Source organism: Paenibacillus sp. NRS-1781 (genome assembly GCF_050467745.1).
GTDB lineage: Bacteria > Bacillota > Bacilli > Paenibacillales > Paenibacillaceae > Paenibacillus > Paenibacillus terrae_A.
This window is the reverse complement of sequence record NZ_JBITPI010000013.1, coordinates 1-56221: the sequence shown is the minus strand read 5'-3', so window position 1 is coordinate 56221 and position 56221 is coordinate 1. Positions and strand designations below refer to the sequence as shown.

Annotated in this window: 67 protein-coding genes, 1 rRNA gene, 1 pseudogene and 1 other annotated feature; of the genes and pseudogenes, 1 reads left to right on the top strand and 68 read right to left on the bottom strand. The window is 46.1% G+C overall.

Annotated features, from left to right (window positions below; translation table 11 throughout):
* The first annotated feature begins 86 nt into the window (after positions 1-86).
* A pseudogene (locus ACIFO6_RS04590) lies at positions 87-1783 on the top strand (NAD-dependent malic enzyme).
* Between the two features lie 363 nt (positions 1784-2146).
* Here the strand turns inward: ACIFO6_RS04590 and rpsI are convergent.
* From rpsI to rrf, 68 genes are all read right to left on the bottom strand, one after another.
* Complete coding sequence (gene rpsI / locus ACIFO6_RS04585) at positions 2147-2539, bottom strand: 30S ribosomal protein S9 (RefSeq protein WP_013312140.1); 393 nt, start codon at positions 2537-2539, stop codon at positions 2147-2149.
* A gap of 20 nt (positions 2540-2559) precedes the next feature.
* The gene (gene rplM, locus ACIFO6_RS04580) at positions 2560-2997 is read right to left on the bottom strand and encodes a 50S ribosomal protein L13 (RefSeq protein ID WP_014278298.1); all 438 of its coding nucleotides are present in this window, start codon (positions 2995-2997) and stop codon (positions 2560-2562) included.
* Positions 2998-3179: 182 nt separating this feature from the next.
* Positions 3180-3965, bottom strand: coding sequence for a tRNA pseudouridine(38-40) synthase TruA (truA, locus tag ACIFO6_RS04575; protein ID WP_430038550.1), 786 nt, complete (start codon positions 3963-3965; stop codon positions 3180-3182).
* A gap of 150 nt (positions 3966-4115) precedes the next feature.
* Complete coding sequence (gene rplQ / locus ACIFO6_RS04570; RefSeq protein WP_013312143.1) at positions 4116-4481, bottom strand: 50S ribosomal protein L17; 366 nt, start codon at positions 4479-4481, stop codon at positions 4116-4118.
* Between the two features lie 34 nt (positions 4482-4515).
* On the bottom strand, positions 4516-5460 hold the full coding sequence (locus ACIFO6_RS04565; protein WP_014278300.1) for a DNA-directed RNA polymerase subunit alpha: 945 nt from the start codon (positions 5458-5460) through the stop codon (positions 4516-4518).
* A gap of 135 nt (positions 5461-5595) precedes the next feature.
* Positions 5596-5991: a 30S ribosomal protein S11 gene (gene rpsK, locus ACIFO6_RS04560; protein WP_013312144.1), complete on the bottom strand. Its 396-nt coding sequence runs from the start codon at positions 5989-5991 to the stop codon at positions 5596-5598.
* 19 nt (positions 5992-6010) lie between these two features.
* Entirely contained in the window at positions 6011-6379 is a 369-nt protein-coding gene (rpsM, locus tag ACIFO6_RS04555) for a 30S ribosomal protein S13 (RefSeq protein WP_007432560.1), read from the bottom strand.
* A gap of 21 nt (positions 6380-6400) precedes the next feature.
* Complete coding sequence (gene rpmJ, locus ACIFO6_RS04550) at positions 6401-6514, bottom strand: 50S ribosomal protein L36 (protein ID WP_003333770.1); 114 nt, start codon at positions 6512-6514, stop codon at positions 6401-6403.
* 118 nt (positions 6515-6632) lie between these two features.
* Positions 6633-6848, bottom strand: coding sequence for a translation initiation factor IF-1 (gene infA / locus ACIFO6_RS04545; RefSeq protein ID WP_006212898.1), 216 nt, complete (start codon positions 6846-6848; stop codon positions 6633-6635).
* Between the two features lie 2 nt (positions 6849-6850).
* Entirely contained in the window at positions 6851-7159 is a 309-nt protein-coding gene (locus tag ACIFO6_RS04540) for a KOW motif-containing protein (protein ID WP_430038548.1), read from the bottom strand.
* A gap of 9 nt (positions 7160-7168) precedes the next feature.
* Positions 7169-7708, bottom strand: coding sequence for a M24 family metallopeptidase (locus tag ACIFO6_RS04535; RefSeq protein WP_430038546.1), 540 nt, complete (start codon positions 7706-7708; stop codon positions 7169-7171).
* A gap of 5 nt (positions 7709-7713) precedes the next feature.
* The gene (locus ACIFO6_RS04530; RefSeq protein ID WP_430038544.1) at positions 7714-8358 is read right to left on the bottom strand and encodes an adenylate kinase; all 645 of its coding nucleotides are present in this window, start codon (positions 8356-8358) and stop codon (positions 7714-7716) included.
* A gap of 90 nt (positions 8359-8448) precedes the next feature.
* The gene (gene secY, locus ACIFO6_RS04525) at positions 8449-9747 is read right to left on the bottom strand and encodes a preprotein translocase subunit SecY (RefSeq protein WP_025685931.1); all 1299 of its coding nucleotides are present in this window, start codon (positions 9745-9747) and stop codon (positions 8449-8451) included.
* Positions 9747-10187: a 50S ribosomal protein L15 gene (gene rplO, locus ACIFO6_RS04520; protein WP_013312149.1), complete on the bottom strand. Its 441-nt coding sequence runs from the start codon at positions 10185-10187 to the stop codon at positions 9747-9749. Before rplO ends, secY begins: the two co-directional genes overlap by 1 nt.
* A 43-nt stretch (positions 10188-10230) precedes the next feature.
* Positions 10231-10416, bottom strand: a complete 186-nt coding sequence (rpmD, locus tag ACIFO6_RS04515) for a 50S ribosomal protein L30 (protein WP_430038542.1) — start codon at positions 10414-10416, stop codon at positions 10231-10233.
* A 12-nt stretch (positions 10417-10428) separates the two neighbouring features.
* The gene (gene rpsE, locus ACIFO6_RS04510; RefSeq protein ID WP_013312151.1) at positions 10429-10926 is read right to left on the bottom strand and encodes a 30S ribosomal protein S5; all 498 of its coding nucleotides are present in this window, start codon (positions 10924-10926) and stop codon (positions 10429-10431) included.
* Between the two features lie 27 nt (positions 10927-10953).
* Positions 10954-11322 carry a 50S ribosomal protein L18 gene (gene rplR / locus ACIFO6_RS04505; protein WP_010348806.1) on the bottom strand — a complete coding sequence of 123 codons (369 nt, stop codon included), beginning with the start codon at positions 11320-11322 and terminating at the stop codon, positions 10954-10956.
* A 115-nt stretch (positions 11323-11437) separates the two neighbouring features.
* Positions 11438-11980, bottom strand: coding sequence for a 50S ribosomal protein L6 (gene rplF / locus ACIFO6_RS04500; RefSeq protein ID WP_430038539.1), 543 nt, complete (start codon positions 11978-11980; stop codon positions 11438-11440).
* A gap of 33 nt (positions 11981-12013) precedes the next feature.
* Entirely contained in the window at positions 12014-12412 is a 399-nt protein-coding gene (gene rpsH / locus ACIFO6_RS04495) for a 30S ribosomal protein S8 (RefSeq protein ID WP_014278308.1), read from the bottom strand.
* A 31-nt stretch (positions 12413-12443) separates the two neighbouring features.
* Entirely contained in the window at positions 12444-12629 is a 186-nt protein-coding gene (locus tag ACIFO6_RS04490; RefSeq protein WP_013312154.1) for a type Z 30S ribosomal protein S14, read from the bottom strand.
* Positions 12630-12705: 76 nt separating this feature from the next.
* A complete protein-coding gene (rplE, locus tag ACIFO6_RS04485) occupies positions 12706-13251 on the bottom strand; it encodes a 50S ribosomal protein L5 (RefSeq protein ID WP_430038537.1) in 546 nt (181 codons plus the stop codon).
* A gap of 31 nt (positions 13252-13282) precedes the next feature.
* Positions 13283-13636 carry a 50S ribosomal protein L24 gene (gene rplX / locus ACIFO6_RS04480; protein WP_013312155.1) on the bottom strand — a complete coding sequence of 118 codons (354 nt, stop codon included), beginning with the start codon at positions 13634-13636 and terminating at the stop codon, positions 13283-13285.
* A gap of 36 nt (positions 13637-13672) precedes the next feature.
* A complete protein-coding gene (gene rplN, locus ACIFO6_RS04475) occupies positions 13673-14041 on the bottom strand; it encodes a 50S ribosomal protein L14 (RefSeq protein WP_007432573.1) in 369 nt (122 codons plus the stop codon).
* Positions 14042-14075: 34 nt separating this feature from the next.
* On the bottom strand, positions 14076-14339 hold the full coding sequence (rpsQ, locus tag ACIFO6_RS04470) for a 30S ribosomal protein S17 (RefSeq protein ID WP_430038535.1): 264 nt from the start codon (positions 14337-14339) through the stop codon (positions 14076-14078).
* 50 nt (positions 14340-14389) lie between these two features.
* On the bottom strand, positions 14390-14587 hold the full coding sequence (rpmC, locus tag ACIFO6_RS04465) for a 50S ribosomal protein L29 (protein WP_014278310.1): 198 nt from the start codon (positions 14585-14587) through the stop codon (positions 14390-14392).
* A complete protein-coding gene (gene rplP / locus ACIFO6_RS04460; protein WP_137060421.1) occupies positions 14577-15011 on the bottom strand; it encodes a 50S ribosomal protein L16 in 435 nt (144 codons plus the stop codon). Before rplP ends, rpmC begins: the two co-directional genes overlap by 11 nt.
* 2 nt (positions 15012-15013) lie before the next feature.
* The gene (rpsC, locus tag ACIFO6_RS04455; protein WP_044647211.1) at positions 15014-15679 is read right to left on the bottom strand and encodes a 30S ribosomal protein S3; all 666 of its coding nucleotides are present in this window, start codon (positions 15677-15679) and stop codon (positions 15014-15016) included.
* A 13-nt stretch (positions 15680-15692) separates the two neighbouring features.
* Positions 15693-16025 (bottom strand): 50S ribosomal protein L22, encoded by a 333-nt coding sequence (gene rplV, locus ACIFO6_RS04450; protein WP_354455247.1) that lies wholly within the window; start codon positions 16023-16025, stop codon positions 15693-15695.
* Between the two features lie 36 nt (positions 16026-16061).
* Positions 16062-16340 carry a 30S ribosomal protein S19 gene (rpsS, locus tag ACIFO6_RS04445; RefSeq protein WP_044647210.1) on the bottom strand — a complete coding sequence of 93 codons (279 nt, stop codon included), beginning with the start codon at positions 16338-16340 and terminating at the stop codon, positions 16062-16064.
* Between the two features lie 72 nt (positions 16341-16412).
* Positions 16413-17243, bottom strand: a complete 831-nt coding sequence (rplB, locus tag ACIFO6_RS04440; RefSeq protein WP_134912313.1) for a 50S ribosomal protein L2 — start codon at positions 17241-17243, stop codon at positions 16413-16415.
* Positions 17244-17273: 30 nt separating this feature from the next.
* On the bottom strand, positions 17274-17564 hold the full coding sequence (rplW, locus tag ACIFO6_RS04435) for a 50S ribosomal protein L23 (protein ID WP_013312159.1): 291 nt from the start codon (positions 17562-17564) through the stop codon (positions 17274-17276).
* A complete protein-coding gene (gene rplD / locus ACIFO6_RS04430; RefSeq protein ID WP_013312160.1) occupies positions 17564-18187 on the bottom strand; it encodes a 50S ribosomal protein L4 in 624 nt (207 codons plus the stop codon). The genes rplW and rplD overlap by 1 nt, the downstream gene beginning before the upstream one ends.
* Before the next feature lie 26 nt (positions 18188-18213).
* Complete coding sequence (gene rplC, locus ACIFO6_RS04425) at positions 18214-18837, bottom strand: 50S ribosomal protein L3 (protein WP_430038531.1); 624 nt, start codon at positions 18835-18837, stop codon at positions 18214-18216.
* A 32-nt stretch (positions 18838-18869) separates the two neighbouring features.
* A complete protein-coding gene (gene rpsJ, locus ACIFO6_RS04420; RefSeq protein WP_005544556.1) occupies positions 18870-19178 on the bottom strand; it encodes a 30S ribosomal protein S10 in 309 nt (102 codons plus the stop codon).
* A 340-nt stretch (positions 19179-19518) separates the two neighbouring features.
* A complete protein-coding gene (gene tuf / locus ACIFO6_RS04415; RefSeq protein ID WP_430038529.1) occupies positions 19519-20709 on the bottom strand; it encodes an elongation factor Tu in 1191 nt (396 codons plus the stop codon).
* A 94-nt stretch (positions 20710-20803) separates the two neighbouring features.
* Positions 20804-22882, bottom strand: a complete 2079-nt coding sequence (gene fusA, locus ACIFO6_RS04410) for an elongation factor G (protein WP_430038527.1) — start codon at positions 22880-22882, stop codon at positions 20804-20806.
* 47 nt (positions 22883-22929) lie between these two features.
* The gene (gene rpsG, locus ACIFO6_RS04405; RefSeq protein WP_007432586.1) at positions 22930-23400 is read right to left on the bottom strand and encodes a 30S ribosomal protein S7; all 471 of its coding nucleotides are present in this window, start codon (positions 23398-23400) and stop codon (positions 22930-22932) included.
* A 50-nt stretch (positions 23401-23450) separates the two neighbouring features.
* Positions 23451-23873, bottom strand: a complete 423-nt coding sequence (rpsL, locus tag ACIFO6_RS04400; RefSeq protein WP_007432587.1) for a 30S ribosomal protein S12 — start codon at positions 23871-23873, stop codon at positions 23451-23453.
* Positions 23874-24016: 143 nt separating this feature from the next.
* Positions 24017-24268: a ribosomal L7Ae/L30e/S12e/Gadd45 family protein gene (locus ACIFO6_RS04395; protein ID WP_430038526.1), complete on the bottom strand. Its 252-nt coding sequence runs from the start codon at positions 24266-24268 to the stop codon at positions 24017-24019.
* Between the two features lie 229 nt (positions 24269-24497).
* Positions 24498-28112 carry a DNA-directed RNA polymerase subunit beta' gene (gene rpoC, locus ACIFO6_RS04390; RefSeq protein ID WP_430038524.1) on the bottom strand — a complete coding sequence of 1205 codons (3615 nt, stop codon included), beginning with the start codon at positions 28110-28112 and terminating at the stop codon, positions 24498-24500.
* Between the two features lie 145 nt (positions 28113-28257).
* The gene (rpoB, locus tag ACIFO6_RS04385) at positions 28258-31803 is read right to left on the bottom strand and encodes a DNA-directed RNA polymerase subunit beta (RefSeq protein ID WP_430038522.1); all 3546 of its coding nucleotides are present in this window, start codon (positions 31801-31803) and stop codon (positions 28258-28260) included.
* Positions 31804-32145: 342 nt separating this feature from the next.
* Entirely contained in the window at positions 32146-32760 is a 615-nt protein-coding gene (locus tag ACIFO6_RS04380) for a class I SAM-dependent methyltransferase (protein ID WP_430038520.1), read from the bottom strand.
* A 149-nt stretch (positions 32761-32909) separates the two neighbouring features.
* Positions 32910-33275, bottom strand: a complete 366-nt coding sequence (gene rplL / locus ACIFO6_RS04375; RefSeq protein WP_025685943.1) for a 50S ribosomal protein L7/L12 — start codon at positions 33273-33275, stop codon at positions 32910-32912.
* Positions 33276-33342: 67 nt separating this feature from the next.
* On the bottom strand, positions 33343-33846 hold the full coding sequence (gene rplJ, locus ACIFO6_RS04370; RefSeq protein WP_430038518.1) for a 50S ribosomal protein L10: 504 nt from the start codon (positions 33844-33846) through the stop codon (positions 33343-33345).
* Positions 33847-33918: 72 nt separating this feature from the next.
* Positions 33919-34070: a sequence feature (ribosomal protein L10 leader region), on the bottom strand.
* Between the two features lie 68 nt (positions 34071-34138).
* Complete coding sequence (gene rplA / locus ACIFO6_RS04365; RefSeq protein WP_014278322.1) at positions 34139-34831, bottom strand: 50S ribosomal protein L1; 693 nt, start codon at positions 34829-34831, stop codon at positions 34139-34141.
* Between the two features lie 88 nt (positions 34832-34919).
* Entirely contained in the window at positions 34920-35345 is a 426-nt protein-coding gene (gene rplK, locus ACIFO6_RS04360; protein WP_014278323.1) for a 50S ribosomal protein L11, read from the bottom strand.
* Between the two features lie 73 nt (positions 35346-35418).
* Positions 35419-35952, bottom strand: a complete 534-nt coding sequence (gene nusG, locus ACIFO6_RS04355; protein WP_014278324.1) for a transcription termination/antitermination protein NusG — start codon at positions 35950-35952, stop codon at positions 35419-35421.
* 22 nt (positions 35953-35974) lie between these two features.
* The gene (gene secE / locus ACIFO6_RS04350; RefSeq protein ID WP_044647199.1) at positions 35975-36166 is read right to left on the bottom strand and encodes a preprotein translocase subunit SecE; all 192 of its coding nucleotides are present in this window, start codon (positions 36164-36166) and stop codon (positions 35975-35977) included.
* 20 nt (positions 36167-36186) lie between these two features.
* The gene (gene rpmG / locus ACIFO6_RS04345) at positions 36187-36336 is read right to left on the bottom strand and encodes a 50S ribosomal protein L33 (protein WP_023990562.1); all 150 of its coding nucleotides are present in this window, start codon (positions 36334-36336) and stop codon (positions 36187-36189) included.
* 333 nt (positions 36337-36669) lie between these two features.
* Positions 36670-37314 carry an RNA polymerase sporulation sigma factor SigH gene (sigH, locus tag ACIFO6_RS04340; RefSeq protein ID WP_014278325.1) on the bottom strand — a complete coding sequence of 215 codons (645 nt, stop codon included), beginning with the start codon at positions 37312-37314 and terminating at the stop codon, positions 36670-36672.
* A 177-nt stretch (positions 37315-37491) separates the two neighbouring features.
* Positions 37492-38013, bottom strand: a complete 522-nt coding sequence (locus ACIFO6_RS04335; RefSeq protein ID WP_430038515.1) for an NYN domain-containing protein — start codon at positions 38011-38013, stop codon at positions 37492-37494.
* 4 nt (positions 38014-38017) lie between these two features.
* Positions 38018-38764: a 23S rRNA (guanosine(2251)-2'-O)-methyltransferase RlmB gene (gene rlmB / locus ACIFO6_RS04330; protein WP_404521548.1), complete on the bottom strand. Its 747-nt coding sequence runs from the start codon at positions 38762-38764 to the stop codon at positions 38018-38020.
* A gap of 59 nt (positions 38765-38823) precedes the next feature.
* Complete coding sequence (locus ACIFO6_RS04325; protein ID WP_430038512.1) at positions 38824-39282, bottom strand: Mini-ribonuclease 3; 459 nt, start codon at positions 39280-39282, stop codon at positions 38824-38826.
* Entirely contained in the window at positions 39279-40682 is a 1404-nt protein-coding gene (gene cysS / locus ACIFO6_RS04320) for a cysteine--tRNA ligase (RefSeq protein WP_430038510.1), read from the bottom strand. Before cysS ends, ACIFO6_RS04325 begins: the two co-directional genes overlap by 4 nt.
* Positions 40683-40706: 24 nt before the next feature.
* Positions 40707-41387: a serine O-acetyltransferase gene (gene cysE, locus ACIFO6_RS04315; protein WP_430038508.1), complete on the bottom strand. Its 681-nt coding sequence runs from the start codon at positions 41385-41387 to the stop codon at positions 40707-40709.
* 485 nt (positions 41388-41872) lie between these two features.
* Entirely contained in the window at positions 41873-43333 is a 1461-nt protein-coding gene (gltX, locus tag ACIFO6_RS04310; RefSeq protein ID WP_430038506.1) for a glutamate--tRNA ligase, read from the bottom strand.
* A 24-nt stretch (positions 43334-43357) separates the two neighbouring features.
* The gene (gene ispF, locus ACIFO6_RS04305; RefSeq protein ID WP_430038504.1) at positions 43358-43849 is read right to left on the bottom strand and encodes a 2-C-methyl-D-erythritol 2,4-cyclodiphosphate synthase; all 492 of its coding nucleotides are present in this window, start codon (positions 43847-43849) and stop codon (positions 43358-43360) included.
* On the bottom strand, positions 43846-44544 hold the full coding sequence (ispD, locus tag ACIFO6_RS04300; RefSeq protein WP_430038565.1) for a 2-C-methyl-D-erythritol 4-phosphate cytidylyltransferase: 699 nt from the start codon (positions 44542-44544) through the stop codon (positions 43846-43848). Before ispD ends, ispF begins: the two co-directional genes overlap by 4 nt.
* Before the next feature lie 70 nt (positions 44545-44614).
* Positions 44615-45700, bottom strand: a complete 1086-nt coding sequence (locus tag ACIFO6_RS04295) for a PIN/TRAM domain-containing protein (protein ID WP_430038502.1) — start codon at positions 45698-45700, stop codon at positions 44615-44617.
* 190 nt (positions 45701-45890) lie between these two features.
* Positions 45891-46637, bottom strand: coding sequence for a CDP-diacylglycerol--serine O-phosphatidyltransferase (pssA, locus tag ACIFO6_RS04290; RefSeq protein ID WP_430038500.1), 747 nt, complete (start codon positions 46635-46637; stop codon positions 45891-45893).
* 54 nt (positions 46638-46691) lie between these two features.
* Positions 46692-47768 (bottom strand): DNA integrity scanning diadenylate cyclase DisA, encoded by a 1077-nt coding sequence (disA, locus tag ACIFO6_RS04285; RefSeq protein WP_014278336.1) that lies wholly within the window; start codon positions 47766-47768, stop codon positions 46692-46694.
* A 12-nt stretch (positions 47769-47780) separates the two neighbouring features.
* Positions 47781-49154, bottom strand: coding sequence for a DNA repair protein RadA (gene radA / locus ACIFO6_RS04280; RefSeq protein ID WP_134912279.1), 1374 nt, complete (start codon positions 49152-49154; stop codon positions 47781-47783).
* A 300-nt stretch (positions 49155-49454) separates the two neighbouring features.
* Positions 49455-51899, bottom strand: coding sequence for an ATP-dependent protease ATP-binding subunit ClpC (gene clpC, locus ACIFO6_RS04275; protein ID WP_430038498.1), 2445 nt, complete (start codon positions 51897-51899; stop codon positions 49455-49457).
* Between the two features lie 44 nt (positions 51900-51943).
* Positions 51944-53008: a protein arginine kinase gene (locus tag ACIFO6_RS04270; RefSeq protein ID WP_430038496.1), complete on the bottom strand. Its 1065-nt coding sequence runs from the start codon at positions 53006-53008 to the stop codon at positions 51944-51946.
* 29 nt (positions 53009-53037) lie between these two features.
* Entirely contained in the window at positions 53038-53562 is a 525-nt protein-coding gene (locus ACIFO6_RS04265) for a UvrB/UvrC motif-containing protein (RefSeq protein WP_430038494.1), read from the bottom strand.
* Positions 53563-53625: 63 nt separating this feature from the next.
* Positions 53626-54090 carry a CtsR family transcriptional regulator gene (locus ACIFO6_RS04260; RefSeq protein WP_430038492.1) on the bottom strand — a complete coding sequence of 155 codons (465 nt, stop codon included), beginning with the start codon at positions 54088-54090 and terminating at the stop codon, positions 53626-53628.
* A 569-nt stretch (positions 54091-54659) separates the two neighbouring features.
* Positions 54660-55847: a GNAT family N-acetyltransferase gene (locus ACIFO6_RS04255; RefSeq protein ID WP_430038491.1), complete on the bottom strand. Its 1188-nt coding sequence runs from the start codon at positions 55845-55847 to the stop codon at positions 54660-54662.
* 161 nt (positions 55848-56008) lie between these two features.
* A 5S ribosomal RNA gene (rrf, locus tag ACIFO6_RS04250) occupies positions 56009-56125 on the bottom strand.
* Positions 56126-56221 lie beyond the last annotated feature (96 nt).

Here is a 56221-nt window from a genome sequence, read left to right as displayed (position 1 = left end):
AATATTCTTATACAGTTCATTTGGGAATGATCCTAAGGTTACTTGGAAACTAAAGGTAATTAGTCGAAGAAAGAAGGTTTACTTGAATGGAAGCTTTTTACGTCAACGAAGACGGTTCACTCGCTACTCCGCTCAAAGGAAAAGATGTACTCACTAATCTGCTTTTAAACAAGGGTGTTGCCTTTAGACCGAATGAACCAAGTAGTTAGGGCTTGAAGGTATACTGCCTACGACGGTCCTGACCTTGGAAGAGCAGGCCGAACGTGCGTATAAGCAGTTTCGCTCAACCAACCATGCTGCGTAAGAATGCTTCGCTAAATGACTTGTATCATCGGAATGTGGTCTTATACTATCGTCTCCTTACGGATCACCTAAGCGAAATGCTTCCGATTGTCTATACACCAACCGTAGGTCAAGCTATTCAGGAATACAGCCATGAGTATCATCGTCCCGGTGCGGTATATCTTTCCATTAATAATGTGGACGGCATCGCACAGGCTTTTGCCAACACGCAATTGAGCGCTGACGATGTAGACTTAATCGTGGTTACTAACTCCGAAAGCATACTCGGTATTGGGGATTGGGGTGTGGGAGGCATTAACATCGTCATAGGTAAGTTAGCAATGTATACAGTGGCAGCTGGTATTAGTCCGGGGCGTGTGCTACCTATCGTATTAGATGTTGGGATTAAAAATGAAAAATTGCTACAAGACCCTCTCTACTTCGGTAATCGACAACAGCGGATGTGTGGAGAGCAGTATGACCGTTGTATTGATGCATTTGTACAGCATACATGGGGACAGTTCCCGAATTTACTTCTTGATTGAGAAGATATGGGTAATGTTAACGCCCGCAATATTATGGAAGAGTACGGAGAACATATTCTCACGTTTAATGATGACATACAAGGAACAGGTGCGGTTATATTAGCAGCTGTTATTTCGGCGTTAAAGGTGACGGGAATTCCATTACAGGGGCAACGAATTCTTATTTTCGGCCCAGGTGCCGCAGGGATTGGAAATGCCGACCAGATTCGAGATGCTATGATAAAGCAAGGACTGTCTGAGAAGGAAAGCAGCCAACGTTTTTGGGCTTATGATTACCGAAGGCTGTTAACCGAGGGGATGGAGAATATGTTCGACTTTCAGAAACCCTATTTGCGTTCCGAAGACGAAGTATGTTCATGGGCGCGATCAGATGACGGTAAAATCTCTCTAATTGAGGTCATTCGTCAGATTAAGCCTACTATACTGATCGGCACCTCAGGTGTACATGGTGCTTTCTCAGAGAAAACTATAAAAGAAATGGCTAATCTCGTTGAACGGCCTATCATCATGCCTATGCCTAACCCTACAGCGCTCGCAGAGGCAATTCCAGAGGATCTGAGTCGCTGGCACAAGGTAGGGCGCTTATCACTACTAGAAGCCCCTTTGAGCCTATCACCTATGACGGGACGGTTTATGAAATCGGACAATTAAACAATGCATTTGTGTTCTCAGGATTGGGGCTTGGCGCGATTGCAGTACAGGCCAAGACGATCACCGAAGGTATGTGTACCGCCGCTGCAAATGCTGTGGCTGAGATGGTGGACAGCACTAAGCCTGGAAGCGCCCTTCTACCCAGTGAACACAAGCTGAAAGAGGTATCCTTTGCTGTAGCCTTAGCCGTGGCAAAGGCAGCTTTACAGGACGGTACAGCCAGTGCCCAACCAGATCATATAGAGCAGCCGCTTCGTGAACTCATGTGGAAACCGAACTATAGACGTGTAACTGCGCTAAGCTAAGACGATTATACGGAAGTATGATTGAGTATTCACTTCGTATCATATTTAGTCACAGGTTATGAACACAACGGGATATCTGAATTTGAAATAAACAAATACGATTGTGAATAACATAACTGTCTTTGATCACAACGTGGACAACTTCGAGTGTTCCTTGCAATCAAGGCGGTTATTTTGTGTCCATACGCTTTATAATTCACTCCTACACTTTACTATCTGGTTAATCGCTGGGTTGAGGATGAATCAAACGTTCTAGTTAAGGCAGCTTTAGCACTTATCCACATGTGGATATTTTCAAAAAATATTTATAAAAATACAAAAGAACCCTTTCCATAAGGAAAAGGTTCTTCTGTATTCGAAATATTAACGTTTCGAGAACTGTGGTGCACGACGAGCGGCTTTGAGACCATATTTTTTACGTTCTTTCATACGTGGGTCACGAGTCAAGAAGCCTGCTTTTTTCAAAGCTGGACGGAATTCCGGATCTGCTTTCAGCAGAGCACGGGAAATACCGTGGCGGATTGCGCCCGCTTGACCAGAGATACCACCACCATGAGCGATAACGAGTACGTCATAACTACCCACTGTTTCAGTTAGGTTCAATGGTTGTTTTACGATCAGTTTGAGTGTTTCCAAACCGAAATATTCATTAATATCACGCTTGTTGATGACAATGCGTCCTTCACCCGGTACGAGACGAACACGAGCTACCGAATGTTTACGACGACCTGTCCCATAGTATTGTACTTGTGCCATGAAACTGTCCTCCCTTTTAATTATCCGCGAAGTTCGTAAACTTCAGGTTTTTGTGCTGCATGTGGATGCTCTGCGCCTTTGTAAGCTTTAAGTCTCAGCTTCATTTTCTCGCCTTGACGAGTTTTAGGAAGCATACCGTGAACAGCCAATTCCAGCATACGCTCAGGCTTGTTCTTAACCATGTCTTGTGCAACCGTTACTTTCAGACCACCCGGATGCAGGGAGTGACGGTAGTATTTCTTCTTCTCCATTTTCTTACCAGTCAATACGATTTTCTCCGCATTGATTACAACAACAAAATCACCTGTGTCCACATGTGGTGTAAACTGTGGCTTGTGTTTGCCGCGAATCAACGCAGCCGCTTCGCTTGCCAGACGGCCGAGCGTTTTGCCTTCGGCATCAATGATGTGCCAATTGCGCTCAACTTCATTTGGCTTCGCCATATACGTAGTACGCATGAAAAGTTTCCTCCTTAAGTTCGTTAACAGAAATCATCATTTATCTTCGTTCGTTAAGTTGCTGCATTATTGATGGATTAGATGTGTTTGAAAGTGATCGTCTTAATTGGGGCTGTGGGAAAGCCATTAAGAAAACACAACTTTTATATTACAGGATAAACATCAATTCTGCAAGGGTAAAATCAATGTTTTTTATTATTTTCGTCGTACTCCACATTCCAGAGGATTAAAGCATGTCCAACGGCCGTAGGACCAGCCTTTGAGCGGTTTTTAGCCTCCAAAATGGAAGGAATATCATCCGACGATTTTTTGCCTTCTCCCACTTCCAACAAAGTCCCCATAATGATCCGAACCATGTGCTGCAAAAAACCACTGCCTGTAATATACGTATGAATAATTCCCTGATCATCCGAACCCGGACGTGAAAAGGAATAGTCTACCGTCATGTAGGCTTCGTAAATGGTGCGGACATGATTCGTTTTCTGGGAACGTCGGGATGCGAACGATGTATAGTCAAAAGTACCGATCAAATGGGCCAGCCCTTCCTCCATCGCTCGTATATCCAAACTCGTTGGGTGATGTGCCTCTGTACGACGGTGAAAGATGTCCGGAAACCGGTTCGCATTAATGCTGTACCGATACGTCTTCCGCTTCGCCATACGGCGTGCATGAAAGGACAACGGCACCTCTTTCGCATCCGTAACGATGATATCACGAGGCAGCCAGGCATTGAGTGCCAGACACCAGCGCTGTATCGGGATCGGTGATTCAGTATGAAAATTGAATACCTGTCCATATGCATGTACACCGGCGTCTGTGCGGCCTGAGCCTGTGATTTTAAGACGTTCGCCCGTCAATGAGTAAATAGCATTTTCAAGATAGTCCTGAATGGTATTACCATTGGGCTGCGTTTGAAAGCCATCATAGCGGGTTCCGTCATAGTTCACCTTCATGCACAAATTCCGCATGTTTCTCACACCTTTGCAGGGGTATTCACTGGCCTTATAAGGAATAACCGAACATAACAAAGGAGAAGCCCTTCAGGACTCCTCCAAGAGAAAAAAAGGGCTGTTCAGAATCAAGCCGATTCTGTCCACCCTTCCCTCATCTTCGCCTGTTTACGCGCGGTCAACCAGTTCCAGATATACCATTGGAGCGGCATCGCCACGACGAGGTCCTAATTTTAAGATACGAGTGTATCCACCTGGACGCTCAGTGTAACGTGTAGCCAATTCGCTAAACAGCTTTTGGATTGCATCCTGCTCACCATCCAAAGTTTCACGGCGAACGAACGCAGCCACTTGACGGCGTGCGTGCAGATCTCCTTTTTTCGCTTTAGTGATCAGTTTTTCAGCAATAGAACGAACTTCTTTCGCTTTAGCCTCAGTAGTTTGGATACGCTCGTACAAGAACAAATCGGTTACCAAATCACGAAACAAAGCTTTACGGGCACTGGAGTTACGGCCCAATTTTTGGTATGCCATGTAGTTTCCCCTCCTTCACAAAAACGTTGCTGTACTATTCTTCCGTACGAAGTCCTAAACCAAGTTCCTCGAGCTTCTCTTGTACTTCTTCCAAAGATTTGCGGCCCAGATTGCGGACCTTCATCATATCTTCTTCAGATTTAGTAGTGAGTTCTTGTACCGTATTGATACCAGCGCGCTTAAGGCAGTTATATGAACGGACGGAGAGATCCAACTCTTCGATCGTCATTTCAAGAACTTTTTCTTTCTTGTCTTCTTCTTTTTCGACCATAATTTCAGCATCTTTTGCTTCGTCGGTTAGACCTACGAACAACATCACATGCTCGGTCAAAATTTTTGCTCCAAGGCTTACTGCTTCCTCAGGGCGAATACTTCCGTCAGTCCAAACCTCAAGTGTCAGCTTGTCGTAATTCGTAACCTGGCCGACACGCGTATTTTCAATGCCGTAGTTAACACGTGAAATCGGAGTGTAGATGGAGTCGACGGGAATGACGCCGATCGGCTGGTCATCACGTTTATTCCGATCCTGCTTAACGTAACCACGACCGCGATTGGCGAAAATACGCATGTGAAGTCTCGAACCCGGTCCGAGCGTAGCAATGTGAAGATCCGGATTAAGAATTTCCACATCACTGTCCGCACGGATATCTCCTGCTGTTACAACTCCTTCGCCTTCCGCATCGATTTCGAGTACTTTCTCTTCATCCGAGTGGATTTTAAGCGATAAAGCTTTCAGGTTCAGTATGATCTCCGTTACGTCTTCCTTCACACCGGGAACCGTTGCAAATTCGTGCAAAACTCCATCGATCTGAACCGATGTGACTGCTGCCCCCGGTAACGAGGATAACAGAATACGGCGAAGCGAGTTTCCCAGCGTCGTACCGTACCCGCGTTCCAGCGGTTCTACTACGAATTTTCCATAGGTGCCATCATCATTGACGTCTACCGTCTCAATTTTCGGCTTTTCGATTTCTATCACTGCAATATCCCTCCTTCAAAACGTCGCTCCTATATGAAACATTCACCTTATCCATAGTCTATCATGTAGTATACCTAAACATCCATTCTTGGCAGTTTGTGCCGGATTTATACTACACGCAGAGGAGAAATCTCATTAGACGCGACGACGTTTTGGAGGACGGCATCCGTTATGAGGTACCGGAGTTACGTCTTTAATCAGGTTAACTTCCAGTCCAGCTGCTTGCAAAGAGCGGATTGCTGCTTCGCGTCCTGCACCTGGTCCTTTAACCATGACTTCGACAGTCTTCATGCCGTGTTCCATAGCAGCTTTAGCAGCTGTTTCTGCGGCCATTTGAGCTGCGAATGGAGTAGATTTACGGGAACCACGGAATCCCATGCCGCCTGAGCTGGCCCAAGAGATTGCGTTACCGTGTGGATCTGTGATCGTAACGATCGTGTTGTTGAACGTGGAACGGATGTGTGCCACGCCAGTCTCGATATTTTTACGGTCACGGCGTTTTGTACGTACGACTTTTTTCGGTTTAGCCATTGAATGTTATCCTCCCTTCTTATTTCTTTTTGTTCGCTACAGTCCGACGAGGACCTTTACGGGTACGAGCATTAGTTTTGGTACGTTGTCCGCGAACAGGCAATCCACGACGGTGACGAACACCACGGTAGCAGCCAATCTCAGTCAGACGTTTAATATTTAAGGAAATTTCACGACGCAGATCGCCTTCTACTTTAACTTCTTTGTCGATCGTTTCACGTAATTTGCTCACTTCATCTTCAGTCAAATCACGAACACGCGTGTTTGCACTGATGCCTGTTTCCTTCAAAATTTTCTGAGAAGTCGTTTTACCGATTCCGAAAATGTAAGTCAAGGCGATCTCAACGCGTTTGTCACGTGGCAAATCCACACCAGCTATACGAGCCATTTTACGCTACACCCCCTTCTATTAACCTTGTTTTTGTTTGTGTTTCGGATTTTCGCAAATAACCATTACATTCCCTTTACGGCGAATGACTTTGCATTTCTCGCAAATAGGTTTTACAGAAGGTCTTACCTTCATGTTGATTACCTCCTCCAAGCTTTACCCTAGTAAAACTCGCTTCGTGAACATTCACATCGTTTTGCCGAGCAAAACAAGTTTTTTTTATATGACGTACGTTTAATTAAACCTGCATGAATTACTTGCGGTACGTAATACGGCCTTTAGTTAAATCGTAAGGCGATAACTGTACAACCACCTTGTCACCTGTCAAAATACGGATAAAGTGCATCCGCAGTTTTCCGGAAACATGTGCAAGAATTTGATGACCGTTCTCCAGCTCTACCTTGAACGTAGCGTTCGGCAGTGGCTCGATTACCGTACCTTCAACCTCAATGACATCTTCTTTGGCCAAAGTCAGTCTCCTTTCTCTTCAGCTTGGTATTCGGACGACTCCAAGAATGTTTTCACTGCATGACGCAGCTTTCCATTTGTCACCCGACCGCTTTCGTTTAAACTGTTTACAACCTCGCTACTAATCTTGGTCTGAGGCATCAGATGAAGAACGTTTTTCTTCTTCGACTGATCAAACTTTCGTTTGTCCCCATCCGCAATATATACAAACCTGCTGTCCGCTATAGAAACGACAACCGCAATCTGTCCAACATCTCTGCCTTTCAGAATCTTCACCAGCTGACCGATTTGCAGGTTTCCTTGCTGAATCATTCAAATCACCTACGCACTCAGTTTCGTGAAAATGTCCATGCCGTCCGTTGTGACCGCCACCGCTTGCTCGTTACGAGCACGAGAGGCCACGTTCACCGTTACGACCGTCCAGTTGTCTTCCAGCGCCCCTACATGGCGAGAACCTATACGAACCATGAGTTCAATAGCCAGCACCATGCCGGTTTTCAGCCTCGGCCCCTGTTCGGGAATACCACGGCTTGGATTCTCAATATATTGCCGAATGGTATGCGACATTGTAAACTGGCGAGTCTTTGCGATGATATCGCCTTTGTTTAACTTGCGTTTGCCGGGAAATCCGTGCACCAGTTGTTCGTTGACTGAAGCGCAAATGCTGGCAGGAAAACCGTTATAACCTTTAAAAGACGGCACAGCTCCTTGACTGCAAATATACCGATCAGCTAAATGATCAAGTTCACCGGTCGTCATACCGGGCTCGATGTGTTCCACCAAGAAATGATTCGTTTCCGTATCCACTCTCTTAGCTTTCCTCATAAAGCTTAATTCCGTCCCCGACTTGCAAATGATCATTACAGCTAACCCCGCAACAAGGACACGATATTTTTGGAAACCACATCAATATCCTGTTCTCCGTCAATGTGACGCAGAAGATTCTGGTTCTCATAAAACGTGAGGAGTGGTGCTGTTTTATTACTATATTCGTCAAGTCGTGTTCTTACGCTATCCTCGTTATCGTCAGGGCGTTGATAGAGCTCCCCGCCATCTTTATCGCAAATGCCTTCAACCTTCGGAGGATTAAAGACAACATGATAGCTAGTTCCACAGATTTTGCAAACTCGCCGTCCTGTGATTCGTACCAACAATTTGTCACGATCCACTTTCAGGTTGATGACATCATCAAGCTTCGTATCCAAACGACCCAAGATTTGATCCAAGGCTTTAGCTTGAGCCAAAGTTCTTGGAAAACCGTCCAGCAAGAAACCTTTCTTACAGTCCGGCTGTTGCAGTCGTTCTTCAACGATGCCAATCGTTACATCATCTGGAACAAGTTCACCCTTGTCGATATATTCCTTGGCTTTAATGCCAATAGGTGTTCCCTGTTTCATCGCCAGGCGAAACGCATCACCTGTCGAGATATGAGGAATGCCGAATTCCTTCACAATGACATCTGCTTGTGTACCTTTACCAGCCCCCGGAGGGCCCATGATTAAAATATTCACAATCTGTCACTCCTCAAGACGACCCCTACACAAGAAACAGCACAAAAGGTGCCGGTAAGTATGCGAACATCCTAAGCCGGAACCTGTTGCCTATTTGTTGATGAAGCCTTTGTAATGGCGTTTGATCAGTTGGCTTTCGATCTGCTTCATCGTATCCAATGCTACACCGATAATGATGAGCAATGAAGTACCGCCAATTTGCACGGAACGAGGCAAGCCCGAAAGCGAACCGAAGAATACCGGCAATACGGATATGACTGCCAGGAACAAGGCTCCTGTCATTGTCAAACGTGACATTACTCGTGTCAGGTATTTCTCCGTGGCTTTACCCGGACGAATTCCCGGAATATAACCGCCGTTTTTCTTCATGTTGTCGGCCATTTGCTGCGGATTCATCTGTACAAAGGTATAGAAGAATGTGAAACCGATAATCATTACGACATACAAAACCATACCCAGCGGCTTGTCATAATACAAGTAAGTGGTAATCCACTTCGCCCAAGCATGATCTGCCCAAAAACTCGCAATAATTGTCGGGAATTGCAGCAATGATACCGCAAAGATTACCGGAATAACGCCTGCCGCATTAATTTTCATCGGAATATGCGTATTCTGGCCACCGTACATTTTGTTGCCAACTACACGTTTGGCGTATTGTACCGGAATTTTCCGAATACCTTGCTGGATGTAGATAACACCCACGATAATCAGAATAATCACCAAAGCAATAATAATTGCCTTCAGAATATTCATAAACAGCTGATCTGCCTGAATAAACTGGGATTCTACAACCGTCCGAATATGTCTTGGAATACCTGCCGCGATCCCTGCAAAGATAACGATAGAGATACCGTTGCCGATTCCCTTTTCGGTAATTTGCTCACCTAGCCACATAAGGAACGTAGTTCCTGCTGTAAGCACAATAGCTATCACCAGATAATCTGCAAAAGTGGCTCCTGGAATCATCGCTGCACCATACAGTCGGTTAAAGCCGATCGACGTTCCGAATGCTTGAATCAAGCCCAGTATTACCGTACCATACCGTGTAAGTTGAGCCAACTTCTTTTTACCATGCTCTCCTTGTTTAGCCCATTCCGCAAGTTTCGGAATAACGTCCATTGACAGCAACTGTACAATGATGGACGCTGTAATATATGGCATAATCCCGAGGGCGAAGATCGAGAACTGATACAAAGCGCCCCCTGAGAAGGTGTTAAGGAGTCCAAACAACTCGCTTCCTGCCTGATCCTGAGAAGTAAAGACTTGCTTGTTCACGCCGGGAACCGGCACGAAGGAGCCAATACGATATACAAACAGTATAAACAGGGTAAACAGGATTCGGGTTCTAAGATCCTCAACCCGCCATATATTTTTCAGGGTCTTGAACATTAGATCACCTCGGTTTTACCGCCGGCAGCTTCAATTTTCTCTACCGCAGATTGAGAGAACTTGTTCGCTTTAACTGTCAATTTCACAGTGATTTCACCGTTACCCAGAATTTTAATTCCGGATTTCGCGTTTTTCACAATGCCATTGTTCAGCAAAAACTCAGGGCTTACTTCTGTACCTGCTGCAAAACTGTTCAAATCTTCGATATTCAAAACCGCATACTCTTTACGAGTAGGATTTACGAAACCGCGTTTAGGCAAGCGACGATACAGTGGGTTTTGACCACCCTCGAAGCCCGGACGTACACCACCGCCGGAACGAGCGTTTTGACCCTTATGACCACGACCAGAAGTTTTACCCGTACCGCTACTAGGACCACGACCCAAACGTTTACGTTCTTTGCGGGAGCCTGGAGCTGGGGAAAGCTCATGTAACTTCATCGTTCGTTGCACCTCCTTGATTATTGTTAAAATGCTTTATTTCTTAAGCCTCAATTTCTTTAACAGAAACCAAATGGCTAACTTTATTAATCATCCCGCGAATCGCTGGATTGTCGGGTTGAATTACTTTATGGTTGATTTTACGCAAGCCGAGCGTTTTAACAGTCGTTCTTTGAGTACCAGGACGACCGATCAACGAACGAACGAGGGTAATTTCTAATTTCGCCATGACATTCCCTCCTTAGCCCAGCAGCTCTTCGATGGATTTGCCGCGCAATTTTGCAACCTCTTCAGCGCGTTTCAAGCGGGACAAACCTTCCAATGTCGCATTGACCATGTTCATGGAATTCGAAGAACCTAGAGATTTTGTCAAGATATCACCTACACCAGCAAGTTCCAGTACAGCACGAACCGGACCGCCAGCGATAACTCCAGTACCTTCCGATGCCGGTTTCAACAGAACCCGGCCAGCACCGAACTTACCTGTAACAAGGTGAGGAATAGTTGTTCCTACGAGTGGAACGTGAACCAGGTTTTTCTTAGCATCTTCAATACCTTTGCGAATCGCATCAGGTACTTCGCCAGCTTTACCGATTCCAGCGCCTACCCAGCCGTTACCGTCGCCTACTACTACCAGAGCACTAAAGCTGAAACGGCGTCCGCCTTTGACAACTTTAGCTACGCGATTAATATTTACTACTCTTTCAGTCAGTTCCAAAGTGTTCGGATCTACACGCAAGTCGTTAACCTCCTTTTGAGAAATGTCTTAGAATTCAAGGCCTGCTTCGCGAGCTGCATCAGCCAAAGCCTGAATCCGTCCATGATACAAGTATCCACCACGGTCAAATACAATGTTAGCATGACCTTTTTCTTTTGCACGTTTAGCAACGAGTTCGCCAACCTTACGAGCTGCTTCTACGCTACCACCGCTTTTGATTTCACTGCTCAGTTCTTTATCCATAGTGGATGCAGATACCAATGTTACACCAGCTACATCATCAATCAATTGTGCGTAGATATGTTTGGAAGAACGGAACACGTTCAGACGAGGACGAACAGCCGTACCTTCGATTTTCTTACGTACACGCAGATGTCTTCTGACACGTGCTTTATTTTTATCTTGTTTTGTAATCATCTTAAGTTTTCACTCCCTTCAGTTTGCCTTTTAAAGCTTTATACTAAGACGCACTGGGTAAAAAAGAAGTACGAAGTCTTTCCGGTAGAAAGACCGCACAAAGTCGGTAAGAAACTTATTTCTTCTTACCGGCTTTACCTTCTTTACGAATGATGCGCTCGCCTTCGTATTTAATCCCTTTACCTTTATACGGCTCAGGTTCACGAACGGAACGAATTTTAGCAGCGTAGGCACCTACACGCTCTTTATCAATTCCGCGAACGATGATTTTAGTGTTCGAAGGAACTTCGAATTCGATGCCCGCTTCCGGTGTGATTTCAACCGGATGAGAGTACCCAACGTTCAGAACGATTTTATCTCCGGATTTGCTTGCACGATATCCGACCCCAACCAGCTCCAGAGATTTTGAAAACCCTTCAGTTACACCACTTACCATGTTGTTGACAACGCTGCGGGTTGTTCCATGCAAAGAACGGTGAATTTTGTTGTCCGAAGGACGAATTACGTTGATTTCATTGTTTTCCACAGTAACGGACATGTCTTTATGAAGCTCACGAGTCAATGTTCCTTTAGGACCTTTAACTGTGATCGCTGTGTTGTTCAAAGTTACGTCAACACCACTTGGTACTGTGATTGGCTTACGACCAATACGGGACATATCTGTTGCACCTCCTATCTTTTAAACGTTATCTTACCAAACGTAGCAAACCACTTCTCCGCCGGCTTTAGACTGACGCGCTTCTTTGTCGGTCATGATACCTTTGGATGTCGAAATGATCGCGATCCCGAGCCCACCCAGAACGCGTGGAATCTCATTGCTCTTCGTGTAAACGCGAAGACCTGGTTTACTGATTCTTTTCAAACCTGTAATAACACGTTCGTTGTTTGCACCGTATTTCAAGAAAACACGGATGATCCCTTGTTTGCTATCTTCAACAAATTCCGCATCACGAATGAATCCTTCACGTTTCAGGATGTCGGCGATTTGTTTTTTCATTGTAGATGCAGGCATTTCTACTGTTTCGTGACGAACTGTGTTCGCGTTACGAATACGAGTAAGCATATCTGCAATTGGATCAGACATAGTCATTGTGTATAAACCTCCTTCCCAAACAGACTTTTTACCAGCTTGCTTTTTTCACGCCAGGAATCTGGCCTTTATAAGCTAATTCACGGAAGCAAATTCTGCAGATCTTAAACTTTTGCAGCACCGAATGTGGACGACCACAACGCTCGCAACGAGTATAAGCACGAACTTTAAACTTTGGTGTGCGTTGTTGTTTGACTTTCATTGAAGTTTTTGCCACTTAGCCTGACACCTCCTAAATAGTTTCGGAGAACAGGGTGTCTTTTATATCAGACGCCCGAAACGATATGCCAACATTACTTTGCGAAAGGCATGCCCAGCTGAGTCAGAAGCTCACGGGACTCTTCGTCAGTTTTGGCAGTCGTTACGATAACGATGTCCATACCACGAACTTTATCAACTTGATCGTATTCGATTTCCGGGAAGATCAACTGTTCTTTCAGACCAAGCGTGTAGTTACCACGTCCATCGAAAGCTTTTGTCGAAACACCATGGAAGTCACGTACGCGAGGAAGCGTGATGTTGAACAATTTGTCCAAGAAGTAATACATACGCTCACCACGAAGTGTTACCTTTACACCGATCGGCATGTTTTCACGCAATTTAAAACCTGCAATAGATTTTTTTGCGCGAGTGACTACTGGTTTTTGACCAGCAATCAACTGCATGTCGTTCACAGCCGAATCAAGCACTTTGGAGTTTTGGACTGCGTCGCCAACACCCATGTTGATTACAACCTTTTCGATTTTAGGCACTTGCATTACCGATGTATAGCTGAACTTCTGCATCAAGGCAGGAGTGATTTCTTTCAAGAAACGCTCTTTCATTCTTGTTGTTGCCATGAATCATAGACCTCCTTTCATTAAAAAATAATTAGTCGATCACTTCGCCAGAACGTTTTGCAATGCGCACTTTTTTTCCGTTGTCCAATACTTTGTAACCAACACGAGTTACTTTTCCGCTCTTCGGATCAATGTGCATAACGTTGGAAACGTGAATCGGAGCTTCTTTCTCGATGATGCCGCCTTGTGGATTCAGCTGATTAGGCTTTTGGTGTTTTTTAATCATGTTAACACCTTCCACAAGCACACGGTTTTGACGAGGGTAAGCAGCGATAACGCGACCTTTTTTTCCTTTATCTTTACCTGTAATCACCAGAACAGTATCGTCTTTTTTGACGTGCAGCTTGTTGTTATGAGATTCCAGAACTTTTTTCACTTTTGGCATTTCGTACACCTCCTACGGGCACATTTTAAGGTGAATTTAGATCACTTCCGGAGCCAAGGAAACGATTTTCATGAAGTCCTTGTCACGAAGCTCGCGAGCAACTGGTCCGAAAATACGAGTACCACGTGGGCTCTTGTCTTCTTTAACGACCACTGCTGCGTTCTCGTCAAATCCGATGTAGGAACCGTCTTTACGGCGGATAGAACGTTTAGTACGAACGACAACCGCTCTTACTACATCACCCTTTTTGACAACGCCGCCTGGTGTTGCTTGTTTTACGGAACAAACGATCAGGTCACCAATTTGAGCTGTACGACGTCCCGTACCACCGAGCACACGGATACACATCAGTTCCTTCGCGCCGGAATTGTCAGCTACAGTCAAACGTGTAAATGGTTGAATCATTTATTTATCCTCCTTTCGGAAAAACTACACTACATTAGATTATAACAGCTTTTTCAACGATTTCGACCAGTCTCCAGTTTTTGTCTTTGGACAAAGGGCGAGTTTCCATGATTTTAACAGTATCACCAATTTGTGCGGTATTGTTTTCATCATGAGCTTTAAATTTCTTTGTTACTTTAATGCGTTTATGGTAGAGATTATGTTTTTTGTAAGTTTCTACAGCAATTACAATCGTTTTGTCCATTTTATCGCTGACTACTTTACCGACTAACACTTTACGGGCATTACGTTCGCTCATTGTTGGCCTCCTTCCTAATTACAGGCGGAATCTCCACCCGGTCTGATATCTTAGCTAATCCCAAGTTCTCTTTCGCGGATCACGGTTTTAGCACGAGCAATTTCCTTACGTACATCGCCGATCCGAGTCGGGTTATCAAGCTGACCGGTAGCGAGTTGAAAACGAAGGTTAAAGAGTTCTTCTTTGAACCCAGAGATCTTTTGTTCAATTTCAGCAGTGGTTAGGTTGCGAAATTCACTAGCCTTCATTTGCTTCACCACCCAATTCTTCACGTTTCACAAACTTAGTTTTGATTGGCAGTTTGTGAGCGGCAAGACGCATTGCTTCACGAGCAACCTCTTCCGGAACACCAGCAAGCTCGAACATGATCTTTCCTGGCTTCACTACTGCAACCCATTTTTCTACGTTACCTTTACCACTACCCATACGAACCTCAAGAGGCTTCTGAGTAATTGGTTTGTCAGGGAAAATTTTAATCCAAACCTTACCACCACGTTTGATGTAACGAGTCATCGCAATACGAGCAGCTTCGATCTGACGGTTAGTAATCCATGAAGGTTCAGTAGCTTGCAAACCATACTCACCAAAGTTCAGTGTAGTACCGCCTTTTGCACGACCCTTCATATGACCACGTTGTTGCTTACGATGTTTTACGCGTTTTGGTACCAACATGATTAGTTGCCTCCTTCCTGAGGAGCTTGTTTCTTAGCTGGAGGAAGAACCTCTCCACGATAGATCCATACCTTTACGCCAATACGGCCGTAAGTTGTATGAGCTTCCGCTGTACCGTAATCAATGTCGGCACGAAGCGTATGCAGTGGAACTGTTCCTTCGCTGTACCCTTCGGAACGAGCGATTTCGGCACCGCCAAGACGTCCGCCTACTTGAGTTTTAATTCCTTTTGCTCCAGAACGCATAGTTCTTTGGATCGCTTGTTTCAAAGCACGACGGAAAGAAACACGACGTTCCAATTGTTGTGCAATGCTCTCAGCAACCAAGATTGCATCCAGCTCAGGATTTTTAATTTCAGAAATATTAATGTGTACCTTTTTACCGCCTGCGATTTTAGTGATTTCATTACGCAAGTTTTCAACTTCGGAACCACCCTTACCGATAACCATACCAGGCTTCGCAGTGTGAATCGTTACGTTGACACGGTTAGCTGCTCTCTCGATTTCAACACGGGATACAGCGGAATCTTTCAATCTTTTTTTCAGATGTTCACGAATTCTAACGTCTTCTAGCAAAAGATCACCGAAATCTTTGCCTGCATACCATTTGGATTCCCAATCACGGATAATACCGATTCGGAGTCCGATTGGATTTACCTTTTGGCCCACACGTTTTCCCTCCTTATTTTTCAGATACCACCAAAGTAATATGACTGGTGCGTTTATTGATGCGGCTTGCACGTCCCATTGCACGCGGGCGGAACCGTTTCATTGTAGGACCTTGGTTCACAAAAACTTGCGATACAACCAAGTTGTTCACGTCCAAAGAGTAGTTGTGGTCTGCATTTGCAATAGCAGAGTTCAACAGCTTCTCAACGACTGGAGAAGCGGATTTCGGAGTATGGCGAAGAATTGCGATCGCCTCACCAACCTGCTTGCCGCGAATCAAATCAATAACGAGTTTAACTTTACGAGCGGAAATCCGTACGGATTTAGCATGTGCTTTTGCTTCCATTGAGTTTACCTCCTCTCAAACACTACGCTGTGTTGATTATCTTCTTGTTTTTTTATCGTCATCCGAATGGCCTTTATAGGTACGTGTTGGAGCGAATTCGCCCAATTTGTGTCCTACCATATCTTCCGTTACGTATACTGGCACATGTTTACGACCATCGTATACACCAAACGTATGTCCAATAAATTGCGGGAAAATTGTAGAGCGACGGGACCAAGTTTTGATCACAACTTTTTTGTCCGATTCGTTCAAAACCTCTACTTTTTTCAACAAGTAACCATCAATGAATGGTCCTTTTTTGAGACTGCGACCCATGTATGAATCCTCCCTTCGTTAAAACGTTGTCGTTCCTTAATATGTTAACGTGCGACTTAAGCGCACATCTTATTACTTAGTACGACGACGAACGATGTATTTATCAGATGCTTTGCCTTTTTTACGCGTTTTGTAACCAAGGGTTGGTTTACCCCATGGAGACATTGGAGATTTACGTCCTATTGGAGCGCGACCTTCACCACCACCGTGTGGGTGATCATTAGGGTTCATTACAACACCACGAACTTCAGGACGTTGTCCCAACCAACGGCTACGTCCGGCTTTACCGATCTTCACCAATTCATGGTCTTCGTTACCAACAGAACCGATTGTAGCGCGGCAAACTTTCAGAACGCGACGAACTTCACCAGAAGTCAAACGGATTGTAACATACTTCTCTTCTTTACCAAGAAGCTGGGCTTCCGTACCGGCAGCGCGAACGAGTTGACCACCTTTGCCCGGTTTCAATTCGATATTGTGAATAACCGTACCTACTGGAATGTTCTCCAAAGGCAAAGAGTTACCGATTTTGATATCGGAACCTACGCCGGAAACCACTTCGTCCCCTACTTTCAAGCCTTTAGGAGCGATGATATAACGTTTTTCACCATCCACATAGTGGATAAGTGCGATGTTGGACGTACGGTTCGGATCATATTCGATCGTAGCAACGCGGCCCGGTATTCCATCTTTGTTACGTTTGAAGTCGATAATACGGTATTTACGTTTGTGTCCACCGCCATGATGACGAACCGTAATTTTACCTTGGTTATTACGTCCAGCTTGCTTGCTCAGAGGCGCCAGCAACGATTTCTCGGGCTGATTAGTTGTGATCTCTTCGAAAGTAGATACAGACATAGCGCGTCTGGCCGGGGACGTCGGTTTATACTTTTTAATTGGCACTGAGTTTCCCTCCTTACTTTACAGTTTCAATTATACCGTTTCAAAAAACTCAAGCGGCTTACTATCTTTGCTCAGCGTTACGAACGCTTTTTTCCACTCGCTCGTATAGCCGGAATGACGTCCGTAGCGTTTTGGTTTTGCAGGAACACGAAGCGTGTTTACGTTACTTACTTTCACGTTAAAGATCGCTTCGATTGCTTTTTTAACTTCGACTTTGTTGGAACGAATGTCTACCTCGAAAACGTATTTCAAGTCATTCATCATACCAGCCGTACGTTCGGTGATAACCGGACGTTTGATAATATCACGAGGATCCTTCATTACGCGAGCACCTCCTCTACCTTCTGAACTGCTTCCTTCGTAATGATCAGTTTGTCGTGTCCAAGCACGTCAAGAACATTAATGCCGTCTGCGGCTACAAACTTCACACCAGGAATATTACGAGCGGACAGTGCCACATTATCATCATAGCTTGGGGCTACGATTAATGCTTTACGGTCAGCTTTAAGGTTGTTCAAAATGGCTGCGAATTCTTTCGTTTTAGGTCCGTTCAGTGTAAGAGCGTCCAATACGATGATTTCATTCTCAATCACTTTAGAAGACAAAGCCGATTTGATCGCCAAGCGACGAACCTTTTTAGGTAATTTGTAAGCATAGCTGCGTGGAGTCGGACCAAATACAGTACCGCCACCAACCCATTGCGGTGCACGGATCGAACCTTGACGAGCGCGGCCAGTACCTTTTTGTTTCCAAGGTTTACGTCCGCCACCACGTACTTCAGAACGTCCTTTTACTTTGTGAGTACCTTGACGCAGGGAAGCCAATTGCATAACAACAGCGTCATGAAGAACGTGTTTATTCGGTTCGATACCGAATACTGCGTCGTTCAATTCAATTTCACCAACTTGGCTGCCGCTAATATTAAAAAGTGCTACTTTTGGCATTTTGTGTTCCTCCTTTCTTCAGTTGTTTATTTTTTCACCGTTTCTAATACTTTAATGAAGCTGTTTTTAGGTCCTGGAATGGAGCCCTTCACGAGCAATACATTACGTTCTGTATCGATCTTAACAACTTCAAGGCGTTGGATCGTTACCGTTTCATGCCCCATGTGTCCTGGCAGGTGTTTACCTTTAGGAACGCGGTTAGCTTGAATGGAGCCCATCGAACCTGGACCTCTGTGGTAACGCGAGCCGTGTGCCATTGGTCCGCGGCTTTGTCCCCAACGTTTGATAACGCCGGCAAAACCTTTACCTTTAGATATACCTGTTACGTCAACGAATTCGCCTTCTGTGAAGACATCAGCCTTCAGTTCTTGGCCAACCTCGTACGCAGCAAGGTCGATGCCACGAAGTTCACGAACGTAGCGCTTAGGTGCAGTATTTGCTTTTTTCGCATGTCCCGCTTCAGGTTTATTGGATCTTTTTTCTTTTTTATCAGAGAAACCGAGTTGAATAGCTTCATATCCATCGTTTTCCAGATCTTTCTTTTGCAGAACAACACAAGGGCCCGCTTCGATAACCGTAACAGCAAGTACGTTACCTTCAGGGGTAAACACTTGAGTCATTCCGAGTTTTTTTCCTAAGATACCTTTCATGTTGACACCTCTTTTCTTTTCCTAATCACAAATTACAATTTAATTTCGATATCTACACCGGACGGCAGGTCCAAGCGCATCAAGGCATCCACAGTTTGTGGAGTCGGGTTAACAATGTCGATCAGACGCTTATGTGTGCGCATTTCGAACTGTTCCCGGGAATCCTTGTACTTGTGTACCGCACGGAGAATAGTAATGATTTGTTTTTCAGTTGGCAGCGGAATGGGTCCAGATACACCTGCGCCCGAACGTTTAGCTGTTTCAACAATTTTCTCAGCGGATTGATCAAGAATTCTGTGGTCGTAAGCTTTCAAACGAATACGAATCTTTTGCTTTGCCATTTTAGTCCCTCCTTTTATCGCCCAATTTGGTATCGGACATACTCCGTGAAAATTTTCCGACATCCCTCCCATGGCAAAGGGGCCGGGTGTGTCAGTAACCTCTCACATCATCGCACAGTCACAAACAACATTAGTTATTATATCTAATAGTTCTGCCTATTGCAAGCAAAAACGAAAAAAAACAATGTATCTTATTTTGAAAAGATACAGTTGCACTCGCAGCTCGCGATTTATTCAAGAGAAAAGCCCCCGCACCAGGGCGGGGGCTTCTTTTAGCTCCGTTCCAATACAATGTTACTCGTTCCAGTACAATGTTGCATTATTTAAAGGCCAAAGCCTCTTATTTTGTGATTGTTGCTACCGCACCAGCGCCAACTGTACGTCCACCTTCACGAATAGAGAACTTAGTTCCTTCTTCGATAGCGATTGGGTTGATCAGTTGAACAGTAACTGTGATGTTGTCACCAGGCATTACCATTTCGGAACCTTCTGGCAAAGTGATGATACCAGTTACGTCAGTTGTACGGAAGTAAAACTGTGGACGGTAACCAGTGAAGAAAGGCTTGTGACGTCCACCCTCTTCTTTAGTCAAAACGTAGATTTGAGCAGAGAATTCTGTATGAGGTTTAACAGAACCTGGTTTAGCCAATACTTGGCCACGCTCGATTTGTGCACGATCTACACCACGAAGCAATGCGCCGATGTTATCGCCGGCTTGAGCAGAGTCAAGCAATTTGCGGAACATTTCTACGCCTGTTACTACGGATTTACGGGATTCTTCTTGAATACCGATGATTTCGATTTCTTCGCCCACTTTAATAGTACCACGCTCTACACGGCCTGTAGCAACTGTACCACGACCTGTGATGGAGAATACGTCCTCGACAGGCATCAAGAAAGGCTTGTCAGTGTCGCGTTCTGGAGTTGGGACGTAAGTGTCGATTATTTCGAACATTTCAACGATTTTCTTAGCATAGTCGCCCTCTGGGTTTTGCAGAGCTTCACGAGCGGAACCGCGAATGATTGGAGTGTCGTCGCCTGGGAAGTCATATTCGCTCAGCAAGTCACGAACTTCCATTTCAACCAGTTCCAACAGCTCTTCGTCTTCAACCATGTCACATTTGTTCAGGAATACAACGATGTAAGGAACGCCTACTTGGCGGGACAACAGGATGTGCTCACGAGTTTGCGGCATTGGGCCGTCAGCTGCGGATACAACCAGAATCGCTCCGTCCATTTGTGCAGCGCCAGTGATCATGTTTTTAACATAGTCGGCGTGACCTGGGCAGTCAACGTGTGCATAGTGACGGTTAGGTGTTTCGTACTCCACGTGTGCTGTGGAGATTGTGATACCGCGTTCGCGCTCTTCTGGAGCTTTATCGATTTGGTCGAATGCTACAGCAGCACCACCGTAAGTTTTGGACAATACAGTTGTGATTGCAGCAGTCAAAGTAGTTTTACCATGATCGACGTGACCAATAGTACCGATGTTAACGTGCGGTTTGTTACGTTCAAACTTAGCCTTTGCCATTTGAACAATTCCTCCTCAATAACTTGTTTTATTTTTAGGCTGCCGGCTTCCTCTTGGAAAAACCTTGATTATACCAGTCAGCTGATACATTGTATTACTCGCCGCCCTTGGTTTTGGCAACGATCTCTTCAGCAATGCTCTTCGGAACTTCTTCATAATGAGAAAGCTCCATAGAGAAAACGCCGCGTCCTTGTGTACCGGAACGAAGTGTAGTCGAGTATCCGAACATTTCGGACAAAGGCACCTTCGCACGAATGATTTGAGCTCCACTACGGGAATCCATACCTTCAATCCGACCACGACGGGAGTTCAACATACCCATTACGTCACCCATGTATTCCTCAGGAGCCGTTACTTCAACTTTCATGATCGGCTCAAGCAATACCGGTTTACATTTGTCTTTCGCTGCTTTCAGCGCCATTGATCCGGCAATTTTAAACGCCATTTCATTGGAATCGACATCATGGTATGATCCGTCCACAATTGTAGCTTTAACGTCCACAAGCGGGAAGCCTGCGATAACGCCGTTTTTCATTTGTTCCTCAATACCAGCAAGAGCAGGAGCGATGTACTCTCTAGGAACAGAGCCGCCGACTACCTTACTTTCGAATTGGCTACCAGTACCTGGCTCAAGCGGTTCGAACTCAACCCATACGTGACCATACTGACCACGACCACCGGATTGACGAACGAATTTACCTTCAACACGTGCTGGAGCACGGAACGTTTCGCGGTAAGCAACCTGTGGTTTACCCACATTGGTTTCCACCTTAAACTCACGACGCATACGGTCAATGATGATATCAAGGTGAAGCTCGCCCATACCTGCCAAGATGGTTTGACCTGTTTCTTCGTCAGTATGAGCGCGAAGAGTTGGATCTTCTTCGGTCAATTTACCAAGGGCAACAGACATTTTATCTTGGTCAGCTTTGGTTTTAGGCTCAACTGCGATTTCGATAACCGGATCAGGGAAATTCATGGATTCGAGAATAACTGGATTCTTCTCATCACACAGTGTATCACCTGTACTTGTATCTTTCAAACCTACGGCTGCCGCAATATCACCGGAGTAGACTACAGTGATTTCTTGACGGCTGTTCGCATGCATTTGAAGAATACGTCCGATACGTTCGCGCTTGCCTTTTGTTGCATTCAATACGTATGAACCCGATTGAAGAACACCGGAGTATACGCGGAAGAATGTCAGCTTACCAACGTAAGGATCCGTCATGATTTTGAAGGCCAATGCGGAGAAAGGCTCTTCATCGGAAGAGTGACGTTCAACTTCCGTACCATCTTCCAGATGCCCTAGAATACTTGGCACGTCAGTAGGAGCTGGCAAGTAATCGAGAACAGCATCCAGCATCAGCTGAACACCTTTGTTACGGTAAGAAGATCCACAGATAACTGGGAAGATCTTAACTTCTACAACACCTTTACGGAGAGCGGCTTTAATTTCGGCAACCGAAATTTCTTCGCCTTCCAGGTATTTCATTGTCAAATCTTCGTCCAGTTCAGCAACCTTCTCAATCAATTCATTACGGAGTTCTTCAACTTTATCTTTGAATTCCGCAGGAATTTCAACTTCTTCGATATCTTGACCAAGATCATCTTTGTACATATGAGCTTTTTGTTCAACGATATCGATGATACCAGTAAAATCATTTTCTGCGCCGATTGGCAATTGAATCGCAACTGCGTTCGCTTGAAGGCGATCACGCATGTCAGAGACAACATTCAGGAAGTCGGCACCAATGATATCCATTTTGTTTACATATGCGATCCGTGGAACGCCGTAGCGATCAGCCTGTCTCCATACGGTTTCGGACTGAGGCTCAACGCCTTCTTTCGCACTGAAAACACCAACTGCTCCGTCCAATACACGAAGGGAACGTTCAACTTCAACAGTGAAGTCAACGTGCCCCGGGGTGTCGATGATATTGACGCGGTGACCTTTCCAGGCAGCGGTCGTCGCAGCGGAAGTAATCGTGATTCCGCGCTCTTGTTCTTGTTCCATCCAGTCCATTGTCGCAGCGCCTTCGTGAACTTCACCGATTTTGTGCGTACGTCCTGTGTAGAACAAGATCCGCTCTGTTGTTGTGGTTTTACCCGCGTCAATATGAGCCATGATCCCGATATTACGTGTATTCGTCAAGGAGAACTCTCTTGCCATGAAATGGGTCTCCCTTCAAAATTGAAGTTATTTTTTTGAGCTGAATCCTACCAACGATAGTGAGCAAACGCTTTGTTCGCTTCAGCCATTTTGTGTGTATCTTCGCGTTTCTTCACGGAAGCGCCTGTGTTGTTGGAAGCGTCAATAATTTCAGCTGCCAAACGCTCTTCCATCGTTTTCTCGCCGCGGTTACGGGAGTAGTTTACGAGCCAACGTAAACCCAGGGAAGTACGTCTTTCTGGTTTTACCTCGATTGGTACTTGGTAGTTGGCACCGCCGACACGGCGTGCTTTAACTTCCAGGACTGGCATGATATTCTTAATAGCTGCTTCAAAAACTTCCATCGGGTCATTCCCCGTACGTTCTTGGATAAGCTTGAACGCATTGTACAGAATGCTTTGAGCAACGCCTCGTTTTCCGTCGAGCATGATGCGGTTGATCAGGCGGGTAACCAACTTGCTGTTATATACCGGATCTGGCAACACGTCTCTTTTGGTAACTGGACCTTTGCGTGGCATGGATATCCCCCTTTCTTACATGTTAAACCGATTTATTCGGTTTATATTCATTAGGATTTTTTAGCTTTAGGGCGTTTTGCGCCGTATTTGGAACGAGCTTGCATGCGGTTGTTTACGCCTGCAGTATCCAAAGCACCGCGAACGATATGGTAACGTACACCTGGAAGATCTTTTACACGACCCCCGCGAATCAGCACTACGCTGTGTTCTTGCAGGTTATGTCCGATACCCGGAATGTAAGCAGTCACCTCTACACGGTTCGTCAAACGAACACGAGCATATTTACGAAGTGCGGAGTTTGGTTTTTTTGGAGTCATAGTACCTACACGAGTGCATACTCCGCGTTTTTGCGGGGCACTGATGTCGGTAGCTTCACGTTTCAAGGCGTTAAAACCTTTTTGCAAAGCCGGTGATTTCGATTTCTCGATTTTGGCTTGACGTCCTTTACGAACCAGTTGGTTAATAGTTGGCATTGTGGTTGCCACCCCCTTCCTCAATTTTTCCTGTTGCTTCACAAACCATTTCTAAGCCCACAGACCCAGGCGGTTCATAAAAGAACAAATGAAAAGTCTTTGCCGCCAAGAATTCATTCTCTCAGACAAAAACGTTCCTTACCCTATTGTTTTACGATAGCAGCCATAGCCGCTCCCACTTCAATCCCACATGCTGCCCCGAGATTTTTCATTGTATCTACAAGAGTCACCTTGACTCCTTGCTTGTTGCACAAAGCAATGATGTTGGAAGTGAGACGTGGATCTGCGTCTTCTGCCACATATACTTCAGAGGCGAAGCCCAATTCGACCATACGTATGGTTTGTTTGGTACCGATTTTGACATGAGCATCTTGCAGTCCCTGATCTTTAGACATATCTCATTCCTCCGAAAAGACACAATAGCATATAGGCTGCTCACGCACCTTTGCTATATTAGCATTGACTATAAGCAATGTCAAGAAAATTATCGACTATAGTCTACTTAACAAAGCTATACAATACATTTCAAGAAAAAAGCACCGGAACACCGTCTAATAGAGCATAATCTAAAAGCTCATCAGAGAAAGATGTTCCGGGCCCATCATGCCATTTGTTAACGTTATATTACTCGGCCGAAATCGGTTCGAGTTCTTCGGACGAGGATTGCTCCCCCTCCGGTTGGGCAAATTTCACACTGCGGTAACGGTTCATTCCTGTACCTGCAGGGATCAACTTACCAATAATAACGTTCTCTTTCAGACCAAGCAACTGATCGACTTTGCCTTTTATTGCTGCATCGGTCAGCACGCGTGTGGTCTCTTGAAAGGAAGCTGCTGACAAGAAGGAGTCAGTTTCCAGAGATGCCTTGGTGATACCAAGCAGAACCGGTTTGGCTACCGCTGGCTCTTGACCGCTGAGAATCGCTGTCTTGTTGGCATTTTCATACTCGTGCACATCAACAAAAGAGCCTGGAAGCAGTGTTGTATTCCCCGCATCAAGGATACGGATTTTACGCAACATTTGACGAATCATAACTTCCACGTGCTTATCATTGATTTCTACGCCCTGATTCCGGTATACACGTTGAACTTCCTGAAGGATATAGTTCTGTACCCCGCGAATACCTTTAATGCGCAGCATTTCTTTAGGGTCGATTGAACCGTCTGTCAGTTCATCCCCGGCTTCAACAGTCATGCCTTCGCTTACGCGCAGACGAGAACCATACGTAACCGAATAAGTTTTCGTTTCAGCTTCACCCTGAATGTCGATCTCACGGCGATCTTTGCCTTCACGAATTTCTTTAACTGTACCGTCAATTTCACTGATGGTTGCCTGACCTTTAGGATTACGCGCTTCGAAAAGCTCCTGAATACGCGGCAAACCTTGTGTAATATCGTCGCCCGCTACACCGCCAGTATGGAATGTACGCATTGTAAGCTGAGTTCCTGGTTCACCGATGGATTGTGCCGCGATAATACCAACTGCTTCACCAATCTCAACGTGTTTGCCAGTAGCCAGATTGCGACCGTAGCATTTCTTGCAGACGCCATGTTTGGCACGACAGCTCAGTACAGAACGAATTTGAACCTTTTGTACACCAGCTTTAACAATTGCTTCCGCTTTGTCGGAATCAATCAATTCGTTGCGGCCAGCCAAAATCTCACCAGTCTCCGGATGACGTACCGTTTCAAAGCAATAACGGCCTTCCAGACGGTCATACAGATCCTCAATAACTTCTTTACCATCCTGAATACGGCTTACTGTAAAGCCTTTGTCCGTTCCGCAATCTTCTTCACGCACGATAACATCCTGCGCCACATCGACAAGACGACGAGTCAGGTAACCTGAGTCAGCCGTACGTAGCGCTGTATCCGCCAAACCTTTACGCGCTCCGTGAGTGGAGATGAAGTACTCGAGTACTGTCAAACCTTCACGGAAGTTCGATTTAATTGGGAGTTCGATAATACGACCGGATGGATTCGCCATCAGACCACGCATACCGCCGAGCTGGGTAATCTGTGATTTGTTACCCCGCGCTTTGGAGTCTACCATCATCATGATGGAGTTATAGCGATCCATGGACTTCATCAGCACTTCGGTAATATCATCTTTCGCTTTGGACCAAATATCAATAATCCGGTCATAGCGTTCCTCGTTCGTAATCAAACCACGACGGTATTGATTCGTTACGACTTGCGCTTTGTCCTCAGAACCTTTAAGAATTCCTTGTTTTTCCACTGGCACGATAACGTCCGATACAGCAACAGTTACGCCTGAACGAGTAGAATACGTAAAACCAAGCTGTTTAATTTTATCCAAAATCACAGCTGTTTCTGTTGTATGGTAAGTTTCAAAGCAACGGGCAATAATGTTACCAAGGTAATCCTTACCTACCCCGTTAGCTTGCGGAGCATTTTGAATCGCATCTGTAAGATTTACACCCTTCTCGTAAACAAAGAATTCCTCCGCAGTACCATAAAGCAGGTTAGCACGGGTAGCATCATTGATGTACGGGAAGCTGGCCGGGAAAATTTCATTAAAGATAATTTTACCAACCGTGGTGATCAGCATCGCACCCTGTTGTTTTTCCGTAAAGCTCGTTTTATTCAAAGCTTTAACCGGAATAGCTACACGAGCATGAAGACCCGCTGTACCGCGTTGATAAGCCGATATAGCCTCGTTCATGTTACGAAGGATCATGTTGCTACCTTCTTCTTCTTTGTTATCCATAGTCAGATAGAAAGAACCAAGGACCATATCCTGGGAAGGAGTAACAACAGGTTTGCCGTCTTTCGGATTCAAAATGTTACCGGATGCCAGCATGAGCAAACGAGCTTCTGCTTGGGCTTCCGCAGACAATGGAACGTGAACCGCCATTTGGTCACCGTCAAAGTCGGCATTGTATGCCGTACATACGAGCGGATGCAAACGGATTGCACGACCTTCAACCAAAATCGGTTCAAACGCCTGAATACCGAGTCTATGCAGCGTAGGGGCACGGTTCAGAAGAACCGGATGCTCCCTGATTACTTCTTCGAGCACATCCCATACTTCTGCGCTCACACGCTCTACTTTACGTTTCGCACTCTTAATGTTGTGTGCAAGACCTTTGTTCACAAGTTCTTTCATAACAAAAGGTTTGAACAGTTCCAATGCCATTTCTTTCGGCAAACCACATTGATACATTTTCAAGTACGGACCTACCACGATAACGGAACGACCGGAGTAGTCAACACGTTTTCCGAGCAAGTTTTGACGGAAACGTCCTTGTTTACCTTTCAGCATGTGGCTGAGGGATTTCAATGGACGGTTACCCGGACCTGTAACAGGGCGGCCACGACGACCATTATCGATCAGGGCGTCAACAGCTTCCTGCAGCATACGTTTTTCATTTTGTACGATAATATCCGGAGCACCCAGATCTAGCAGGCGTTTCAGACGGTTGTTACGGTTAATAACACGGCGGTACAAGTCATTCAGGTCAGAGGTAGCAAAACGTCCACCATCCAGCTGTACCATCGGACGAAGCTCAGGAGGAATAACAGGCAGCACGTCCATGATCATCCAGTCCGGCTGGTTGCCGGAGTTACGGAACGCCTCAATCACTTCAAGACGCTTGATCGCACGGTTGCGGCGTTGACCTTGAGCTGTACGCAGCTCTTCTTTCAGAAATTCCAGTTCTTTGTCTATATCCAAATCTTGAAGGAGCTTCTTAACCGCTTCAGCACCCATACCTGCCTGGAATCCGTAGCCGTATTTTTCACGGTAGCTGCGGTATTCTTTCTCGGACAGGAGTTGCTTTTTCTCCAATGGCGTATCTCCTGGATCAGTTACAACATAAGATGCGAAGTAAATGATCTCTTCCAGAGATCTTGGAGACATATCAAGAGCAAGACCCATACGGCTCGGAATGCCTTTAAAGTACCAAATATGCGATACAGGGGCAGCCAGCTCGATGTGACCCATACGCTCACGACGAACCTTAGCGCGGGTAACCTCAACGCCACAACGGTCACAGACAACACCTTTATAGCGCACGCGCTTGTACTTACCGCAATGACATTCCCAGTCTTTCGTAGGTCCGAAAATTTTCTCGCAAAATAGTCCTTCTTTTTCCGGTTTAAGCGTACGATAGTTAATCGTCTCCGGTTTTTTGACTTCTCCGCGGGACCAAGAACGAATCTTTTCGGGGGAAGCAAGCCCGATTTTCATATATTCGAAATTGTTAACGTCCAACAAGGAGCAACCCTCCTTAACCAAATCCTGAGTTTTTAGGTTTGATACCGCCCGGCAGCACCGGGCGGTATCAAGAAGCTCGATCCATTCTGTAGAGAATGGATCGAGGCATATAACAAAGCTGATATGATTCAGTCAGCGACAGAGACTACTCTACGCTAACCTCAGAGCCTTCTAGATTCAAACTCAGCTTGTCGCTGGCTGTATCATCTTCATCATCAAGCTCTCTCATTTCGATCTCTTGTTCGTCTCCAGACAAAATCTTCACGTCCATACCCAAGCTTTGCAGCTCTTTGATCAAGACCTTGAAAGATTCAGGTACACCCGGTTCAGGTACATTTTCACCTTTGACGATGGATTCGTATGTTTTAACACGTCCAACCACATCATCAGATTTGACAGTCAAAATTTCCTGAAGCGTGTAAGCCGCACCGTAGGCTTCCAGTGCCCATACCTCCATCTCACCGAAGCGCTGACCACCAAATTGAGCTTTACCACCCAACGGCTGTTGCGTAACGAGAGAGTAAGGGCCCGTAGAACGAGCATGGATTTTATCGTCAACCATGTGCGCCAGTTTGATCATGTGCATGACACCGACAGTAACTTCACGTTCAAAACGATCACCTGTACGTCCGTCATACAATACCGTCTTACCATTGCGCTGCATACCTGCCTCTTCCATCGTATCGAACACGTCATACTCCTTGGCACCATCGAATACAGGCGTTGCCACATGAATACCAAGACGCATTGCAGCCATACCCAGATGAATTTCAAGCACCTGTCCGATGTTCATCCGTGAAGGTACACCCAACGGATTCAGAACGACCTGTACTGGTGTACCGTCCGGAAGGAACGGCATATCTTCTTCAGGCAAAATACGGGCAACGACACCCTTGTTACCGTGACGTCCGGCCATTTTATCGCCTTCGGAAATTTTACGTTTTTGAGCAATGTATACACGAACCAGTTGGTTTACGCCTGGTGGCAGTTCGTCGCCATTCTCACGTGTAAATACTTTGACGTCCACAACAATCCCGTCTGTTCCGTGAGGAACTCTCAAAGAAGTGTCGCGAACTTCGCGTGCCTTCTCACCAAAGATCGCATGCAAGAGGCGCTCTTCGGCTGTCAGCTCCGTTACACCCTTAGGTGTTACTTTACCAACGAGAATGTCACCTGCGCCGATTTCGGCACCAATGCGGATAATTCCACGCTCATCCAGATTACGGAGCGCTTCTTCACCGACATTCGGAATATCACGGGTGATTTCTTCTGGTCCAAGCTTCGTGTCGCGGGCTTCGGATTCGTATTCCTCAATATGAATGGAGGTGTATACATCTTCCTTAACCAGCTTCTCACTCAAAAGGATCGCATCCTCGTAGTTGTAACCTTCCCAAGTCATGAAGGCAACGACAACGTTACGTCCCAATGCCAGCTCGCCCATCTCTGTGGAAGGACCATCTGCGAGAATATCGCCAGCTTTCACCACATCGCCTCTATTGACGATCGGACGTTGGTTAATGCATGTTCCTTGGTTTGAACGCATAAATTTGTGCAATTTATACTTAACTATGTCGCCCTTCACTTCAGAACCATCTACTGTTTCGATGCGACGCAGCCAAATTTCGTTAGCTGAAGAACGTTCGATTACACCGTCGTATTTGGATACAATACATACCCCAGAATCTTTCGCAGCCTTATGTTCCATTCCTGTTCCGACCAAAGGAGACTTCGGAATCAACAAAGGAACGGCCTGCCGTTGCATATTGGAACCCATCAACGCACGGTTGGAGTCATCGTTCTCCAAGAACGGAATCAGTGCAGTTGCCACGGACACGACCTGTTTAGGCGATACGTCCATATAGTCAACACGGCTACTTGCCATTGGAATGATGTTATCAGACTGCTTATTGTAACGAACAATGACAACTTCTTCCTTAAAGGTGCTGTCCTCTGTCAGTTCCTCATTTGCCTGGGCTACGATGTAGTTATCTTCTTCATCAGCCGTCAGGTAATCAATTTGGTCTGTAATTTTTCCGGTTTTAGGATCTACCCAACGATAAGGAGCTTCGATAAATCCATACTCGTTGATACGTGCGAAGGTAGACAAGGAGTTGATCAAACCAATGTTTGGTCCCTCTGGTGTCTCAATAGGACACATACGGCCATAGTGACTCGGATGGACGTCACGTACTTCCATACCCGCGCGTTCGCGTGTCAAACCGCCGGGTCCGAGTGCGGACAAACGACGTTTGTGTGTTAATTCGGCAAGCGGATTCGTCTGATCCATAAACTGGGACAGCTGGGAGCTACCAAAGAATTCCTTAATCGAAGCAATTACTGGGCGTATGTTAATCAGCGCCTGCGGCGTAATTACATTAGCATCCTGAATCGACATTCTTTCGCGCACCACGCGTTCCATACGGGATAAACCGATACGGAACTGGTTCTGGAGCAATTCACCGACAGAACGCAAACGACGGTTGCCCAAATGGTCAATATCGTCCGTGCTTCCGATTCCGTGAAGTAAGTTAATAAAATAACTGATGGAGGAAATAATATCGGCAGGCGTAATGTTTTTAACCGATTTATCAATATTTCCGTTGGCAATCAGTTTTACAACTTTACCATCCTCAATCGGCGAGAATATGTCGATTGTTTGAAGAGGAATATCGTTGCTTTCCAGCACACCAGTAGCAACATGATACGTACGGTGTCCTACCGACTCCTCAAGCTGGGCCAAAATCTCGTCCAACAGGCGGCGATCCACCATTTGTCCTGCTTCAGCGATGATTTCACCGGTTGTCGTATCAATCAAAGTCTCAGCAAGTCGTTGATTGAACAGACGGTTTTTGATGTGAAGCTTTTTATTGATTTTGTAACGGCCTACGTTGGCCAGATCATAACGTTTTGGATCAAAGAAGCGTGCAACGAGCAAACTCTTTGCATTATCCAGTGTAGGTGGCTCACCCGGACGAAGACGCTCATAAATCTCAATCAGCGCTTTTTCCGTAGAGTCCGTGTTGTCTTTATCAAGAGTATTACGGATATATTCGTCATTGCCGAGCAAATCCAGAATCTCAGCATCAGTGCCAAAGCCAAGCGCACGCAGCAACACCGTAACCGGAATTTTACGGGTACGGTCAATCCGGACATAGATAATGTCCTTCGCATCCATCTCCAGTTCGAGCCAAGCCCCCCGGTTAGGAATTACCGTTGCGGTGTATGTTGTTTTCGCATTCTTGTCGACTTTTGTGCTGAAATAGACGCTGGGAGAGCGAACCAACTGGCTGACAATAACCCGTTCCGCACCGTTAATAATAAACGTACCCGTATCAGTCATCAGCGGGAAGTCTCCCATGAATACTTCCTGCTCTTTCACTTCCCCGGTCTCTTTATTAATAAGCCGGACTTTTACCCGAAGCGGTGCTGCATACGTAACGTCGCGTTCCTTTGCGTCGTCAACGGTATATTTGGGTTCTCCGAGAGAATAATCGATAAACTCCAAAATCAGATTTCCTGTAAAATCCTGAATTGGCGAAATATCCCGAAACATTTCACGCAATCCTTCCTCCAAAAACCAATCGTAGGATTTTTGCTGGATCTCAATCAGGTTCGGAACCTCGAGTACCTCGTTAATACGTGCATAACTGCGCCGAGTGCGTCGACCATATTGAACAAGATGTCCTGCCAACTTAAACTCACCCCTCATGTCTACTCACTTTAAAAATTCATTGCGAACCTTTGTTTGTGACCTTATAATAAGACACAGACAGAAGATTCAATCCACAAATACAGAAAAGCCCTTACTCGAATTCATTCGAAAAAAGAGCGACGTATCTGCAGAATCCTCTTACCGGAAGATCTTCATCACTTGTAGATTTGCCCAAAATGATTGTATTATACGTAATAGGTATAGATACTATCCCCTTCTACGCATAAACCTATTGACATTTCATCAAACTAAAGCCATGGAGGGCATCCTAATACTGACATTTTATAATAGTATCACAGACCAGGATTCAAGTCAATGGTCCTATTGCATTTTTCTAAAACTTTTTTCCGCCTTCAAAATACGGTAACCTTTATCCTTCGTAACTTCCTCCACACGTCCGAAAAGGCTCTCCATTTTAGCGCTTGCCGAAGGGGCACCCTGCTTTTTCTGAATAACCACCCACAAAGCTCCACCTTCATTTAGATGTTCATAAGCAAGCTCGAAAATGGTATGAACCGTTTCCTTACCCGCACGTATAGGTGGATTTGTTAGAATCACGTCAAAACGATCAGCTTTCACTTGCTCAAACAGATCACTTTGCTTTATGGTCACATTGGTAATCCCATTCCGTTCCGCATTCTCTATTGCCAGTTGAACGGCTCGCTCGTTAATATCTACCATTGTAACGTGACCATTCGGTACAAGCGTCGCTGCCGTCAAACCAATCGGTCCATAGCCGCACCCTACATCCAGCACCGAAGCCTGTGCAGGAAGTTGTATCGCCTCAATTAACACACGGCTACCGTAATCAATTCCCTGCTTGGAGAAAACACCTGAATCGCTGGCAAAATGGTATGTCCGCCCCCGCAGCACTGTTTCGAGGCTCCGCCGTTCATGCGCCGTTTCTGGCCGTTTGGAGTAATAATGATCAGACATTCATGACCACCTCCTTTGGTTGGTAATACCATCATAGCCTTCACTATCACGTTTCAGACATGCTTGTACTGCCGATTTACAGCAACAAACCCCTTGAAGATCACCTCAAGGGGTTTGTTTTAGTGCATTGTCTGCTAGATAGCAGTCAATTATTTCACTTCTACGGAAGCGCCCGCTTCTTCCAATTTTGCTTTCAAGGAATCAGCTTCTTCTTTCGCGATTTTTTCTTTCAGTGGTTTTGGAGCGTTGTCAACCAGTTCTTTTGCTTCTTTCAGGCCAAGACCTGTGATTTCGCGAACTGCTTTGATAACGTTGATTTTGGAAGCACCAGCGCTTGTCAAAATTACGTCGAACTCGGATTGCTCAGCTTCTGCTGCGCCACCTGCTGCGCCGCCTGCTACAGCTACTGGAGCTGCTGCAGTTACGCCGAATTCTTCTTCGATTGCTTTCACGAGATCGTTCAGTTCCAATACGGACATACCTTTAATCGCTTCCAAGATTTGTTCTTTACTCATGGTTGAACCTCCATTTAAATTCTTATTTTTTGTTTTAATCTGCTATACAACAGCTTTAATCCTTAACTTATGCGCTTTGCTCTTCTTTTTCTGCAACAGCTTTAACCGCAAGCGCGATGTTGCGCATAGGAGCTTGAAGCACGCTGAGGAGCATGGAAAGGAGACCTTCGCGGGATGGCAGTTCTGCCAGCGCTTTAATTTCCTCAACACCGATAACGCGACCTTCTACAACTGCACCTTTCAGTTCCAGCGCAGTATTTTTCTTAGCGAAATCATTCAAGATTTTAGCTGCAGACACTGCATCATCTTTACCGAACGCGATTGCAGTAGGACCTGTCAATACTGCGTCCAGTTCAGTCAATTCTGCTGCCGCAGTTGCACGACGGAGCAGCGTGTTCTTCAGCACTTGAAATTCGATTCCTGCTTCGCGAAGCTGCTTACGCAACTCAGTTACTTGGCCAACATTCAGACCGCGATAGTCAGCAACCACAGTCGTTACGCTCTCGCGCAATTTTGCAGCTACAACTTCAACAGCTTCTTGTTTTGCTTGAATCACTTTTGCATTTGCCAAACTGTACACCTCCTGATCAATTTATCCGCTCTGCTCGACCAACCTATCCGGTGGTCGTCCAAAGCTATCTTCATGAGCATGAAAAAAGCCTCCGTAGAGTACGAAGGCTTGATAAATCTACATGGACGGGACGAGCCCGTCACATGAAACGTTCTATCATAACACCTCGGTAGGAAATTAAGCCCGAAGGCACCTACTGTCTACGGTAAGCATATTCAACTTTAATGGTCAGTCACACGGACTCACAACTTTTACAGAATAACAAAATCAATTGAACGTGTCAATCAAAATATTATTTGTAAACAGATGCGTTCACACGAGCACTTGGTCCCATAGTCGAAGAAATAGCGATGTTTTTCAGGTATACACCTTTAGCAGCCGCTGGCTTCGCACGGTTCAAGGCTTCGATCAAAGCTTTAAGATTCTCGTTCAGTTGTTCAGCACTGAAGGAAGCTTTGCCGATTGGCGCATGAATTTGACCCGCTTTGTCGAGACGGTATTCGATTTTACCGGCTTTAATTTCTTGAACAGCCTTGGCAACGTCGAAAGTAACTGTGCCTGCTTTAGGGTTTGGCATTAAGCCTTTACCACCGAGCAAACGCCCCAGTTTACCAACCTCACTCATCATATCAGGCGTCGCAACGCAGACGTCGAATTCAAACCAGCCTTGTTGAATTTTGTTGATCATATCTTGATCGCCAACAAAATCAGCGCCAGCCGCTTCGGCTTCTTTCACTTTGTCACCTTTTGCAAATACCAGAACACGTTGTGTTTTACCCGTACCATGCGGCAGGACAACAACACCACGAACAGCCTGGTCTTGTTTACGGGAATCTACGCCCAGACGGACTGCTGCTTCAACAGTTTCGTCAAATTTAGCAGTTGCGCCTTTTTTCACCAATTCAACGGCTTCCAAAGGCTCATAAGTCGCTTCGCTGTCGATCAGCTTAGCGGCTTCCAAGTACTTCTTACCATGTTTAGCCATAATCTTTTCCTCCTTATGTGGTATTAGCGGATATTCCTCCCACACTTGCCGGACAGTCAAACTGCCGGCACACGTAGACTAATAAAAATTAGTCTACGATGGTGATACCCATGCTGCGAGCAGTACCTTCAACCATACGCATTGCCGATTCTACGGAAGCTGCGTTAAGATCAGGCATTTTTTGCTCAGCAATTTGACGAACGGTAGCGCGATTTACAGTTGCAACTTTCGTTTTGTTCGGTTCACCGGAACCTTTTTCGATTTTAGCAGCAACTTTCAACAGCACAGCAGCCGGTGGAGTTTTGGTGATGAACGTAAAAGAACGATCTTCAAACACCGAAATTTCAACCGGGATGATCAGGCCTGCTTGATCAGCAGTACGAGCATTGAACTCTTTACAGAATGCCATGATGTTGACACCTGCTTGACCCAAAGCTGGACCTACTGGAGGCGCTGGATTAGCTTTACCTGCAGGGATCTGCAGTTTTACCATTTTGATTACCTTTTTTGCCACGGATGACACCTCCTTGACTCAATAGTGGTAGACGGACCTAATGATCCTCCCACAAGAAACCTGTAAGAAAAATCTATATTTTCTCCACCTGAGTATAATCCAACTCAAGCGGGGTTTCCCGTCCAAACATGTTGACGTGAACCTTAAGCTTGCTCTTCTCAACCAAAATTTCTTCCACGGAGCCCACAAAATTCGCAAAAGGACCAACTTTAATTCGCACGGATTCCTTAACATCGAATTCGATCTTCGGTTTCGGCTCTACCATGCCCATATGCTTCAGAATCTGTTCAACTTCTTCTGGAAGCAAAGCTGTCGGTTTGGAACCCGAGCCTGTTGATCCTACAAATCCCGTAACACCTGGTGTGTTGCGCACAACATACCAAGAGTCATCAGTTTGAACCATTTCGACCAAGACATAACCAGGGTAAACTTTACGCATAACGGTCTTTTTCTTACCGTCCTTGGTTACCAGTTCTTCTTCCATTGGAACAAGAACGCGGAAAATCTTGTCCTCCATGCCCATGGACTCAACGCGTTTCTCCAAATTGGCTTTGACTTTGTTCTCATACCCTGAATAGGTATGAACGACGTACCATCTTTTTTCCATATCAAGCCACCTGGAACCCTTCCTAGATAATCGCTTCGATCGCAGCGGAAATGCCGATATCGAGAACCCAAAAATAAATCGTGACAAACGCAATCGTCCCAATGACAATCAGCGTATAGTTGGTCAGTTCTTTACGATTGGGCCAGCGAACCTTCTTGAGTTCAGCCCAGCTTTCAGAGAAAAAGGAAAACAGAGACTTGAAACTGCGTTTCACGCCGACTACACCTCCAAAAACTATCTAGTTTCCCGATGAGAAGTCTGTTCGTTACAGGACTTACAGAATTTCTTCATCTCCATGCGGTCGGGGTGATTACGCTTGTTTTTCGTCGTTGTGTAATTTCTTTGTTTGCATGTTGTACAAGCCAAAGTAATAATTACCCGCATGATGTGCACCTCCCGAAGACATCCAACACCGGAAGTCTCATAATTGATCCTAAAAAAAACCGCGAATTTAGGCCTACCTAAAACACTTTATCACACGCGGTTTTGCATGTCAACGAATGTTTGTATACATTTCGCGGTCCCGGCTGTGGTGCATTTTAACATCTGTTCATCCTTTAAAAGTCATCTCTGAAAAACCTCTCCAAGATCCATGCGATATCTATTATTTATCTTTTTCAGTATAAATCATTCTTAACACATATAAACCTGCATATCCTGCCCTTAACGAATAAAAAAAGACTCAGACTCGAGCCTTTTCCCTGCCAGCCTCTACTTTCAGCTATCCCTTACTTCCAAATACTTTTCAAGTTTGCGCTTGACCCGTTGCAGCGCATTATCAATAGATTTCACGTGGCGGTCAAGGTCCTCGGCAATTTCCTGATATGAACGTCCGTCCAGATACAGCATAAGTACCTTCCGTTCCAGCTCGCTCAGAATCTCGGACATCTTATCCTCAAGGCCCACAAACTCTTCCTGATTGATAATTAGCTCTTCAGGATCACTTACCTGTGTTCCGCAAATCACGTCCAGTAACGTTCGATCCGACTCTTCATCATAAATGGGCTTGTCCAGAGATACGTAAGAATTCAGAGGAATGTGCTTTTGTCGTGTGGCCGTCTTGATTGCCGTAATAATCTGTCTTGTAATGCACAGCTCGGCAAAGCCCTTGAACGAAGCAAACTTGTCTCCCTTAAAATCACGAATAGATTTGTAGAGGCCAATCATGCCCTCCTGAATAATATCCTCGCGATCAGCACCGATCAGGAAGTAGGATCTAGCCTTGGCCCGCACGAAGTTCCGATATTTATTAATCAGAAACTCCAGTGCCTCCCCATCACCTTCATGGACTGCTCCGACAATGTCTTCATCATTTTTGTAATCAAACTTTGACAACATGATATCCTTGAGGTCCACACTCACTAACAATCCCTCCGGCTGCAACGCAAGATACCCGTTACTCTCTCAAATATACGACAAGTATACGCGATGTAACCTGATACCGTCAACCACAACAGCCTAAAAAAGAAGAGCGCTAACAAAATTGTAAATGGTTTCAAAATGGGGAAGTGTCCAATGAATGGATTTTCATTCTCTGGACTATTCTCTTCTCCAGCGCTCAAACAGCTTTCGAATTTCCGGGCGCAGATTGACATCCAGCGAATTGCGGGACAACTTAGCGCTATCCTGCTCTATCCGCTTTTTCACTTCCTTTTCAGATTCCTCAATCTCAATCAGAAGCTCACGCGCAGACACCCTGAGCGCTCCTTGCCCAAAAGCGACATGTTGTTCCACCTGATCACTTGTTGCTACATAAATACTTCTTCTCCGGCTGCCTAGCTCCCGAACCAATCGCTCGATGCACTCGTCAGCGGTCTCTTTTTCTTTAGTAAAATAAATCTGTACTTTACTCTGGGAATACGTTTTACCCAATCCTGGCACCCGGTAAGCATCAAAAACGACGATGACTCTTCTGCCGGAATACGCCTGATGATCCGCGAGTCGTTCAAGCAGTCTGTCCCTCGCTTCCTGCATACCAGATTGTACCAGTGCGGAAAGTTCGGGCCAGGCTCCAATTATATTGTAACCGTCCACAAGCAGAACATCCCGCGTGTCAGCCATATCATTAGCCCCGTGCCTGTCGTCCGCGCAACACTTCGTACATCACGACACCTGCGGCTACAGAAGCATTCAGGGAATTGATTTGCCCAGCCATCGGCAGCTTAACGAGCACGTCACATTTCTCGCGGATCAAACGGCCCATCCCTTTATTTTCGTTACCAATGACGATAGCAACTGGCCCTGTGAATACACCATTTCCAAAAACCGGGTCCGTAGCTGTCACATCTGTGCCAACTACCCATACGCCTTCCTCTTTGAGACGGTCGATGGTTTGTCCCAAATTGTTCACACGCGCCACCGGAACATACTCAACTGCCCCCGCTGATGTTTTGGACACCGTTACAGTTACTGCCGCTGAACGTCTTTTCGGCACGATTACGCCATGTGCCCCTGTGCAATCCGCTGTCCGAAGGATAGACCCCAGATTATGTGGATCTTCAATCTCATCCAATAGGATCAAAAACGGCTCTTCTCCCTTACTACGGGCAGTTGCAAGCAGTTCTTCCACTTCAGCATAGGCAAAAGGTGCAGCCTGTGCGACCACTCCCTGATGCTGTATTCCTGGAACCATTTGATCAAGCTTGCGCTTGTCCACCTGTAAAACAATGATCCCCGCTTTTTTAGCCTCAGCCGTAATGGGCAATGTCAGATGCTTTTGTGCATTATCCGCAATCCATATCTTATTTATCGTTCTGCCTGAGCGAAGCGCCTCCGTTACCGAATGCTTACCGGCAATCCATTCCTCTTCCATATCTAGCTTCCTCCCGGGAAACGGCGGATATTTGACGCATTTGATCCGACGTTCCCAAATTAAGATTTTTCTGTATTTTCCATTTGTGCAATACCATACGTAATCAATTCTCTCATTCTGTCCAAACGCCCGTCACAATAAAGAAAGCCAAACAATCCCTCCAGCGCAGTAGCATGACGATACTCAAGTACATCCGCATTTTTGGGCAGGCTTCCCGACTTGGCATTTCTGCCTTGTCTGACAATATCACGTTCTTCCTCCGTCAGCACCGTCTCCAGCAGCACGAGCATACGGCTCTGCGCCTTGGCAGAGACCAGCCCTGTGGCCCGCCGATGTAAATGGTTCGGGCGCAGATTGGGCTGCGCCAGCAAATATTGCCGCACCGCGACCTCATACACAGCATCGCCAATGTAAGCCAGTGCAATCGGCGGCATCAGGCGGGCTGGCTTGGACGCAGGATACGGGAACCAGTTTCCCGCACCTTCCGAAGCCTCCATGTTCAATGGCTTATCACTCATTTTCGCCGCCACCGCATACCCTGCGCTGTATCCTCAAGCACGATTCCTTTGACAGCGAGCAGATCGCGAATTTCATCGGCTCTGCCCCAGTTCTTGGTTTTACGAGCTTCGACACGTTCTGCAATTAACTGCTCAATTTCATCATCCAGCAGCTCTTCTTTTGGTTCCGAATATATGCGAAGTACATTATTCATCGAATGAAAGGTATGCAGCACCGCCTGCAATTCTGCCTGATTGACCACGTCACGCTGCAACAAATGGTTGGCTTCGCTAACCCATTCGAATACAGCAGTAATCGCATCAGGCGTATTGAAATCATCATCCATTTTTTCGACAAACTGCTGCAAAATTTCGTCAAGCTTCGTTTGCAACTCGGTCGATACTTCTTCATTACCCTTCAACGCATTAGCTAAACGATGCTGCACGTTGGCCACTGCATTGGCAATCCGCTCGACACTGTTCTCCGCCTGATTCATCGTCTCATAATTGTAGTTTAACGGATTCCGGTAATGCGTCGACAGCATAAAATAACGTAAAGCCTCGGGCTTGTGACGAACACGCAAATCTTTAACCAAAATACCATTACCGAGTGATTTCGACATTTTTTCATTATCAATGCGAATATATCCGTTATGCATCCAGTAACGAGCCAATGGCTTACCCGTGATCACCTCGGATTGTGCGCATTCGCATTCATGATGTGGGAATTGCAAATCTTGTCCGCCCCCGTGAATATCCAGCGTATCCCCCAGATAGTGGCGGGCCATGGCAGAGCATTCGATATGCCAGCCTGGGCGGCCGTCGCCCCAAGGACTTGACCAATAAATTTCTCCTGGCTTGGCAGCCTTCCAGAGTACAAAATCCTCGGCATTTTCCTTACGTTCATCCACATGAATGCGAATCCCAAACTGAAGCTCCTCCAGATTCTGACCCGACAACTGACCGTAGCATTTGAATTTTTTCGTCCTATAGAACACATCGCCATCATTCTCATAGGCATATCCTTTATCTACCAGTTCCTTGATAAAATCAATAATCAGATCCATACTCTCGGTTACACGTGGATTCATAGTGGCGGCAGGGACATTCAATCCTGTCAGATCCTCATGGTAGGCTGCAATAAATTTCTCGGCAACTGCCGGAACATCCATATCAAGTTCCCTAGCTTTGCGGATCAGCTTATCATCGACATCCGTAAAATTCACCACATAGTTCACATCATAGCCCAAATACTCCAGGTAGCTGCGCACCACGTCAAACACAATTACAGGTCTTGCATTACCAATATGAATGTAATCATACACGGTAGGTCCGCATACATACATTTTAACCTTTCCAGACTCCAGTGGAACAAAAGGCTCTCGGCTCCTCGACATCGTATTATAAATTTGAAGCGGCATCGTTATATTCCTCCCTCATGAAAATTATCCTTGTAGTTTATTCTCTTGAGTCACCTGATGTTTCTTATCAGATTGCTCATCCTTCAAATCAGACAATTCTGCACGTAATCGTTCGATTTCCAATTGAAGCTCCCGCATAGAATCCACAACCGGATCAGGCAGTTGGTGACTAAGTCGGTCTGGACGTCTGCCATCCTGTCTGACCACTCGCCCCGGAATCCCCACCACCGTACTGTTTGGCGGAACCTCTTTAAGTACAACCGAGTTGGAGCCAATGTTGGACTGCGCCCCAATTGTAAAAGAGCCCAATATCTTTGCGCCGGAGCCTATAACAACATTATTCCCAATGGTGGGATGGCGCTTCCCCTTCTCTTTCCCCGTCCCTCCAAGAGTGACCCCCTGGTATAACACAACATCGTCGCCGATCTCACAGGTTTCACCAATGACCACTCCCATACCATGGTCAATGAACAGTCGATCTCCGATACGAGCGCCGGGGTGAATTTCAATCCCTGTCATAAACCGCGATACCTGAGATATAACACGGGCTAGAGTACACCACTTTCGCAAATAAAACCAATGTGCGATTCGGTGTGCCCAAAGGGCATGAACGCCGGAATACGTAAAAACAACCTCCAGCTTACTCCGGGCGGCCGGATCATTATCCAAAACAGTTTGAATGTCGGATTTGATATGTCTGAACATGTCGCCCTCCTATTTCCCCCATTTCCTTGCCGCATCTTCACACAACTCCATATTTCGCCAATTTTCACATTCGTCAGCACACTTCGACATTTTCCACCTTTAACGAGCTTGAGTCTGAAAAAAATGAAAAAGCGCCTCCGCAGCCTAAGCTGCAGAGACGCATGAACGTGGTCCCACTCTGCTTCAGGCACACCTGCTGCATATAAGCAGAGAAGCCCGTCTTTGGCGTCCGGTAACGAGAACGATTCGGCACACCCTTGCCATATCAGCAGTCGACGCTAATTAGGGTTCGGGCGCACGGCTCCCAGGTGCATTTCCTCCGCAGGTCATCTGGACGGCTTCCAGCCCCGGGGTTCCCCTCGGCCGTCCTCTCTGGCAAATGCCCTTATGCAGTGTACTTCTCCTGTTCTCAGCCTTTACACGCAAATATCAATCCGTATCAATGGAGTCATTATAGCGAAAAGACAACAAATTGACAAGAAATATCAGCCTTTAATTTGTGCCCTGAGACGGTCCAGTACCTTGTCACGTCCGAGCAAAAAGATCGTTTCATTCAAATCTCGTCCATGAGTTTGACCTGTAAGGGCCACACGAATCGGCATAAACAACTGTTTCCCTTTAAAGCCGGTTTCCTTTTGAACTTCCTTGATCAGCTTGGCCATTTGTGGAGCCGTAAATTCCTCACTCGCTTCCACCTTGCCAGCAAAAGCTTTAAGCACCTCAGGAACCTGCTCTTCAGCCAGCACAGCCGCAGCTTCCGTATCAAGCTCCAGATGCGAACGGAAAAACAACTCAGACAAAGCCACAATGTCGGACGCAGAGTTCATTTGTTCCTGATACAAGCGAACAAGAGCCTTGGCCCAGTCCTGCTGCTCCGCAGATAATTCATTCGGTAACAGCCCCGCTGCTTGCAAATGAGGAATCGCCATGCTGGCAATCCGCTCAGGATCGGCTTTTTTAATATAATGATTGTTCAGGTAAGCCAGCTTGTTGGTATCAAAGACAGCCGGACTTTTGGACAAACGGTTGGGATCAAAAATCGAAATCAATTGCTCCCGGTCATAAATTTCTTCTTCGCCTTCCGGGGACCAACCCAACAGCGCAATAAAATTGAATATAGCTTCTGGCAAGTAGCCCAACTTGTCGTACTGCTCCATAAACTGAATAATGGACTCGTTGCGTTTGCTAAGCTTTTTGTGATCATCGCCCACGATCAGTGTCATATGACCAAAGATTGGAGGCTCCCAGCCAAGCGCTTCAAAGATCATCAATTGTCGCGGTGTATTGGAGACATGATCCTCGCCTCGCAGCACATGCGATATTTTCATCAAATGATCGTCCACCGCCACTGCAAAGTTATATGTCGGAATACCATCTTTTTTGACGATAACAAAATCGCCGCTTTCCTTCGAATTGAACGTGATTTGGCCTTTGACCATATCATTAAACGTATATTCGCGATCTTCTGGTACGCGAAAACGGATACTTGGTACACGACCCTCCGCTTCGAATGCCTGACACTGTTCCTCCGTCAGATCACGGTGTTTCCCGGAGTAGCGTGGTGTCTCCCCACGTTCCGTCTGTTCTTCACGTTCGCGTTCCAGTTCTTCTTCGGTACAGTAGCAGCGGTAAGCCAAGCTACGATCCAGCAGATCCTGCCAATACGTTTTGTATATATCCAGGCGCTCGGTCTGACGATAAGGTCCATACTCTCCCCCGACATCCACGCTTTCATCCCAATCCATACCCAGCCATTTCAGATATTTAAGCTGGCTTTCTTCCCCACCTGCAATGTTACGCTTCACATCTGTATCTTCAATACGGATAATAAACTTGCCACCTTGGTTCCGAGCATACAAATAATTAAATAATGCCGTTCTGGCATTTCCAATATGCAGATGCCCTGTTGGGCTTGGGGCATAACGTACACGAACTACCGTGTTCATACAATCTCCTCCAAATCTAAGTTCTCAAGATGATAGCATACCCTTTACAAGACAGACAACCGATTGAGCCGCGATTCCTTCACCCCGCCCGGCAAAGCCAAGCTGCTCCGTCGTAGTTGCCTTGACGTTCACTTGGGAAGGTTCCTCTGCTTCCAGCGCACGAGCGATAACTTCATTCATCTGCGGGATATAAGATGCCATTTTGGGCTTTTGCGCAATAATCGTAGAATCAATATTCCCCAAGCGGTATCCCCGCTCTTTGGCCAAACTCCATACATGCTCCAGCAGCTTGAGACTGTCGGCATCCTTGAATTCCGGATCGTTATCCGGAAAGTGCTTCCCGATGTCACCCAGACCGAGCGCGCCCAGAATGGCGTCGCTAACCGCATGCAACAGCACGTCAGCATCGGAATGACCCAGTAATCCCTTTTCATAAGGAATATTTACGCCTCCGATAATGCACGGCCTTCCTTCCACCAACTGATGAACGTCAAACCCTTGTCCCACTCTGATCATCTGATATCCTCTCCCTCTGTATCTACCCATAACTCCGCCATATCCAGGTCCTCAGGCGTGGTAATTTTGATATTTTTATAGCTGCCCTGAACGACAGTGACTGGAATACCTAATCGCTCCACCAGCATCGAATCGTCTGTCCCCAAAACTCCTGCCTGCTCCGCTTCCTCGTAAGCTCGCAGCAGATCGGAAAGACGAAAAGTCTGTGGCGTTTGAATGCTCCACAGACTTCGGCGATCCGGCGTTGCTGTAATGATACCATCCCCGTTCACTTGCTTGACTGTATCCTTTACAGGCACCGCCGCTACAGAAGCACCGGTACGCATAGCTGTTTCCAGACATGAACGTACAAGCTCAGGCTGAATGAGTGGGCGCACACCATCATGCACCATCACCCAATCTGCTTGCAGATGCCTAAGACCGCGATATACGGAATGCTGACGTTCACGGCCTCCAGCCACCACCTGCACGTCCTTGCCGATTCGGTATTGACGAATCCATTCTTGACAGCGCTCGACATCCTCTGCCCCCGTCACCATCACCATTTCATTCACTTCGGGCATGGCTGCGAATATCTCAAGTGTATGTATGAAGATGGGCTTGTCCCGCAAAAGCAAAAACTGCTTGCTTTCCGGCGTTCCCATACGGGAGCCGCGCCCAGCCGCCACAATGACGACTCCTACCCGATTGTTCATTGAAATGACTCCTGCCTTGATCGCACTTGGACGATCCGTATGATTACACATCTACTTCATCATACCGCGTTTATTGAGCTTTTTCCAATAATTTCGGTTTGGCAAAAATCATACGGCCCGCAGAGGTCTGAAGTACACTCGTAACCAACACCTCCATCAGAGAACCGATGTAGTCACGACCGCCTTCCACAACGATCATTGTACCATCATCCAGATAGGCCACACCTTGCCCATGCTCCTTACCATCTTTGATAATCTGCACCATAATTTCCTCACCGGGCAGCACTACAGGCTTCACTGCATTTGCCAGGTCATTAATATTCAGTACCGATACACCTTGAAGCTCACACACCTTATTCAGGTTAAAATCGTTCGTTACCACCTTACCCTGTAGCACCTTTGCCAGCTTGACCAATTTGCTGTCGACCTCTGAAATCTCCTCAAAATCGCCTTCGTAAATCAATACATTTACATCCAACTCTTTTTGGATTTTATTCAAAATATCCAGACCTCGCCGCCCGCGGTTACGCTTGAGCAAATCCGACGAATCTGCAATATGCTGAAGCTCCTCCAGCACAAATTCGGGAATAACAATCGTTCCTTCGATAAAACCAGTCTTGCAAATATCCGCAATACGCCCGTCTATAATAACACTGGTGTCCAAAATTTTATGTTCCTCCAGCTTGCGTTCTTCCACGCCCGTACCTCGACCAAAAAAACCCGAACTCCAAAATGAGGACAGCTCGTCCCGCTTTTCCAGTCCGACCATCAATCCCACATATCCGCATACGATGGTAACGGCCGTTTGAATCAGTTGACCTGGTGCCCCCAGCCATGACAAGAGCGGGTAAACCGCTAAGGAAAGGATCAAGCCCACCGCTAATCCAATCGCACCTGCCATCATCTCGTTCATCGGAATCCGTACCAAACCTTCGATTCCCTGTTGTAATCGATTGGCCACAGCTGTTCCGGCAAGTGAGCATCCAGCCATAAACAACACAGCTCCCGCAACCATCCAAACAGCCATTCCCATTAAAGAACCATCACTCAACCAATCGGGCAACCATGATACGATACCTCCTACCCGATGGTATAACGTATAGCCGAACCACGCTCCGCACAAACCTGTAAAAGTTAAAATAGCCTTTCTCCACATCGAGTCTCTATACCTCCTTTGTTTTCTGTTCATATACCCTGTATTTATTGGATATACACCACTTTCCTTACCAGTATGATCCAATTTTCACCCGACTAACCCTATGTATTTGATTTTTATGCATAAAAAAAGCATTTATTTCCCTGAATGATCCAAGGAAATAAATGCTTAATTGTTTTTTCGCTTAATACTAATGCTGTGAATGACGATATTGATCATCCTGTTCTTCCTGAGTGGAGCGTCCCCGACCGCGCCCACGTCTACGTGACAGCTTACGGATATTAAGTTTCATGCCATACAAAGCATACAGCACCAACGGTACGAAAATCAGCTTCGATAATTGATCCGGGAATTTAACCGCCAGTACAACGGCAACAACCACAACCCATGGAGCGATCCAGATCGCTTTCTTTGGAAGACCCACTTTTTTTAAGTTCGGATATTTCATTGAGCTGACCATCAAATAAGAGACGAGCAACATTGCAATCGACATGTATAACAGGGAAATATCGTTATGGAATAAGGACAAAGTGGCTAACACACCACCTGCTGCCGGAATCGGCAAGCCTGTAAAATAACCCGGTACACCGGGACGTACATTAAAACGAGCCAAACGTAACGCTCCGCACATCGGAAAAATAGCCGTAACCGTCCAGGCCAAAGCCGAGTTAGCATCATGAAAAGCAACCATGTACATAATAACTGCGGGAGCTACACCAAAAGATATCATATCTGATAAGGAGTCCAGTTCTTTACCGAATTCGCTCTGGGCATTCAACGCCCGGGCCACTCGTCCATCCAGTCCGTCCAACAGCATGGCGACAATAACCATAATAGCGGCAAGACTGTATTTTCCATCTACGGCCAATAAAATGGCGATCATTCCGAGAAACAAGTTACCCAAGGTAAACATGTTCGGAATTGACTTGGTAATCATCTCTTCACCTCAATATATGAATTGTTCCATTATAATCCTTTCACTGTATTACATTTACATCTGTCTGTCAATGAAAACCTGTTCCTGCAATCGTTTGAGTCCCTCTTTAATGGTACGTGCACGGACTTCTCCAATGCCATCCACTTCATCCAGTTCTTCAATCGTCGCTGTCATGACATGCGGAAACCGTCCAAACCGCTCCACCAGATTATGAATAATTACATTCGGTAGACGCGGTATTTTGTTCAGCACCCGATAGCCGCGCGCCACGATATATTCTTCTGATGTCGCAGCCGAAGACGGGTAACCCAGCAAACGCACAATATGATTCACATCCAGTAGCTCGTCGTCCGTGGAACGCTTGAGCCCCAAAATAATTCCACGGATTTTCTCATCGCTATCGTCTTTGGCATAATCCTTATACAGCAGCCAAGCCTCTTCCTCAATATTACTGACAAGCTCATCCATCTGCATGCTAATCAAACGGCCCTCATTCCCAAGCTCGTTGATAAATCGTTTGATTTCCATTTTGATGCGCAACACCATTTCAATCCGTTGGATCACATTTACGACCTCGGGCATAGTCACCAACTCTTCAAATTCAGATGCCGTCAAATTCGTTGAGGCTTGCCCCAACACGGATCTATACTTTTCCAGCGTCTGAATGGCCTGATTAGCTTTCGTTAAAATAACCCCGATTTCCTTGAGCGCATATCGCAACGTTCCCTGGTATAACGTAATAATATTACGCCGCTGAGAAATGGACACGACCAACTTGCCAGTTTGCTTGGCAACCCGCTCCGCTGTCCGGTGCCGAATTCCCGTTTCAATTGATGAGATGGAAGAGTCGGGAATCAGTTGCGTATTTGCGTATAATATCCGTTTCAGATCCTCACTCAGTATGATTGCGCCGTCCATCTTAGCCAGTTCATACAAATAGTTCGGCGAAAAATCACAGTTAATCGAGAAGCCGCCGTCCACGACCTCCATTACCTCCGGGCTATAGCCAACGACCAGAAGAGCGCCCGTTTTGGCGCGCAACACGTTTTCCAGTCCGTCGCGAAAGGGAGTTCCCGGTGCCACAAGCCGCAGCAAATCATTCATTTTATCCAGTTGGCTCGCTTCTTTCATTCTCATTGCCCCCTAATCTAATGCGGCTGCCAATGCATCTGCCACCGTTCCTACTCCTACAATTTGTATCCCTTTCGGATGCGTCCAGCCCTTCAGACTCTTCTCCGGCATAATCACCCGTTTAAAACCCAACTTCTCCGCTTCCCGCACACGCTGCTCCGCTCTGGATACAGCACGCACCTCACCCGTCAGCCCCACCTCGCCAAAAATCACATCGTACGGCTTGGTAGGCGCATCTCGAAAACTGGAAGCAATACTCACCGCAATTGCCAGGTCCACCGCTGGTTCATCCAGCTTTACGCCTCCGGCCACATTTAGATACGCATCCTGATTTTGCAAAAACATGCCCATCCGCTTTTCCAACACGGCTATAATCAATCCCATTCGATGATGGTCAACCCCTGTACCCATTCGGCGTGGAGAAGGAAAATGCGTGGTCGCAATCAGCGCCTGTAGCTCAACCAATACAGGTCGTGTTCCTTCCATACTGGCGACAACAGTCGAACCAGCCACCCCCAGCGGTCGTTCGGACAGAAACAGCTCCGAAGGATTCGACACCTCACGCAAGCCGCTTTCAGCCATTTCAAAAATACCAATTTCATTCGTAGAACCAAAGCGGTTTTTAACTGCACGCAATAGCCGATACGTATGGTGACGCTCTCCTTCAAAATAAAGCACGCAATCGACCATATGTTCCAACAGACGCGGGCCTGCAATGGCCCCTTCCTTGGTCACATGTCCTACCAGCACCGTTGCAATACCTAATCCCTTGGCAATCCGCATAAAACGTGAAGTACACTCCCGCACCTGTGCTACACTCCCCGGCGCACTCGTTACCTCAGGTAAATATACAGTCTGGATAGAGTCAATCACCAGAAACTCCGGTTTCAAGCTGTCCACCGCTTCTTCAATCGTCTCCAAATTCGTCTCACATAATACGTATAGGTTGGGAGACAAGGCACCTAGACGGTCTGCACGCAGCTTCGTCTGACGGACTGATTCCTCACCTGACACATACAGCACCTTTAAACCGGTTAAGGCCAGCTCATTCGATGTCTGTAGCATAAGCGTAGATTTTCCAATCCCTGGATCACCGCCCACCAGAACCAGTGAACCTGGCACCACGCCTCCCCCGAGCACGCGATTCAATTCGCCAATACCCGTCAAAATTCGCGCTTCTTTGCCACTCTCCACCTCGATAATAGGGAGCGGTTTATCTTTTGTGCTATGAGTAAGAAGGGAAGAACCCATTCCTTGAGTTTTTACAACGCTTTCCGTTTCCTCCACCATGGAATTCCATGCCTGGCATCCGGGACATTTTCCATACCATTTGGGCGATTCATAACCGCACTCCGTACAGGAAAATTTAGTTTTCACTTTAGCCATACTTTGCTCCTTGGCTCCTTATTTGACAACGATCAATGTCGGATTATCTTCACACAGCTCGGAAAGAGCTGTAACAATAAAAGTTTACCATTGAAGCTTGGCGGACGTAAAGCGGTATCACAAACTTTTCCAAAGCTCTTATCCGACCTCTCCACAGTACTTATACACAAAAAGGGTGCCCTCGCCATAGCTTTTCAGCCTGCGTGACACCCTTTCGGACCTCTTTTATTGTGTTAACCTAGCATACCTCTGTCTTTTTTGGGCAAAAGCCGATGATTATCGTTAACTTTTATGGCCTGCTCATGACTTCGCGGATACGTTATCCTTTTTCGTAACGCTCAATGCACCGTTCTCCTCATCAATAAAGAGAGAATCACCTTTAGTGATATTACCCGACAGCAACTCCTCGGACAGACGGTCCTCGATATGCTTCTGGATTGCACGACGCAATGGACGCGCACCATACGCCGGATCAAAGCCTTCCTTCGCAAGGAATGCCTTAGCCTTGTCTGTCAATTCAAAGTCCACCCCATACTCATTCAGACGCTTACGCAGCTCTTCGGACATGAGGGACACGATTTCGGCAATGTGTTTTTCTTCGAGAGAATGGAAAACGATAATTTCATCAATCCGGTTCAAGAACTCGGGACGGAAGCTTTTCTTCAGTTCATCCATCACTTTGCCCTTCATGTTATCATAATCCGCTCCAGCGTCCACAACAGCTGTAAAACCGAGCGTGGAGTTACGTTTGATCGCCTGTGCACCCACATTGGATGTAAGGATGATGAGTGTGTTGCGGAAATCGACAACACGACCTTTGGAATCCGTCAGACGTCCGTCTTCCAGCACTTGGAGAAGAATGTTGAACACTTCTGGATGTGCTTTTTCAATCTCATCCAGCAGTACGACGGAGTAAGGTTTACGACGTACCTTCTCAGTCAATTGGCCGCCTTCTTCATATCCAACATATCCTGGAGGCGCTCCTACCAGACGGGACGTGGAATGCTTCTCCATGTATTCGGACATATCGATTCGGATAACCGCATTTTCATCTCCGAACATGGATTCAGCCAACGCGCGTGCCAGCTCAGTTTTACCAACCCCGGTTGGACCGAGGAAAATAAAGGAGCCGATTGGACGTTTCGGATCTTTCAGTCCGGCACGTGCCCGACGAATAGCGCGGCTAACTGCCTTAACTGCTTCATCCTGCCCAATGACCCGCTCATGCAGCAATTCTTCCATGTTCAACAAGCGATGCGTTTCTTCCTCTTTCAGCTTGCTAACCGGAACACCTGTCCAGATCGCAACGACCTGAGCAATATCCTCTGGTGTTACTTCGGAATCTGTACGTCCCTGTTGCTCTTTCCATTGGTTTTTCGTAACATCCAACTCTTCACGAATTTTCTGCTCTGTATCACGCAATGCAGCCGCCTTTTCGAACTCTTGGCTTTGTACTGCCGAATCCTTTTCCTTACGGATATCTTCCAGACGGTTTTCCAGCTGTTTCAGGTTTGGCGGTACCGTATAGGAATTCAGCCTTACCTTGGAACCTGCTTCATCAATAAGGTCAATTGCTTTATCCGGCAGGAAGCGGTCGGTGATATAACGATCTGACAATTTTACTGCCGCTTCAATGGCTTCATCCGTAATTTTCACGCGGTGATGCGCTTCATAACGATCACGCAGGCCATACAAGATTTGAATAGCTTCTTCTGGAGAAGGCTGATCTACCGTAATCGGCTGGAAGCGACGTTCCAAAGCAGCATCCTTCTCAATATATTTGCGGTATTCGTCCAGTGTTGTCGCACCGATGCATTGCAGCTCGCCACGTGCCAAAGCAGGCTTTAAAATGTTGGAGGCATCAATGGCACCTTCAGCTCCACCAGCACCAATCAGCGTATGCAGCTCATCAATGAACAATACGATGTTTCCTGCTTGACGAATCTCGTCCATAATCTTTTTCAAACGATCCTCAAATTCACCACGATATTTAGTGCCTGCTACCACAGAGCCCATATCGAGTGTCATTACGCGCTTGTCGCGCAACGTTTCGGGAATCTCATTGGCAATAATTTTTTGCGCCAATCCTTCGGCAATTGCTGTTTTACCTACTCCTGGCTCACCGATCAGCACCGGATTGTTCTTTGTACGGCGGCTGAGCACCTGAATTACACGTTCAATTTCCTTACTGCGCCCAATGACAGGGTCCAGGTTGTTTTCCTTCGCAGATGCCGTCAAATCACGTGCCAAGCTGTCCAGCGTTGGTGTGCTGACATTAGCTGGAGCACCATGATGGCTGGAAACAGCCTCACTGCTGCCGAGCAATTGAAGGACTTGCTGACGAGCTTTATTCAGGCTGATACCCAGGTTATTCAGTACACGGGCTGCTACACCTTCCCCTTCACGTATAAGACCAAGCAAAATATGCTCCGTACCTACATAGGTATGGCCCAGCTTACGAGCTTCATCCATAGACAGCTCGATGACCTTTTTGGCGCGTGGAGTATAGGCAATGTTCGTCGGTTGTTCTTGACCGCGTCCAATCAGCGTTTCCACTTCATCCTGAATTTTTTCCAGTCCCAGTCCTAAACCAACCAAGGCTTTCGCTGCAATTCCTTCACCTTCACGAATGAGGCCAAGCAAAATGTGCTCTGTGCCAATGTTGTTGTGTCCCAATCGAACAGCTTCTTCCTGAGCCAAGGCAAGCACTTTTTGTGCGCGTTCCGTAAATCTTCCAAACATCATATATCCTGCACCTCCACAGTGTGTATTTCAGATCATTCTATATATTAAAGGGTTGTGCCTAATTTTTGCCGGATCAGCTTCGCCCGGTACATATCGCGCTCATCGGTGTTCATTTTATCACCAAAGCTTTTTTGCAGAAATCCGGGTTGCGTCATCACATTCAGCTCATTCATCGCTGAGGTGGATGGACGCTCCAAAATCCCCAAGTCCACGCCAAGACGTACATCAGACAACCGCTGTGCGGCCTCCTTGGATTCAAGTACCGCTGCATATGACAAAATACCGAATGAACGCATCACCCGATCTGTAATCCGCAGTATGGACTCATCCATCAGTCGTTCCCTGGCGGAACGTTCATGCTCTATAATTTGCAGTACAACGCCATGCAGATTTTCGATAATTTCCGCTTCGGTCTGTCCCAGTGTAATCTGATTGGATACCTGAAACAGATTGCCGACCGCTTCGCTTCCTTCACCATAAATACCGCGAACGGTAAGACCTACCTGTGATACAGCGGATAAAATTCGATTAATCTGATGAGTCATAACCAATGCGGGCAGATGCATCATCACCGAAGCTCTCATCCCTGTGCCAACATTTGTCGGACAACTGGTCAGAAAGCCTCTACGATCATCAAATGCATAATCGACATGCGCCTCAAATGCATCATCAATAACCGTAGCACGTTCCCAAGCTTCTCTAACCTGACATCCCGGATATAAGCACTGGATACGCAGATGATCCTCCTCGTTTATCATAACACTAACCGATTCATCATCGCTAATCAAAACAGCGCCGTTACGAGATTCGTTCGCCAAATTAGGGCTAATCAAATGCTTCTCAACCAGTACCTGCTTGTCGATCTCATCCAACTCGGATATTTTCAGGGTATGAAAGGTACCAAAGCGGCCTAAATCATCATACTGAAGGATATCCGTCAAGCGTTGAAGTGCTTCTTCCGACTGCTGGTTGGTAGCAAGTATCGGAAAAGGCAGATGCTGCAAGTTACGCGCAATTCTCACCCGGCTGCTAATGACAATCTCCGAATCCGCAGCTTCACCACGCATCCAATCACTTAGCGGCTTTTCCGTAAATCGGATATTGGGCATTACGCATTCCCTCCTACTCTTCACAAACTTTACTCTTCAGTTATTTCTTTTTCAAGCTTTCTGATTTGATCCCTAAGCTCAGCGGCAGACTCGAATTCTTCCTGTACAATATGCTGTTGCATCTCTTTTTTCAGATCATCAATTTGCCGTTTAACCTTCAATCGGCCTCCGGTGCGAACCGGAACCTTGCCCACATGGCTCGTACTGCCATGCACACGCTTGAACAAAGGGTCAAGGCGGCTATCAAAATATTGGTAGCACGACGGACACCCAAAGCGCCCCAGCTTACTGAACTGTGCATAAGTCATACCGCAATCCTTGCATTGCAGATTTTGCGGACCGCTATGGCCTGGCGACTGGCTCTTTGTGCTGGATTCAAAATCCAGCATACCCGACAACAAGCTATGAATTGAAAAGCCGTTAGGTGTACCAGGGATCATCTCCCCTTTTTCCTTCGCACACGTCTCACAAATATGAAACTCTGTCTTTTCGCCATTCACAATTTTGGTGAAATGCAAAGTTGCCAGCCGTATATTACATTCTTGGCACAGCATAAAAGCACCTCCTTCAGCGTCGGGATTTTTACAAATCCCTACATCTAAATCTTAAATCACACGCTATCTGGCCACCAGCAACGAAATTAGCATAGCCTTAAGCAACCTTGCCCGTAGCTGGTCACGATAGGGAAGTTTCAGCAATAATGTGTCCCTTGATAAAGCAGCCTTCATTAAACTAGCTTCCCTTTTACTTAAAAATTGTGCTTCTTCCAGCTGATAAATCAGCCCTTCCGCTGCCGATTGGCTAATTTCCTCTCCAATGCTTTGATGGAGATGTGTATGAATCGCATGTTGAGCAGGCAGTTGAATTCGCTGAATGCGAATGTAACCCCCACCACCGCGTTTGCTTTCCACCACATAGCCTTTTTCCAGCGTAAAACGGGTACTGATTACATAATTAATTTGCGACGGCACGCAGGAAAAGCGGTCAGCCAAATCATTGCGCTGAATTTCCACTAAACCTTTGGGACTTTCCAGCAATATGCTCTTCAAATATTGTTCAATAATATCGGAAACATTGCGCATTTCATCATCCTCCACTAACGGAAACGCAAATATTCAGTACATTTCACGCTCCACAGAGTCCGCCGTATATTGAACTTAACCAAACGGTAAAGTCACGAATCTAAGCCAGTATTGAGGCCAATTAGCCCTCCTACCTCACTTAAAAACACCCGTTTAGTTTCTAGTGTGACCTTTATTCGTAATAAATCATACACCTACCCTCATGCTCATGAGATTACAGTGACGTTTATCTACAAATCAGGTCTGTCTTTGCATGCTGTGTTAGGGTCAATGTATTGCATACGGCTAAAAACTCAGCGTATTCACACCAATCAAAAGAAGCGTGATAGGCTCCATTGACTTTGACTTTCTTTGACTATATTCACATTATAGCACAAAATATATTTTTGCCAAGGGGTCAATATCATTTTCCGCAATCTAATTATGTTTTATACAATACAAGAAAAACTCTTCCCTTTACGGAAAGAGTTCTGAAAAAATGTCGTTAAAATCATCCACACCTCATGCAAGGTATTTAAGACAGACTTCCTAAAAAATGAAGGCTCAAGAACATTTAAGAGCATTACCAATTAGAAAAAATCCAGCAGGAGTGTTTGTTTTACCGGTATTACACGTTCTAATGCAGACACAGACTCACCGCGCCCTGTAATACGACTCCACTTATGCAGATCATCAGGCCGCTGATAGCCAAGCATCAGGGTGGTCAGCGACTGGATTCCCACACTCAAGTCAGCTTCTATGCCGTCCTCAGAAGAACTGCTTGAATCCACTCTGTCCAAATGTCCTTGCCCTTCCGCGTTGACCGTTAATGTCCATATTCCTTCATTCCATGGAGCATAATGGTCTGTCAGATGTAAGGTCAAACGTGTTTCCTCTCCAATGGCCTCAAAAGGATATTTCTCCACAAAAGCAGCTGCATCAACAATACGGCCCATAAAATAAGGCACTGTTTCCTGCTGAATTCGTGGATCATCTAGCAGAAATGGCAGATTGTCATCGGCCGGAATGTAAATGAATTTACCCTGGGTTACCATCGAATCATGATTTGCAAAATACGTCCACAACGCCCGCCGTGCCGTCTCATTAAGATATACCAGTTCGTCGCAATTCAGCTGCTTATCTTCAATTTTGTAGAGTGCATATCCCTGAGGATTTCCTGCTTCAGAGTAATACACTGCGGTCCGGTAGTTCTTATTTAATGTCCGCTCTTGCCACCATTCCTTATCTCGTACCAGCGTACCATTATAACGCGAAGCATATGCTTGATACACATGGTCCAGCTCAGAAATATCTTTCACATCCCGTTTGACCGTACCTTCGGTTTTAAGCTTGGCAGGAAATTTATCAATCGGAATAATATACTTTTTGTATTCTATATACGTTTCCCACCCAAATTTACGGTAGAAGGCAAAGGAAAAAGGGTGTAGAAAAGAAAGGCTCTGTCCCGCGACCTTCATCTCTTCAAGCACATGCGTTAAAAGGCGTGAAACCAGACCACCGCGTCGCTTTTCCGGCCATGTTGCCACACCAGCAATACCCCCCATGTCAAAAACCTGACCTTGTATGTATACCTGTAACGGTAGCACAGTCAGCTTCGCGTTCAATTCATTTCCACCAAATATCCCCCATGTTTGTTCTGGTTTGAATTTCTTCTTCGATTTCTCTAGATCCTCGGGGGATAATGTAAACTGAAAAGCATACTGAGATAACTCTATAGCAGCTTCAAATTCCTCACGTTGTAATTGTCTGATTTCCATAACTTCGTCACCTCGCTCGTATACTTGGACTTCCTCGAAAAGATCACACCCTTAGAGTGTCGCAAAGCCTTCGTTCTCTGTCAACCTTAGGAACAGATGTTATAGTAAAAACACAAAAAAATAACCACAATCTAAAAGAGATCATGGTTATTTTGACTTTTGCTTGGCGACGTCCTACTCTCCCAGGACCCTGCGGTCCAAGTACCATCGGCGCTGGAGGGCTTAACGGTCGTGTTCGGGATGGGTACGTGTGGAACCCCTCCGCTATCGCCACCAAACATGAATTTACATCGTAAATTCTTCCGTTCAGATTTCTGCTACCACGCTACTGCGTGTATAGAAATCCAACGTATTCGTATGTATCTTCTACATAC

Excerpts from the sequence above, each read along its gene's own strand:
- rpsI (WP_013312140.1), bottom strand. The coding sequence starts at position 2,539 with ATGGCACAAGTACAATACTATGGGACAGGTCGTCGTAAACATTCGGTA.
- rplM (WP_014278298.1), bottom strand. The coding sequence starts at position 2,997 with ATGCGTACTACGTATATGGCGAAGCCAAATGAAGTTGAGCGCAATTGG.
- truA (WP_430038550.1), bottom strand. The coding sequence starts at position 3,965 with ATGCGGAATTTGTGCATGAAGGTGAACTATGACGGAACCCGCTATGAT.
- rplQ (WP_013312143.1), bottom strand. The coding sequence starts at position 4,481 with ATGGCATACCAAAAATTGGGCCGTAACTCCAGTGCCCGTAAAGCTTTG.
- rpsK (WP_013312144.1), bottom strand. The coding sequence starts at position 5,991 with ATGGCTAAACCGAAAAAAGTCGTACGTACAAAACGCCGTGACCGTAAA.
- rpsM (WP_007432560.1), bottom strand. The coding sequence starts at position 6,379 with ATGGCTCGTATAGCTGGTGTGGATTTGCCACGTGACAAACGCGTTGAG.
- rpmJ (WP_003333770.1), bottom strand. The coding sequence starts at position 6,514 with ATGAAGGTAAGACCTTCTGTAAAACCTATTTGCGAGAAATGCAAAGTC.
- ACIFO6_RS04540 (WP_430038548.1), bottom strand. The coding sequence starts at position 7,159 with ATGATTCAGCAAGGAAACCTGCAAATCGGTCAGCTGGTGAAGATTCTG.
- ACIFO6_RS04535 (WP_430038546.1), bottom strand. The coding sequence starts at position 7,708 with ATGATCATTTGCAAGTCGGGGACGGAATTAAGCTTTATGAGGAAAGCT.
- secY (WP_025685931.1), bottom strand. The coding sequence starts at position 9,747 with ATGTTCAAGACCCTGAAAAATATATGGCGGGTTGAGGATCTTAGAACC.
- rplO (WP_013312149.1), bottom strand. The coding sequence starts at position 10,187 with ATGAAGTTACATGAGCTTTCCCCAGCTCCAGGCTCCCGCAAAGAACGT.
- rpmD (WP_430038542.1), bottom strand. The coding sequence starts at position 10,416 with ATGGCGAAATTAGAAATTACCCTCGTTCGTTCGTTGATCGGTCGTCCT.
- rplR (WP_010348806.1), bottom strand. The coding sequence starts at position 11,322 with ATGATTACAAAACAAGATAAAAATAAAGCACGTGTCAGAAGACATCTG.
- rplF (WP_430038539.1), bottom strand. The coding sequence starts at position 11,980 with ATGTCCCGTATTGGTCGTAAGCCAATCACAGTACCAAGTGGTGTTGAC.
- rpsH (WP_014278308.1), bottom strand. The coding sequence starts at position 12,412 with ATGACTATGTCTGATCCAATTGCAGATATGCTTACTCGTATTCGTAAC.
- rplE (WP_430038537.1), bottom strand. The coding sequence starts at position 13,251 with ATGGCAACAACAAGAATGAAAGAGCGTTTCTTGAAAGAAATCACTCCT.
- rplX (WP_013312155.1), bottom strand. The coding sequence starts at position 13,636 with ATGCCAAAAGTGAAAAAAGTTCTGGAATCTCATAACAACAAGCTGCAC.
- rplN (WP_007432573.1), bottom strand. The coding sequence starts at position 14,041 with ATGATTCAACCATTTACACGTTTGACTGTAGCTGACAATTCCGGCGCG.
- rpsQ (WP_430038535.1), bottom strand. The coding sequence starts at position 14,339 with ATGAGCGAACGTAATGCCCGTAAAGTGTTAGTCGGTAAAGTAGTCAGC.
- rpmC (WP_014278310.1), bottom strand. The coding sequence starts at position 14,587 with ATGAAGGCTAGTGAATTTCGCAACCTAACCACTGCTGAAATTGAACAA.
- rplP (WP_137060421.1), bottom strand. The coding sequence starts at position 15,011 with ATGTTGGTACCAAAACGCGTAAAACATCGTAAGCAACAACGTGGTCAT.
- rplV (WP_354455247.1), bottom strand. The coding sequence starts at position 16,025 with ATGGAAGCAAAAGCACATGCTAAATCCGTACGGATTTCCGCTCGTAAA.
- rpsS (WP_044647210.1), bottom strand. The coding sequence starts at position 16,340 with ATGGGTCGCAGTCTCAAAAAAGGACCATTCATTGATGGTTACTTGTTG.
- rplW (WP_013312159.1), bottom strand. The coding sequence starts at position 17,564 with ATGAAGGATCCTCGTGATATTATCAAACGTCCGGTTATCACCGAACGT.
- rplD (WP_013312160.1), bottom strand. The coding sequence starts at position 18,187 with ATGCCAAAAGTAGCACTTTTTAATATTAGCGGCAGCCAAGTTGGTGAA.
- rplC (WP_430038531.1), bottom strand. The coding sequence starts at position 18,837 with ATGAAAGGTATCTTAGGAAAAAAACTCGGAATGACTCAAGTGTTTACC.
- rpsJ (WP_005544556.1), bottom strand. The coding sequence starts at position 19,178 with ATGGCAAAGCAAAAGATTCGTATTCGTTTGAAAGCTTACGACCACAGA.
- tuf (WP_430038529.1), bottom strand. The coding sequence starts at position 20,709 with ATGGCAAAGGCTAAGTTTGAACGTAACAAACCGCACGTTAACATCGGT.
- fusA (WP_430038527.1), bottom strand. The coding sequence starts at position 22,882 with ATGGCAAGAGAGTTCTCCTTGACGAATACACGTAATATCGGGATCATG.
- rpsG (WP_007432586.1), bottom strand. The coding sequence starts at position 23,400 with ATGCCACGCAAAGGTCCAGTTACCAAAAGAGACGTGTTGCCAGATCCG.
- rpsL (WP_007432587.1), bottom strand. The coding sequence starts at position 23,873 with ATGCCAACTATTAACCAACTGGTTCGTAAAGGACGTCAAGCCAAAATC.
- ACIFO6_RS04395 (WP_430038526.1), bottom strand. The coding sequence starts at position 24,268 with ATGTCTAAAGATCAGGGACTGCAAGATGCTCATGTCAAAATCGGTACC.
- ACIFO6_RS04380 (WP_430038520.1), bottom strand. The coding sequence starts at position 32,760 with ATGTCTGATCATTATTACTCCAAACGGCCAGAAACGGCGCATGAACGG.
- rplL (WP_025685943.1), bottom strand. The coding sequence starts at position 33,275 with ATGAGTAAAGAACAAATCTTGGAAGCGATTAAAGGTATGTCCGTATTG.
- rplA (WP_014278322.1), bottom strand. The coding sequence starts at position 34,831 with ATGGCTAAACATGGTAAGAAGTACTTGGAAGCCGCTAAGCTGATCGAC.
- nusG (WP_014278324.1), bottom strand. The coding sequence starts at position 35,952 with ATGGAAAAAAGATGGTACGTCGTTCATACCTATTCAGGGTATGAGAAC.
- rpmG (WP_023990562.1), bottom strand. The coding sequence starts at position 36,336 with ATGCGGGTAATTATTACTTTGGCTTGTACAACATGCAAACAAAGAAAT.
- ACIFO6_RS04335 (WP_430038515.1), bottom strand. The coding sequence starts at position 38,013 with ATGGCTGACACGCGGGATGTTCTGCTTGTGGACGGTTACAATATAATT.
- rlmB (WP_404521548.1), bottom strand. The coding sequence starts at position 38,764 with ATGGAAGAGGAATGGATTGCCGGTAAGCATTCGGTAACGGAGGCGCTT.
- ACIFO6_RS04325 (WP_430038512.1), bottom strand. The coding sequence starts at position 39,282 with ATGAGTGATAAGCCATTGAACATGGAGGCTTCGGAAGGTGCGGGAAAC.
- cysS (WP_430038510.1), bottom strand. The coding sequence starts at position 40,682 with ATGCCGCTTCAAATTTATAATACGATGTCGAGGAGCCGAGAGCCTTTT.
- cysE (WP_430038508.1), bottom strand. The coding sequence starts at position 41,387 with ATGTTCAGACATATCAAATCCGACATTCAAACTGTTTTGGATAATGAT.
- gltX (WP_430038506.1), bottom strand. The coding sequence starts at position 43,333 with ATGAACACGGTAGTTCGTGTACGTTATGCCCCAAGCCCAACAGGGCAT.
- ispF (WP_430038504.1), bottom strand. The coding sequence starts at position 43,849 with ATGATCAGAGTGGGACAAGGGTTTGACGTTCATCAGTTGGTGGAAGGA.
- ispD (WP_430038565.1), bottom strand. The coding sequence starts at position 44,544 with ATGAACAATCGGGTAGGAGTCGTCATTGTGGCGGCTGGGCGCGGCTCC.
- ACIFO6_RS04295 (WP_430038502.1), bottom strand. The coding sequence starts at position 45,700 with ATGTGGAGAAAGGCTATTTTAACTTTTACAGGTTTGTGCGGAGCGTGG.
- pssA (WP_430038500.1), bottom strand. The coding sequence starts at position 46,637 with ATGATTACCAAGTCAATTCCGAACATGTTTACCTTGGGTAACTTGTTT.
- disA (WP_014278336.1), bottom strand. The coding sequence starts at position 47,768 with ATGAAAGAAGCGAGCCAACTGGATAAAATGAATGATTTGCTGCGGCTT.
- radA (WP_134912279.1), bottom strand. The coding sequence starts at position 49,154 with ATGGCTAAAGTGAAAACTAAATTTTCCTGTACGGAGTGCGGTTATGAA.
- clpC (WP_430038498.1), bottom strand. The coding sequence starts at position 51,899 with ATGATGTTTGGAAGATTTACGGAACGCGCACAAAAAGTGCTTGCCTTG.
- ACIFO6_RS04270 (WP_430038496.1), bottom strand. The coding sequence starts at position 53,008 with ATGCCCAATATCCGATTTACGGAAAAGCCGCTAAGTGATTGGATGCGT.
- ACIFO6_RS04265 (WP_430038494.1), bottom strand. The coding sequence starts at position 53,562 with ATGCTGTGCCAAGAATGTAATATACGGCTGGCAACTTTGCATTTCACC.
- ACIFO6_RS04260 (WP_430038492.1), bottom strand. The coding sequence starts at position 54,090 with ATGCGCAATGTTTCCGATATTATTGAACAATATTTGAAGAGCATATTG.
- ACIFO6_RS04255 (WP_430038491.1), bottom strand. The coding sequence starts at position 55,847 with ATGGAAATCAGACAATTACAACGTGAGGAATTTGAAGCTGCTATAGAG.